This window comes from Colwellia marinimaniae, from assembly GCF_002207865.1.
In the GTDB taxonomy this organism is placed as follows: Bacteria; Pseudomonadota; Gammaproteobacteria; order Enterobacterales; family Alteromonadaceae; genus Colwellia; species Colwellia marinimaniae.
Genome location: NZ_BDQM01000004.1, coordinates 57,672 through 115,342 on the forward strand (window position 1 = coordinate 57,672; position 57,671 = coordinate 115,342).

Sequence of the window (57,671 nt, forward strand, 5' to 3'; positions counted from 1 at the left end):
TCTCTGGATTTTTTTGTGGCATCGCTGGTATTAGTGGTCCGCCAGTGGTCTTGTATTTATTATCATGGCGGCATAACCATATGGAAATTCGTGCTACATTAATCTACTATTTTGGTTTTATTGATTTTTATGTACTAATAGTGTTGTTAATCATTGATGATTTTTCTATGCTTCCTTTTATCATCGCACTCGCTTGTTTTCCGTTTATGTGGTTTGGTGCTACTTTAGGGTGTAAAAAGTTGGCCTCAACCAATCCAACGCAATACAAATCATGGGCTTTATCGACAATAATTGTTGGCAATGTTATTTCGCTTATTGCAGTACTGTTACGTTAATGCCAGTATTCATAATAATCGCGATTTATAACGTATAAATGATAATAACATGATAGAAAACCCAACATCAAAGCGTAAAGCGCCAAGCCAACAACGAGCGAAAAGCACAGTAAGAAAAGTATTAGACGGAACGTGGCAACTATTAAAAGAGCAAGGCGCCGATGCAATAACTACCCGTAATATTGCTAAAATTACTGGCGTTAGCCCAGGTTCTATTTATCAATACTTTGGCAATAAAGAGCAAATTTTATTTACCCTTTATGGCGAACGATTAAAAGATTCGGTAGGCGCTTTTAAATTGGCCTCAACCGAGGAAAATTTTTCGTTATCTCTCGCTGAGTTTTATCAATTACTAGAGCAAAAATTAGCGAATGTTGGCTGGGGAAGAGTAGAGGATGTTGAGTTAACTAAGGCTATTGCTGAAAATCCGCAATTGAAGCATGCAGTACAGCCTATTTTAAATGAACTTTATGACTGTCTTATTTATGTTTTGCGCCGCTATGGCTCAACGTGGTCAGAAGAAGATCTAAAACATTTAGCTGAGTATATTTTTGGTGTCAATCACTTTGGTTATAGCTTACGGATTCGACAATCAGAGCAATCAGCAACTAAAACCATAGCATTAACAAGAGAGCTAGAATATTATTTAATTTGCAAAGCGGTGAATAAAGTATCGCCGTAAATTATTTATTGAGGCTAGCGCTTACAACAAAAAATTATCAATTAAAATTCAGCCATCAAGGTCTTCTTTTAGCAAGCAGAAGACCTAACGATTGACCTAGAGTTAACGTCAACTAAGCGCACCAAGAAGTCATTAACGCTGAGCTGTTTTTCATTGAACATTGACTATGATCTTAGGCTCAGTGTTATCACTAAGAAGGCATAAAAACAGCAGATTACTGTCTCTGCTAAAGTTCACTCGGCTCTACGCATAATACCTCTAATTAAGTGACTAAGTGTTTCGGCATTTTACCTAATCGGCTAACAGCTAAATAATGCCAATATCTAACCCCATTGAAAGCTAGATCACCTTGATGAACCATAATATGTGGATGAAAGGACATTCAGAGGGGGGGAATACCATCGGCATGTATATCGGTGTAGATCAAACCAGGGCGAACACAGTTAATACGGATGCTTTTACCGGCAAAAATTTTTGCTGTTGCCGCACCAATGCCTCGACCCGCACCGGTGATTATTTGCACTTTTTAGCTACTTATCATCTATCCGTTTAAACCCCGACTAGGACTATTGTCCGCTAGGCAGAGGTTTATTTAGTGTTATCGCTAGCATTAACTTTAACACTGATAAAGCGCCATTTATTTAAAGGTCATTAAACTGTTCTAGCCACTCGCTGAAAGAGTCAGATACTTTTGTCACTGTGCATAAACCATAGTTATAGAACCATACGGCGCTATCTGTTTGTGCACTTGCACAATCGCTCAGTTTGAAACAAAACATGTTGCCCTTACAATCAGAGGCAAACAAAATATGCCCCTTTGGCATACCACCCATTTCATAGAGTTTTGATAGCGAAAATACATCGTCTAGGCTTAAGAAGTCTTGCACTTCAGAAATATTGACGCCTAAATCACATATTTTAGTTAACACATTTGGCGAGTGCACCAAGCCATAGCTTGAAATTAAATATTTATATGAGTCAGGTAAAAAAGCATTTAATTTTTCTTCAAGATCGGCAATATCATCACTGGCTATTGGTACCATGACGTTTTTACTGCCCCAGTTTTTTACAAATAGATCAATGCTATTCATTTTGACATACTCCAATATAACAAACGCCCGCATATAGGCAAAATTAAGCTGGCTATCATAACGAAGAATAGGCAAAAAGCCAGTCTCAGTGCCAACTCGTTAGCTAGTTTGCCTTGTTTTAGAGGTTATTTTCTTCGGTCCAATCTTTAAGCTTCTCTAATATATCGAGTGCACTACGACCAAAATCGGTGATCTCATAAGTAACCGCAATAGGGCGAGTACAAATTACTTCTCGGTTAACGAGCCCTTGGCTTTCTAGTTCTTTCAGGCGTTGGTCGACCATTTTCTTACTCGCACCACCAAGCATGCGAGAGAGGTCATTAAAGCGTACTGGCCCATCTTTGACATGCCATAGGATTGAAGCCTTCCACTTGCCTCCTAATATTCGCATACCCCGCTCAATTGAACAGGGTTCTGCACAGCTATCACTATTTATTTTTATATTTTTATTCTTTGTTTTTAAAGTACTTTTCATCTTAATTTCAATCAAGTTAGCCTGGTTACTAAAAGTATACTGGTTGCTTTAATTCTCCACGCTATCATAATGTAGCACAAGAACCAATGATAACTTGTTATAACGAAAGCAAATGCAGCTTTAAGGAAAAAATCGATGTCCATGCTCGTCTCTTACGATCCCATCACTCAACTCGCACTGGGTGAAGTGCCAATAACGACCGCTGAAAAAATGCCCGGTGTTGTTAAACGAGCCAAGCACGCACAAAAATCTTGGGCTGCGTTGTCATTAAGTGAACGGCACCAGCAAGTAATACTTGCCTATGAGCAGCTCGTTAAAGTGCAAGAGCCGCTGACACTGTTGATCAGTAAAGAGATGGGCAAAGACTATCAACGGGCGAGTTATGAAGTGACTGGTACTGTGCAAAATGCCGATTACTTTTGCCAAGAAATTGCCAGTGCTCTTGCACCCGAGTCGCAGGGACATGGCGTTGAACTGCAATATCGGCCCCTAGGTGTAGTCGCTGTTATTTCCCCTTGGAATTATCCACTGGCTATGGCAAATAATTTACTGTTGCCAGCATTAATGGCGGGTAACACTGTGGTGTTAAAACCGTCAGAAGAAACACCGTTAGTGGCCGATCTTTTTGTCAATACCCTCAATGAAGTATTGCCTGAGGGGGTGTTACAAATAGCCCATGGCGACGCCGAAACGGGAAAAGCATTGGTCAATGCTGATATCAATATGGTGGCGTTTACCGGTTCCCTCGCGGCGGGTAAACACATCATGGCCAGTGCCGCATCATCGCTTAAACGCTTAGTGATGGAGCTAGGAGGTAATGATGCCATGATTGTTATGGCCAGCGCTGATATTGATAAAGCGGTGCAATTTGCTGTCGCCAGTTCCTTTGAAAATGCCGGACAGATGTGTACGTCAACTGAGCGTGTCTATGTTGATGCTCGTATTGCCGATGAATTTGAACAAAAGGTCGTGGCACTTGCTAGCCGTTACCAAGTAGGCCCTTGGGACCAAAAAAACGTCAATATCGGGCCTATTGTTAATCAGAAACAACATAAAAGTGTCCTTTCCCAGCTTAAAGATGCCGAGGAAAAAGGCGCAAGATTCCTGTTAGGTACAGCAGACTATGAGCTGCCTTTTATTCAACCTACCGTAGTGGCAGATATCACGGCTGATATGTGTTTAGAGCATGATGAAACCTTTGGTCCTATCGTAGCTATTAGCCGTTTTAATCATATTTCTGAGGCGATTACCCGTGCTAATGCTAGCCCTTATGGCTTAGGTGCTACGGTATTTGGTGGCGCGGGTGCTGCTGACGTTGCCGAACAAATGGAAGCCGGCATGGTGGGAGTGAATCAAGGTCCGGGTGGGGCAGGGCCATGGGTAGGTGCTAAGCAAAGTGGCTTTGGTTTTCATGGCACAGCCGCCGGTCATCGACAGTTTACTCAGCTGCGCATTATCAGTAAATAAGGCGGATAAGCAATGACAGGGAGCTGTCTTGGTTAAGATACTTGAGCAAAAAGAAATAACGATAAGAGGTAACTATGAAGTTAGATAGAGACACCAAGGCTAAATTTTTTGTGGTAGCGTTAGAGCCGGGCGCTGAAAATCCATCATTACCAGCCTGGGGTAATACCGAGGAAAACCCGGCAAAATTACGTCATGATCACGATAATGGTCAAGTTGAGCGCCACGAGTTAGCGCAAGTACCCGGTGCATTTCAGCTATTGAACGTCTTGTCTAAAGCCGAATGTGAAAATTTAATAGAGATTAGTGAGCAACTAGGTTACTTGCCCGATGCACCGGTGTCTTTACCTCGAAGTGTCCGTCATAACGACAGTTTAACCTGGATTGTTGATGAAAAAACGGATGGTACTATTTGGCAGCGTATGGCTCACTTAATGGATGATAGACAAGGGATTTTTAACGGTGATAAAGCGGTAGGCATTAACGCCCGTTTTCGATTTTATCGATATAACCAAGATGATTTTTTTAAGCCTCATTCTGATGGCTCTTGGCCAGGTAGCCGCATCATAGATAATGAGCTGGTAGCGAATGCTTTTCCCGACCGATATAGTCAAATGACCTTGTTAATTTTCCTCAGTGACGACTTTCAAGGCGGTGCAACACGTTTCTTAGTGAATGCAAACGAGCCTACTAAGCCGGCACAAGCGGGTGATGATGTGGTCAATATTGATGTTCGCACACCAGCCGGTAGCGTATTATGCTTTCCTCATGGTATGCATCCATTGCACTGTATACATAGCTCAGTTGCCATCACGAAAGGGGTTAAATACATTATCCGCAGTGATGTATTATTTACCTTGTAAGTCGACCTAACCGGCAGTCATTTATCACCTTCTATAGTAGCGATAAGTTAACGATAGAAGGTGCTAGATGCTAATTTGAATTGTTATGTTGTTATTCTTTAAGTGCCATAGCTGCCATTTTCATTGTGCTGGCAAATGACTCTGCACCCGCAATAAATAAACCATTATGGCAAAACATAGCATCATCAAGTCCGGTCACATCTCGAAGTGCTTGCTCGGATAAGCCAGCCCATGCTTTAGGCAGCGACTTTCTGTCTTCGAATGAACCCGGTTCAACCGGTACTGTTTGAATGCGCCATTGACCAGAGCCAGAGGGGTAAACCATATATAAAGCCTCAGTAGATAAGGCATGCACCGTTCTTTTCCACGGGGTATATTTTTCTAAGACTATCACTCTTGCATCTTCAGCATTTTCAATGGCTTTAGCGACAATGTCCTTCGCACTGATGCCGCCGTTAGCCGCGGCAATGAATCGTGTTAATACCCGCGCGGCAAAATCAACGGCTTCATCAAAACAGCTATCAAAGTGACTATCTTCTTGCCAAGTGGGGTTAAACATGGCAATAGTTTGGCTAAGGCTAATACCTGTAGCAACACCTTCAACATGACCACAATCGATGGCATCAATGGTTGATACAAGCTCAGTATCCACAGCATCGGCTAGCTCTTGGTTATCCTGGCATATTGCTAGGCCATATTTCTGCCAAATTAAACCAAACGAGGAATAGGGAATACCATTGTCACGGGCACCCGCACCACCTCGTTGATGATGATCAAAGCGGCCGGTATCTGGATCATATTCACCACCAACATCAATGACAATATCGGCCTTGGCGATAATGTCTAAATCACGGGTGCGTACTAGGTTAAAAGCAGGAAAAATGTGCTTAAGTGCAGCGATACTGAAAACATCATCTGCATGAAAATTACCGTTGTGGGTTGCTATTGTTATATCATTCATTTGTTTGGTGTCATGTTAGAAAGTGATAAGAAGGTGTTGCCAGTAAAGCTTACTGTTGTTTTGGACTTTATCGTTTTAGAACATTTTAATAAGTAAAGTTATAGGCGGATTCTATACCAAGACAGCTAACAAAAATAGCTGATTTTAAATCACGAAAATTTCAAACAGTCCCACCAAGTTATGCGGTTTATGCGCTAATTATTGTGCGATAAAATAGAGACCAAAACCTAAACCTAGATACATCATTAAAGAAAATATACTACCAACAATATTTAAAGCCGTTGAGATACCTATAAATTTGAACGTTAACACGGAAGAAAGTGCTTTAGGTCGTGATTGTAATGAATGAAAATATTTAAATTCGGTTAACTTGTTAGCTAATGCTTGATTGCTTTTAATTTCATTATCAATGGTTTTGTCATAAGCATAAGCAACTAAATAAAATAAAATTAAAAAAGCTAAAATGGATGGCATAACTAAATATCCTGAGTGGTTAGAGCCTCAATAGGGCTTGGAAATTGTTGAGCAAGGAAACACCGCCAACGGTATGTTGCGTTTAAGCAAGGTGTAGGGGAGGAAAGTTCACTGTGCTAAAGGCGTAGCACACTACATTTTTTCTGTGCGTTCACTGATACATTCATATGAGCCCATTTCAAATTCTCGGCAAATCCACGGTCGATTTTCATAGATAGAACAGAGTAAAGTATTTCGATCTAAAGCTGAGCACCAGCCATCATCTAATCGCAACATGGATTCATTGCCATACTGATCAACATAAATATGCTGATCAGGAACCCCAGTCTCGGAAATGATCCTGACTTCGGAACTACAACAACATGCTTGGCAGTTTGAACAGGTGACTTCGGCAACCGGTATATTTTTTACGCTAATGATCATAAATAACAACAAAAAATTCAATGAGCAATAGCATACTCTATATTGGAATATTCCTCTCATTTATAGGCGGTTTACGCTTAAATAAGCAGAAAATAATGGTTAGCTAATAGTCCAAAGCAATGAGTCACCACCCGCGGTGACTGTTGGTTTGAGCGCCTTATTTTATTCTTTTCAATAATTTACGTAATTCGGCTATAACCCCCTGTGTCAGGCTAGTTGTCGCTATTTATGGGCATGAATTTAAAGTGCCGTGGTGAGTTGTCTAACGTTATCTAGCAACTCAACTCAACTAAATCGAAGCAGGTAGACGTGCAGTCTATACTCGCAGTTGAATAATTCCAAGAGAAGGTAATTATTTTAAGGGGTGTTTGATCGATAATCAGTTGAAGACAAAAGCTGTGATGGTATAAGCCCGAAATGACTGGTAGCAAGGCGCCAAAACTTACCAATAAAACAATCCATGAACATAGTTCATATATCAATGAAATAAAATCAATTTTATTCATGTAACTAACCACGTATAAAACACACTCTGCTTTTAACTTTAGGCATAAAGCCAAAAGACTACTGACTGAGAAAATCAGTAAAGAAGATTGGCAAGTCCAGAGAGAGCAACCAATACATTTAGGTTTTATCTCAGGTTTTTACCTCAGCTTTTACCTAAGAAAATAGGATACAGATCACCATGAAGAAAGACTTTACCTTTACTATTAAGAGCATTCGTTTTGATGAAAATTATCACCCATCAGACAATACACGTATCACTACCAACTTTGCTAATTTGGCCAGAGGAAGCTACCGCCAAGCGAACTTACGCAACGCTTTAAAGATGATTGACAATAGTTTTAATGCCTTAGCGCATTGGGATAACCCCAAAGGAGAACGATATTCGGTCGAACTTGACATCATTTCGGTTGATATAGATATTGAAGGCAGTGGTCAAACCTTCCCATCGATTGAAATATTAAAAACCAATATTGTTGATCATAAAACTAACCAACGCATTGCCGGCATTGTCGGCAATAATTTTTCCTCTTATGTGCGAGATTATGATTTTAGCGTATTACTGCAGGCTCATAATAAGAATCAGCCCAAATTTAGCATTCCAGATAACTTTGGCGAACTGCATGGCAAGCTCTTTCAGTCTTTTGTCAATTCAAATATTTATAAGCAGAATTTTAATAAGCCACCGGTGATATGTCTCAGTGTTTCAGATAACAAGACCTATCATCAAACTGAAAATAATCACCCGGTATTAGGGGTTGAATACCAGCCAAATGAATCTTCTTTGACTGAGCAATATTTCAAAAAAATGGGCTTACAGGTTCGTTATTTTATGCCGCCAAATAGTGTTGCGCCTTTGGCTTTTTATTTCTTTGGTGATTTACTTAATGATTACACTAATCTTGAGCTGATAAGTACCATCAGCACGATGGAAACTTTTCAAAAAATATACCGACCTGAGATTTATAATGCCAATGCGGTTGCAGGAAAATCCTATCAGCCAAATTTACAGAACCTAGATCATTCATTAACTCAAATTGTTTATGATCGAGAAGAACGTGGTCAGTTGGCTCATGAGCAGGCAAAATTTACTGAGGAGCATTTCATCAAACCCTATCAAGCTGTTCTTGAGCAATGGTCTGCTAGCTACGCTCAATAACTAGGTTCAATAGTTACGTTCAATAGTTACGTTCAATTATCACGTTAAAAGTTACGTTTAAAAGTTAACCCAAATTTACGGCATCATCACTTATGAAAACTAATATTCTTAAAGCATTATTACCTACTTCAACTGCAGGCAGTTTACCTAAACCGGCTTGGCTTGCACAACCTGAGACACTTTGGTCACCTTGGAAATTGCAGGGTGATGAATTAATTGCCGGCAAACACGATGCGTTACGTTTGTCATTACAAGATCAACAACAAGCAGGACTTGATATTGTCAGTGATGGCGAGCAAACCCGGCAACATTTTGTCACTACCTTTCTTGAGCATCTCAACGGTGTTGATTTTGAGCAACGTAAGACCGTTAAAATTCGTGATCGTTATGAGGCAAGTGTACCAACGGTCGTTGGCCCTGTTAGTCGTCAAAAGCCAGTTTTTGTTGACGATGCCAAGTTTTTACGTCAGCAAACCAAGCAAACTATTAAATGGGCGCTGCCTGGTCCCATGACGATGGTAGATACGCTTTATGATGATCATTATAAAAGTCGCGAAAAACTCGCCTGGGAATTTGCCAAAATCCTTAATGAAGAAGCTAAAGAATTAGAGGCGGCGGGTGTTGATATTATCCAATTTGATGAGCCGGCATTTAATGTGTTTTTTGATGAGGTTAATGATTGGGGTATTGCTTGTTTAGAAAGAGCAATTGAAGGGCTTAAGTGTGAAACGGCGGTACATATTTGCTATGGCTATGGCATAAAAGCCAATACCGATTGGAAAAATACCTTGGGGTCTGAGTGGCGACAATATGAACAAGCTTTTCCCAAACTGCAAAAATCTAATATCGATATTATCTCGCTAGAATGTCATAACTCTCGGGTGCCAATGGAGCTACTTGAACTTATTCGCGGTAAAAAAGTGATGGTAGGTGCCATTGATGTCGCAAGCAATACCATTGAGACACCAGAGGAAGTCGCCAAGACCCTAAGAGAAGCACTAAAGTATGTCGATGCCGACAAGCTTTACCCTTCTACCAACTGTGGCATGGCACCTTTATCTCAGCAAGTGGCAAGAGGCAAGCTCAATGCTTTAACTGCAGGCGCAGCAATAGTGCGAAGAGAACTCGCCACCAGTAACTAAGCCATATAATAACATGCCTATGCACTTGGCTCAGGATCGTCATCCCCGTGGTGTTTTAATCGGACGTGCCAAGGATGGCACTTATTAGACAAAGCTGACGGTACAGGAAGTACCTTATTAGATAATGCAGGAGCATATTATCCTGAGCTTATTGTCCTGGAGCCATTTCTAAAAGAGCAATGGATCTTCGATCAGAGACTTCGAAGATGACGTTTACAAAGAGTTCCTGAGTAAACGTCATAGGTATGTATAATAATGCTTATAGGGGGCATACCATTTACTGTTCAATAACAATTAACAGCAATAGCCTTAATTGATAGTAATACCATTGCTATAAGATTTTTGCCGTGATTAAAAATAGAAGTAGTCGTTAATGAATATCATTGAATTTATAACAAATAATATCTCTACCATTTTGGCATTGGTTGCCACCGGTGTATTCGCCGGCATTTTAGCTGGCTTGTTAGGTGTAGGTGGCGGTATCGTAATCGTACCTGTGCTATTTTTCTTGTTCCAGAGTTTTGGCGTATCACCAGAGTCGGCGATGCTAGTTGCGACAGCAACCTCACTGGCCACCATAGTACCCACGTCTATTAGTTCCATTCGTGCTCACCATCAAAAAGGTAATGTGGATTTTGACTTGCTCAAACGTTGGGCGGTATTTATTCTTATGGGGGTATTGCTTGGTAGCTGGTTAGTGACTCGTATTGAAGGCACTATGCTGACTATATTGTTTGGGGTGATCGCGGTTTTATCGGCACTAAACATGCTGTTTCGAACAGGAAAATCCGCTCTGTACCAAAAACTGCCAAATAAAACCGGACAATCGGTTATGGGGGCATCCATTGGCTTTTTCAGTTCTATGGTGGGGATCGGCGGCGGCACACTCTCGGTGCCACTACTCACCCTATATAACTATCCCGCCCACAAGGCCATTGGCACGGCGGCGGCAATAGGGTTAATCATTTCGTTGCCGGCTGCGCTAATAATGTTGACCTTGGGCAGTACACCAACCGATGCTCCCGCGGGTACCTTTGGCTTGGTCAATCTGTTTGCCTTCACGTGTATTGTGCCGCTAACGGTATTATTCGCACCTGTAGGGGCATCACTGGCAGCAAAATTAGATGCGGTAAAACTGAAAAAGATCTTTGCCTTGGTCTTACTATTTACTGGCTTACGTATGCTGGTGCAATTTTTCTTATAGCTTATATAGCTTTTATTGCTGTTAATAGGGGCTGTTGATCTGTCGAGATTACTTTTGCAGTGAATTATTAAACAGCAAAAATTCAAGGTCAGCTGCAGCCGCCGTTGTTAGCTCTTTAAATAAAACAACAGCTCAAGCATGTCTCAGCAGCTCGATTCTGGCACAAGCCAAGACAAGGTATGGTGGTAATTATTTATTCTATTCCCATGGTAAATAAACTTGTTTGATTGATACAATGATATAATTTTATCAATCAATGACTGTCGTTCATCATTAAAACTAAAGATAGGAGTTAACCGGTGCTGGAGAGGATTCATTTAGAAATACTAACTGCAATAAAAGAGCATGGCACCCTGACTAAAGCGGCTGATTCGTTGCACTTATCCCAATCTGCGTTAAGTCATAGTATTAAAAAATTAGAAGGCCAAATTGCGACGCCGATATGGAAAAAAGACGGTCGAAACTTGCGTCTTACCGCTGCTGGAGAACGCATCCAAACGCTTGCTAATAGAGTATTGCCTCAGTTTTTACACGCGGAATTATTACTGAATCAGATTGCAAAAGGTGAGATGGGCTCGCTACGCATAGGCATGGAGTGCCATCCTTGTTATCAATGGCTACTAAGAGTCATTCAACCTTATCTAGAGCGGTGGCCAGATATTGATATGGACGTGAAGCAGGAGTTCCAGTTTGGCGCTTTAGGTGCATTACTTAGCTACGAAATAGATGTACTTATTACCCCAGATCCGCTCTTTAAACCTAAAATAGCCTACATACCCGTTTTTTCTTATGAACATAGACTGGTCGTTTCTGCGTCTCACAAATTAGCAAAGCAAAATTTTGTCTTACCCGAGCAATTAAGCGAAGAAGTACTGTTTACTTATCCGGTAGAGCCGCTGAGACTCGATATTTTTAGCCAATTTCTTAATCCAGCAAAGTGTTCAGTAAAGAAACACAAACACATTGAAACAACTGAGATCATGTTACAGATGGTCGCCGCGGGTCGAGGTGTTTGTGCCTTGCCGGGCTGGCTAGTAGATGAGTACTCAAAATCAATGCCTATCAAGAGTCTTCGTTTTGGCGAGCAAGGAATTAGTAAACAGATCTTTGTCGGTATTCGCAAGACCGACCAGCATATTGACTACTTCAACGATTTCATTGCTCAAGCTAAAAAAACAAAATGATCAATTAGCCCACCAACAACAGCAAGTAACAAGTAAGATATAAAAGTTAAAATAGAAAGCATACCGCCTGCAGTAACGTAGGCTAATAATAAAAACAGTATGGGAAATGTTAAAGCAGTAGTAGTTAACTTGATAATATTTTCACGACTCACTGAGTACACCTTATCGTTATAATGTCACAATAAAGGGCTTGTAATTATTGGCTTAAATACGCGAGGCACGAGCGTGGCCAAGCGTTTGGTGTTATGTTTAAATATTGATAACCAAGTTGCAACATTAACCCCGTAAGTCTGCCGTAATCTCCTTTGCCTGAAACTATAGTCACGCCTAGATTAACGCCCGATTTACCTATGCCATTAAAAAAATAATGATAGCCTAAGCCTGCTCCGTAAACAGCTTGGGCACCATCATAACCGTGCTCACTGCCAATAACGCCAAGATATAAACTGGCACCATGATTTGGTGTTTGAAGCCAAATATATCGGTTTTTACCCAGCCAATGCCCATGGCACAGGTCGATCCCTGAGAGGAGTAACTAACACAACCAGCAGAAATGTATTTTAAATCAACATTAGATTGCATGCCGGTATTAACACCAATACCACTGTAAAGGCTGCCAAGACCTATGCCAAAAAGTGAAATCGTCGCTTGCAAATGTTGGAGATGATACCACTAGCGTTAAAGGTAATAGCATTGATTTTATGATGGTTTTCAAAAAGTGATGCTTACTTTATTTAGATTTTAAAGGTAATAATTAAGAGGATATTTATATTTTCTAGCAGATGAACTTAATCGTCCATAGTATTATAAGGCCTAGAGATTACTGTATTGTTCTCTTAAAATCAAAGAGTTATAAATTAAGGTTAAGTGGTTACTGTAGAAAAGTCGAGCATAAAAAACCGCGGGGTCAGCGCGGATTTTATCGAAAATATTAAGTGTTTAAGTGTTGCCCTAGCTAAGGACAGTTAACCTTAGCTAGGGTTAACAAACATTAAACTAGGATTTTTTAGTTTTTATGTAGTCATTAATTAAGTCGGCTAAAACGTTAAGCGGTACCGGACCATTTTTTAATACTACGTCATGAAATTCACGAATATCAAACTTGTCACCCAGCTGAACTTTGGCATGTTCGCGTAATTCAATTATTTTGTTCATACCAATTTTATAAGCAGTGGCTTGCGAAGGCATAACTACATGGCGTTCTACCATCTTAACTGCATCAGACATAGCGTTAGGGGTATTAGTTGCGTAATATTCTATACCTTCTTTTAGTGTCCATTTTTTTGTGTGAATACCGGTATCAACCACTAAACGACACGCGCGCCATAGTTCCATGGCTAAGCGACCAAAGTCAGAGTAAGGGTCTTGGTATAAGCCAATTTCTTTTGGGATCATCTCTGAATATAAGCCCCAACCTTCAGTATGGGCAGTATAACCACCAAATTTACGGAACATTGGAATGCCGGTTAATTCTTGCTTGATAGCTAATTGCATGTGATGTCCTGGAATACCTTCGTGGTACGCTAAAGCGGCCATTTGATAAATAGGCATAGCTTTCATGTCATAAAGATTGGCGTAATAAATACCCGGACGTGAGCCATCTGGAGCAGGGCGTTCATAAAACGCTTTACCGGCAGATTTCTCTCTAAAGCTTTCTACCGCTTTAACTTTTAATGCCGCTTTGGGCTTGGTTAAAAACAAGCTATCTAGTCGACCTTCCATATCATCGATAAGTGCTACTGCTTCGTCGATATAGCGTTGTCTACCTTCAACGGTCGCCGGGTAATAAAATTGCTTGTCGTTACGCATAAAGTCGAAAAACTCGTTTAGACTGCCGTCAAAAGCGACTTTCTTCATGATGACGCGCATTTCATCATGAATACGTGCAACTTCACTTAAGCCAATGTTATGAATTTGTTCTGAGGTTAAATCGGTGGTAGTAGTACGTTTTAAAGCATTGTTGTAAAAAGCTTCTCCGTCAGGGAATTTCCATGCACCATCACGAGTATCAGCTTTTTTCTCAAGGGCGGTTAAGTAGGTGACTAATTGCTCATAACCTGGTTTTAAACTGTCGATTAATGCGGCTTTCACCTCGGTAATTAGAGTCGCCTTTTCGTCATCACTAATACTGAGTTTAGCTATTTTACCGGTGAAATCGGCAAATATCGTGCTGTTTTCTCCATCATCAAATGGCGCGCCGACTAGAATGTTTCTTGAATCTCTAATGACATGTGGAAAAACAAATTTAGGGGCAATAATGCCTTTTGCTTCGCGTAATTTTAGTTGCTCAACAAGTTGTACTAATAATTTATGCGCCCCGTGCACACGAGCAATATAATCTTGCGCTTCTTTTACATTACTGATGGAATGTTGGTTAATTAAAAAGGCAGGTATTTGTGAATGAGTACCGTACATTTGATTAACCGGGTAACTATGAAAACGCCATTTATAATCGGCGATGTGATTTTCAAAGTTTTGAATGTATAAACTGCGACTTATTTTAGTTTGTGCATCAAGAGCGCTGACATCAATGGCTTGGATTAAGGCGAGGTTTTCTTTGGCTATGGCTAGCTCTTTGGCTGCGTTTTCTTCGGAAAGATCATGCCATTTGTCATAATCTTTTTTAATACCTAAATAAGTCTGTCTAACGGGGTCACGGTCAACGCCTTGCTGGAAAATAGTATCGAATAATTCATTCGCTTGCTCTGAGGCTGTTTGTGTTGTTAGCGCGGTTACATTAGCTGCGGCAGTTGCTTGCTTGTTATTATCTTGTTGGGCAATTTTTTCTGCTGAGCAAGCACTCAATAAAGCCGTCGTAACAGCAACGACTAAGAGGGTTTTTTTAAAGGTCATACTATTTCTCATTCCACTTATATAATTTGCATTGTTTCTAGTGTGCCCTAAGGTGTAGCACTAATTCAATGAAAGCTCGATAGATTGTTATATAATTACGACCAATAGGTGTTGTGCTCTGCACAAAAGAAGTAAACTTAGTGATAATCTTACTTCTAAGCGTAAATGGACACTCAAACATGAAATTTACCCTTGGCTTTCGAAAAGTTAAACATGAAGATATAGATTTTTTGTTGTCATTACGTAGAAAAACCATGACCCAGCATTTGCTCGCGGCAGGTATTCGTATGACCGACGAACAACACTTAGTTCGCATCAAAGAACATTTTTATGAAAGTCACATTATTTTGGCGGACCGTAAACCTATTGGTTTGCTCAAAATGGGTGTGGTGGCGCTTAATAATACCCATAAAAGCTTACACATTCGACAGATACAAATTATGCCTAAATACCAAGGTAAGGGCATAGGTAGTAAGGTGCTGACGGTAGTGAAAAAGCGGGCTTTGCAATTATGCTTACCGATCACCCTAAATGTTTTATTGAAAAATCCAGCGAGAGGTTTGTATCTTAGGCATGGTTTTCAAGTAGAGAAAAAAACTCGCTTGGAATATCTATTACGTTGCCCATTAGAGGTGATTGCCGCTTAGTTTAAGCTAAGCAGCAACCCTTACTCTCGAACTAAGGAAACGAATTGCATAAAACGCCTAAGTAAAATAGCGTGGTAAACTTACCGGGTTAAAGAGCCTAGTAACTGTCCTTAATAAATAAGTCCGTTACGTTTTACTTTATTTGGGTCAATACGTGAAGGGGTAATAGAGCCATCTACCAGTGGCGTAGTTGCGGTCGCTAGCATTCTAATGACTTGCAGCATTGACGGTAAGTTCAAGCTATTAATATCATCGCTGACTTGGTGATAATGTTGATCCTTATCTAGTTGTGTACTGCTAAAACTATGTGCTGGTACCCCTAATCTAGCTAAGGTAGCATTATCTGAGCGATAAAATAAATTTTGTTTAGGATAAGGGTCGGCATAAATTTTTAAGTTTTGTGATGCTAGTGCCTGATTTAATTGCTCTCCTAAATTTGAGCGATCCATACCGGTCATCCACACAGTACCTTCGCCAAATATCGCGGGCTTGCCAATCATCTCAATGTTGATCATGGCGGTAATTTGTTTTGGCTCTACCTGGGGAGAAAAATGACGTGAGCCAAAACCGCCAATCTCTTCGGCACTAAAAGCCGCGAACATTAAGGTTCTTTCATTGTTGCCCATTATGGCAAAGTGATTGGCTAAATTGATAATGGCTGAAACACCTGATGCATCATCATCGGCGCCATTAAAAATTTCATTACCTGTTAGGGGAGTACTGTTAGGTGTCGTATCAACGCTGGGTTTAACACCTAGGTGATCATAATGCGCTGAATAGAGCACAATTTCATGCGCTTTGCTTTTACCGGGTAAAATGCCAACGACATTACTTAAGCTGGTATCAGTAACTTTGGCTTTACCCTTAACGGTAAAACGCTTTATTTGGCTGATATCTGTTAAGGCGATAACGATTACGCCACCGCTATCTGCAGTGGACTTTTCATCGACCAGTTTAGTTAGCCCACGAGCAAAATAACTTTGATAGCGTTTAAAACTTTTTTCATGTTTTGGGTGCAATAAAACTAAATGTTGACCGCCTTGGTGGTTTAGCTCACGTAGCGCTTTACGTAAATTGTCGTTTTCACCAATCATGACAGTATTGACGGGAGAACGTTTTATTGATTGATTACCTTTTAGGGTATTACTGTCCCATAAAAAATCAATTTTTGTTGTTGCCATTGCTAACGATTCAGCAGCAATTTCTTGGCCATTAATTTCCACGCTAAGCGTATCGGGTATGATTTTCTGGAGCGAATAGTACTGTTTGAAATTGGGTGCGCTCGGTGCTGGGCTAAGACCTACCTCGTTAAAGCGTTTTGCGATAAAATCGGCGGCTTGGCGAATTTCTAAGGTAAAGTTATTACGGCCTTTGAGCGCATCACTGGCTAAATAGCTAACATCTTTGGTGATTTGCGCTAAGGTGATGGTGTTATCTACGCTAGCGGCGACACTTTTTTGAGTCTGATCAGCACTGGGTGTAAAAATCGGCTCAGCATCGTGTGCTAGATTCACGTTGTTACAGCCGGTCAAAGATAAGCTGGCCAGTGAAATTAGGGTTATAGAGGTTGCTAGGGCAACAGGCTTAAAACGTTTATTCATCGTTGTTCGGGTCATCATTGTCATGAAAGGCGAGTCTCTTACTTGAGTTTTATGGTTTCAACCAAAAGGGTTTCTTCATCTGAAGTTAACCATAATTGACCATCTTGAATACTGCATTGAAAATCCATATTACGGCTAAGTAGCTTAACTAAAGCTTCACAGGTACTTGGCTCAAATTGCTCTATGGTTAAGCGCTCAAATTTATTCAGTTTTTGTTCAACTTGTGACCACCAGGTCTTTACACTGGTGCCATAACAATACAGCTTAACCGCTTTTGCTTGATTACAGGCTTTCTTCAAGCGCTTTTCATCGAGCTGTCCTAGCTCAATCCACAGGTTAATTTCATCGCTGTAATTAACTTGCCAAAGTGCCGCTTCACTTTCATCACTCAAGCCTTTACCAAACCGTAAGTCTTGGTGAGCATTAAGGATAAAAGCCATTAAACGCACCATTAATCGTTGCGGTGTTTCAGAGGGATGTTGAGCAAGGGTAAGTTGCAAGCTATCGTAATAATTACGATCCATATCGGCAAGTTCGATATTAGCTTTATATATAGTCGCTTTAAGGGCCATATGTACTTAGAGGTAAGGAATAATGGCGGCTATCATAACAGCATGATGCTTATCTTGCCAAAAGTCAGTATAAGGCTTGGTAAGACTTATACTGAGCAGCAGGTAGTATACCTACTATTTGATTGATATTTATCAAGTGAATAATTAGGATAAGGATGATTTATTCTACTTATGGCTGGTTTTAAAGCATGATAAAGCCAGTGATAAATTTTACATTATTTTATAATGAAACCTTTGAGAGGCGTACATGACAATCCAATCTTTTTTTCCACCGCAACGTACTTTAATGGGTCCAGGACCATCAGATGTGAGTCCCCGTGTTTTATCTGCGCTGGCAAGGCCGACCATAGGACACCTTGACCCTTGTTTTATCGGTATGATGGATGAAATAAAAGAATTACTGCAATATGCTTTTCAAACTAAAAACAACTTTACCATGGCGGTATCTGCTCCCGGCTCTGCCGGTATGGAAACGTGTTTTGTTAACTTGCTGACGGTAAATGATACTGTGGTTGTTTGTGTTAATGGCGTATTTGGCCTGCGCATGATTGAAAATGTTAATCGTATTGGTGCCAAATTGGTGGTTGTTGAGGGAGAATGGGGCAGAGCGGTGCAACCATCTGCTTTAGAGGCAGCTTTACAAGCCAACCCACAAGCCAATTTTGTCGCCTTTGTTCATGCAGAAACTTCAACGGGGGCGTTATCAGATGCCAAAGCGTTATGCGCTATTGCCAAGCAATATGATTGTTTAACCATAGTTGATGCGGTGACATCACTTGGTGGTGTTGAACTTCGCGTTGATGAATGGCAAATAGATGCCGTGTATTCAGGTAGTCAAAAATGTTTATCTTGTGTTCCTGGTTTATCACCGGTGAGTTTTAGTGATAAAGCCGTCGCGGTCATTCAAAATCGCAGCACGGCTGTGCAAAGTTGGTTTTTAGATCAAACACTGGTAATGGGCTATTGGTCAGGAGCAGGTAAACGCAGTTATCACCATACCGCCCCGGTTAATTCTTTATATGCCTTGCATGAATCATTAGTGATATTACAAAATGAAGGCTTGGAAAATAGCTGGGCTAGACATAAAGCCATGCATGATAAATTAAGTGTTGGTTTAAGGGATTTAGGGCTAGATTTTATTGTGCCAGAATCCGAGCGCTTACCGCAGCTTAATGCGGTAACTATTCCTCAAGGTGTTGATGATGTCAAAGTACGACAGTTTTTATTAAATGAATATAATTTAGAAATTGGCGCAGGTTTAGGTGCTTTTGCTGGTAAAGCATGGCGTATTGGTTTAATGGGCTATGCGGCACGTAATGAAAATGTTGTCTTGTGTTTAGCGGCGCTAAAAGAAGCTTTAAAGCCGGAGAGACAGTAGCCACATAAGCAGTAAGCCAGCCATATAATGCTGCTAAAACTGTTGAGCTAACTAAAAAGCCCGCTACTGAACTTTGTCGGTAGCGGGATTTGTTCTTTATTCATCGCTATCAGTACTCGCTAGGGTATTGATTTATGGGTAACCGTTTACCAACTGCCGCTGTTTTTCATGCTTAACCACGGCTCTTGCGGCGCTAAAGCGCCATTTTTTTGCAATAACTCGATAGCGATACCATCGGGTGAGTTAATAAAGGCCATACGTCCACAACGTGGCGGTCTATTAATAGTTATGCCTGCGTCTTGTAATTTTTGACACGTTTTATATATATCATCGACTTCAAAAGCTAGGTGGCCGAAGCTGCGTCCTGCAGAGTATTCTTCAGTAGAGCCCCAGTTGTAAGTCAATTCAACCTCTGGGCCGCCGATTTCGGTGGCTAAATAAACTAAGGTAAATTTACCCGCGGCTACTTCACTGCGTCTTGTTTCAATTAAGCCAAGTTTATTGATATAAAAATCGAGTGATTGATCTAAATCACGGACACGTACCATGGTATGTAAAAATTTCATAAGGCTCTCTACTTTTAAGGTTAAGTTCGGTCTAAAGGCGTTTCCAATTCCAATTGAAGCCTGCACTTTGAAGTCTGTACTTTGAAGTCTATACTTTGAAGTAACAATGGTATATCGGTATATCACCTCGCTAAACCGAGTTAATTGGCATTCAACGTGTTGTTTATCAATAGCCGCTATCAGCTGGTCTTTTCTTTAAACTCACATAAATCTTCAATGATACAAGCGCCACATTTAGGTTTTTTCGCGGTACAGATGTAACGACCATGCAAGATGAACCAATGATGTAAGTTAAACATAAACTCTGTTTTTCGTGGTGTTAGTTTTATTATATTGGCTTCAACCTGGTCAACATTTTTACCTGGAGCATATCTAGTTCGGTTAGCAAGCCGATATATATGAGTATCGACAGCTAAAAAATATTTGCCTTCATTATCTTTTAGCCAGCCAAAGGCGGTATTTAATACCACATTCGCCGTTTTTCGACCTACCCCTGGTAATGCTTCTAATGCCGCTCTATTTTCGGGTACTTCACCACCGTGTAAGTCCACTAACATTTGACAAGTTTTTATGGTATTAGCGGCTTTGGTATTAAACAAACCAATGGTTTTGATATAGCTTTTTAAACCATCAAGGCCTAGGTCTAAAATAGCTTGTGGTGTATTGGCAACAGGGTAGAGCTTATCGGTGGCTTTATTGACACCAACATCCGTTGCTTGTGCTGAAAGTAATACGGCAATAAGCAGTTCAAACGGGCTAGAAAAGTTTAATTCTGTCGTTGGCTCTGGATTCTCATCACGCAGCCGCGTTAACATTTCTAAGCGTTTCTCTTTATTCATGGCTTTGCTCTTCTCTATTTCTCTTTACTGTCTTGGCTGCTTGGTGATTTGTTATTGATTGTTCTTTATTAATGGCTCTTTAATAATATTGGCGCTACGAGTCAAAATTTACCCGTACTCGTTCAATAACTAGGTCAGTATCGGCCACTTCTTTAGCTTTTATATGGCTATCAATGGTGTTTTTAAGTGCAATTAAAAACCCCATGGCGATAAAGGCTCCGGGTGGTAAAATCGCAAGTAAGAACTGACTATCAAGTTGCATCACTTCAATTCGAAGTACACTTGCCCAGTCACCTAGTAATAAGTCTGCGCCATCAAAGAGGGTACCTTGCCCTAGTACCTCTCTTATTACGCCTAATATAATTAATATAATGGCGAAGCCTAGCCCCATCATAAGTCCATCAAAAGCGGATTGTTTAACCGGATTTTTTGACGCATAAGCTTCTGCTCGACCAATAATGGCGCAGTTAGTGACAATCAACGGCAGGAAGATGCCTAAAGATTGGTAAATACCATAGGCATAGGCATTCATCAGCAATTGCACACAGGTGACAAAAGCGGCAATGATCAAGACAAAAATGGGTATACGAATTTCTTTAGGTACCCAATGGCGGATTGCCGATACAGTAACATTTGAACAAACAAGTACCAGCAGTGTCGCCAAGCCAAGACCTAGCGCATTAGTCACAGTTGACGTTACTGCCAGCAAAGGACACAAACCAAGTAGTTGTACTAAGCCAGGGTTATTTTTCCATAACCCTTGTAGGGCTAATTCTTTATATTCTGCTTTAAGATCCACTGCGGCTTGTGATTTTTCAGCCGCTTTTTCCTGCTCATCCAGGTCGTCAGCAATATCCGCTGCCTTACTGTTTTGTGGGGCTATATCATTGCTCATTTTCAGCCTCATGCTTTATGGGGGTCGATGTTGATTTTAGTTTATCTTCGCCACAAGCATTAGGGCGAGTTAATAAACTTGCTTTATTTTTAGTAAAGTAAATTAGGGTATTTTTAACCCCGTCTACTATTGCACGTGGGGTAATGGTCGCTCCGGTAAATTGATCGAACATACCATTATCTTTACTTACCGCCCAGCGGCTATCGTCTTCTGACAGCATGCGTTTACCGGTAAAACTGGTAATCCAGTTACTTTTTCTAATTTCAATTTTGTCACCTAAACCAGGGGTTTCTTGGTGTTTGAGCACTCGAACACCACTGACACTGCCGTCATTGTTGATCGCCATAATAAAATCAATGTTGCCATTGTAGCCTTTTGGTGCGGTACTGGTCATGGCCACCGCAATGACTTGTCCAGCTTTTCTAGCGATATAAGCCGTGTGGACTTTATTTATGCCTAGCTCAGGAGCACTTATCATAATACAGTCATTGGCGATGTCATTGTCATAACGACTCGGCTCTATAATGCTATGTAAGGTCTTTAATAAATATATTTGCTCTTGTTGTTTTATGCGTTCTTTAGTCAGTTCGCTGACTAAACCCACAGCAAAAGTACAAGCGATGGCAAAGAGCGCAAGAATTTTTGTGTTTTTAGAGATGGCAATAGTTAGAGCAGATTTTTCCACGACATTTTTAGTCGGCTTAGTGCTGCTTTTTTTGGGGATATCATTATCTGAATTAGACATCACTTATCTCCCTTTAGGTGACCATAAGTCCGCGGGCGAGTATATTGATCAATCAAGGGCGCCGACATGTTACAGAGTAAAATAGCAAAAGCAATACCATCAGGATAGCCACCAGCGGTGCGAATTAAATAGACTAACAGTCCAGCAAGTAAACCAACGATGATACGACCTTTAGTACTGGTAGCGCCAGTAACCGGGTCGGTTAAAATAAAGAATGCCCCGAGCATGGTTGCGCCAGAAAACCAGTGAAACATAGTGGAAGCACTGCTATCAGGGCTCATACTATAGCCGATAAAAGAACAGATAAATAAACTGATTAAAAAGCTAACCGGTGTTTGCCATGCAATGGCTTTTTTAAAGATAAGAAAAAGCCCACCCAATAAAAAGCCAGCATTTATCCATTCCCAGCCTAAAGCGAAATTATCACCGAACACTGGATTGTTAAGACTTTCCAATACGGTCAAACCTTGGTTAATGTTTGTTTTAAGGGTATCAAGGGGGGTTGCCATGGTGATACCGTCAAGGGTGTTACGCACTTGTTCTACTGAATAACCTTCAACGGTAAAGCCCGTTAAAATGGTAGTTAAGGTGTTGGTAAAATTTAAATCAACAGCCACTAAACTCAAGGGTGGTTGCCAGAGTGTCATCTGCAAAGGAAAAGACACCAACAACATGACATAACCAGCCATGGCAGGGTTGAATGGGTTATGACCAAGGCCACCATATAGCTGTTTAACAATGACAATGGCAAAAATCGTACCAATAACCGAAATCCACCAAGGGGCTAATGCCGGTAAACATATACCGAGCAATAAAGCGGTTAATAAGGCACTACCATCGAGTAATTCATGGGCAATAGGTTTTTTACGCAGTGACAGCACGGTAAATTCACAAACCAGTGCCGTTATCATGGCTATGCCAATATGAATTAAATTTCCCCAACCAAAGAAATACCATTGCGCTAAAATGCCAGGCAGGGTGGCGTAAATAACCAAACGCATTAAATTAGGTGTTTTTGTTTGGTTATGGTTATGTGGTGAACTTGCTATCCAAAATGCCATTATTTATGTCGACTCGTCGGGTTGTTTAGCTGATAATTTTTATTCAAGTTTGTTTTTTTGTTACTCATGTTTAGCCACTATCTTGGTCGTTATTTTTGACGGTACCGGCAAGATTGCGGGCTTCTTTTAGTTTTTTCTTTGCTTTAGCTTTCGCTATGGCGGCGGAAATTCTTATTTTTTTATCGGCCGCAGCATTGGCTTTACTGTCGCTTTCATCTTTACTTTCAACACGCACTGCTTTGATTTTCTCAAGGTGAATATCTTCTGCCGTTGTTATTGGCGTTTCTTGGTTGGCTTTTTTTGCCAGCGCTTTACTTTTTGCTTTAGCAATTGCGGCAGCTATTTTTGCCTTTTTATCCGTTAAATTGACTGCTTTTTCAGCCGCTGTGCTTTCTGCCAGGTTTACTGACTTAACAGCGTCAGCAGCTTTACTGAGTTTTTTTGCTTTTGCTTTAGCAATAGCAGCGGCAATTATTGCTTTTTTATCATCATTGCTTGGTGGTTGAGACACCTCAAGTTGTGCCGTTACTGTTTGCTTAACCCCTTCATTAGAGCTTATGGGCTTATTGGCCGCTTCTTGTTTAAGTATCCTCTTCGCTTTGGCCCTAGCAATTGCGGCTGCTACTTCCGTCTTTTGCTCATCAACCGGGTTAGTTGCCTCAGTTGCTAGCTCATTACTCTGTGCTAGGTTTTTTTGTGCCTCTGCTGTACTGGCTTGGCTTTGACTTTGACTTTGAGCGGCTTTTTTAGCTTTTACCCGTGCTAGTGCTGCTGCGACGGCTGATTTTGCGCCGGTCGCTTCTGGTGTCGCTATATTCATTGCTGCTTTTCGTGCCGCGGCCGCTTTTTTATGTTTTTCTTGGCGGGCTGTTTTTTCTTTTTCTAACCGTAAATTACGGGCTTCAAAGCGAGTTTTTGCCTTTTCTGCTTTTAAATCTAATTGTTGTTGTTGACGTATTTCAGCTTTAGCAATACGGTAGTAATGCACCAGAGGAATTTGACTTGGGCAAACATAAGCACAGGCACCACAATCAATACAATCACTTAAATTGAGTTTTTCTAACTGTGGGTAATCTTTAGCTTTGGCGCTCCACTGCAACTCTTGCGGGAGTAACTGACTTGGGCATACATCACTGCATTGACCACAGCGAATGCATTCAACTTCTTTACTTTCTTTTTCAAAAGCACTTGGCATTTCTGTTTTACTGGGCACTAAAATACAGTTACTGGTTTTAACTATCGGGACTAGCTCACTCGATACACTAAAGCCCATCATAGGGCCGCCCATTATCACTGGTTGCTGCTCATTTTCGATGGCTTGTACATCACATTGTTTCAGCAAAAAGTTAATTGGCGTGCCAAGTAACGCCCATACATTTTGTGGTTTATTTAACGCTTGTCCAGTGACAGTAACCACACGACGAATCAAGGGGATGTCATGTCTAACGGCGTCATTAATAGCAAAACAGGTGGCAATATTTTGCATGACAATGCCGGTATGAATCGGCAAACGACCTGAAGGAACTTCTTGGCCGGTTAATATTTGAATAAGTTGCTTTTCACCACCTGCAGGGTATTTAGTTGGCACAACACAGACTTTTATTTTTTCAATAGCAGCAGTTGCTTGTTGTAGCGCTTTAATTGCTTTGGGCTTGTTATCTTCTATGGCAATTAAAATAAAATTAGGGGTTAACAACTTATCGAGAATTTTAATGCCATCGACGATGGCGTTACTTTGCTCCATCATTAACAAGTCATCAGCGGTGATATAAGGCTCACATTCCGCGCCATTGATAATGAGGAAGTTAATATCAGTTTTACTGTTTACTTTGATATGTGTTGGAAAACCTGCGCCGCCCATCCCCGCAATACCTGCATCAGCAATTTTTTCAATTATTTCACTGTTCGATAACTGCTCGATATCGGCACACACAGTTTTTTTACGCCAGGTATCTTCACCATCTACATCAAGAAATACACACAATTGACTTAAGCCAGAAGGGTGGGCTATGACTGACATTTTTATGGCACTGATAGTACCACTGGTCGGTGCATGAATTGGCACCACCATAGGGTTGGTACTTAAGGTTAGGGCTTGCCCTTTTAATACTTTATCGCCGATTTTAACCAGTAAATCACCTTCACGGCCAATATGCTGTTGTAGCGGGATGATTAACTGTTTTGGTAAAGCCAGTTGTTTGATAGGTTTACTTGCGGTTAGCATTTTTTGTTCAGGAGGATGAATGCCGCCATGAAAATCCCAAAAATGGCCACGGGTGATGCGCTCTATAACTGATTCCACCATACTCTCCTAATCCAGTTGTTTTACTGGAATACTGGTTAAATCCCATTGCCAATTATGAATGGTATCTGGCAATTCACGCATTTCAATGCAATCTACCGGGCAGGGGGCGACACATAAATCACAGCCGGTACACTCATCTATGATAATGGTATGCATTTGTTTTGCTGCGCCAATAATGGCATCAACAGGGCACGCTTGAATGCACTTTGTACAGCCAATGCAATCTTCTTCAATAATAAAAGCAACTTTAGGGCGGTTACTTGCTGTTGTGTCACCTTGGACATGGCTTTCATCAAGGGGCTGTACTTCAACCCCCATTAAGTCAGCGATTTTCTTTATGGTATCTTCACCACCAGGTGCACATTTGTTGATGGCCTCGCCATCAGCAACCGCTTGCGCGTAGGGTTTACAACCAGGGTAACCACATTGACCACACTGTGTTTGTGGAAGAAGATCATCAAGTTGCTCAACAATGGGATCAGCATCCACTTTAAAGCGAACAGAGGCATAACCTAATAGCGCACCAAATATGGCAGCAATACTACCAAGCACAAGAATGGCAAGAAGAATATTCATGTTAAATCTTCACCAAACCGGTAAAGCCAAGGAAAGCCAATGACATTAAACCAGCGGTAATCATCGCAATGGCAGTGCCTTTAAAAGGTGCAGGGACATCGGCATTCGCTAGCTTCTCCCGCATGGCAGAGAACATTATGAGTACTAATGAAAAACCCAATGAGGCACCAAAGCCATAAATAATGGATTCAAAGAAACTATGTTGTTGTCTTAAGTTTAATAAGGCCACACCTAATACCGCACAGTTTGTGGTGATAAGCGGTAAAAAAATACCGAGTAATCGATAAAGGCTAGCACTGGTTTTATGGACCACCATTTCAGTAAACTGCACCACGACAGCAATCACCAAAATAAAACTCATGGTTGTTAGGTATTCAAGGTCGAGGGGCACAAGCAGATAGGTGGTTACTAAATAACTTAATAGTGATGCTAACGTCATCACAAAAATAGTGGCGAATGACATGCCAATAGCGGTTTCAGTACGTGAAGAAACCCCCATAAAAGGGCACAGGCCAAGAAACTGTACTAAAACAAAGTTATTTACAAGTACAGTACCAACGAGAAGTAACAGGTAATCAGTCATTTACTTTAAAGGTCATTAGGTTATTTATTATCATAGTACCGCTATTATCCGTGTTTTTATCCTATATAACAACACATCAGCAGTAGGGGTATTACGCTTTATATAGCCGTTAGCAATCAAGGTGCATGTTTCAGAGCGCTAGCGCTATTTCAATTATATTCATTAGGAAGTGATAGCAACGCCGCAGTGATATAACTCTAGCGCTTATTTGACGGATTTTAACTCACTTTATACCGCGTTATATAATCAAAGCATAGCATGACACTCGTTAAATTTACTTACCTAGAGTCAGGTAAATGTCCATTGAAAGTTGGCATTTTTCCTGTTAACGGGGATAATACCTGCTGGTGCTTTTTTATTATTATAGTGGTGTAGGCTTGCCCACGTAATAACCTTGGCAACCATCTATAAATAGTTTTTCTAAAGTATGTTTTTCTTCTTGGCTTTCGACACTTTCTGCCAGGACATTAATACCGAGCCTATGGGCTAGATCAACCATTAAACGTAGGAAGTATTGGTTGTTTTTATCGTCATCGATATCACGTGTATAAGAGCTATCCATTTTAATAAAGTCAGGGGTTAAATCTCTAAAAAACTTAAAGGAGGTTAAACCAACACCAAATCGCTCTACTGTTACTCTAGAGCCAACACGATGTAACATGTCTACTAAACGTTTAGCTGTCTTTATATTTTGCTGTAGTCCTAACTCAGATATTTCAAACACTAATCGAGGGGCAATACCCGGTTCACGTAGTAATTTACGTTCAAGCCAAATCATAAAGTGTTCATCATTTATGCTTCTAGCACTAAGATTAATGCCATAGCTACTATCGAGCATGTTTTTACTGGTTATCACTTTAATAGCCGTTTCAATAATCAATCTATCTATTTGGATTATTTTATCGAGTTTTTCGGCCATGGCGATAAAAGTAGCAGTAGGTAACATGTCATTGTTAGCATTTAGAAAACGCGCTAAAATTTCTCCATAGACACGGGTATTACGGCCACTAGGTTGGATTGGTTGTACTAATAAATTAATGCGCCCAAATTCTAATACACCATCTATCTCTTGTCGCCAATTTTGACTGCCAAAATTAGCGCTGTTATCGGTTAAAATATTGATATTGGTTTGTGAGTACCATGAGTTCGGTTTTTGTGTTTGAGCAACACTGACGCCTGTGTCTGCTAAGGCTAATAATTCACCCAAAGGTTTAGACTTATCAAAATAAACTAAACCAGTAAAAGCGACGGAGTCTAACTCATTAATTTGCTGGTAATCATTAAATTTAAGGGTTAATTCGCTGGCATATTGTTCCGCCGACTTTAACTGCTCGTTGGGTAATATGGTGGCGAAGTCGGAACTATTTAAACGGAAAAGTTTACCAGCAGGCCGAGTTACTAATGCGCTTTTGATTATGTCGGCAACTTTTATAATATAGTTGTCACCTGAGTTATAGCCATGTACCTGATTAATGGTCTGCAGTTCAGAGCAGCGAGTGATCAGCAGCACACCAAATTTAACCGGACTTTCTTGTACTATTTGTTTTTCATAAAACTGCACAAACCGGTTGCGATTCTCAATCCCAGTTAAACTATCAACATGTGCTTCTATTTCTAGATTAGTGGTGTTTTTGAATTGCTCGGTCATCATAGCTCGAATTTCGGTGATGCCTTTTTTTAATGCCGGGATCTCGAATAACTGCTCATTATCATTTTCTTGGGTGATAAAATCCGCGTCATTAATCTTGGCTAATTCGTTACTGATTTGTTTGCTAATTATACCAAAAATAATCGACTGTAATTTATAATTCAGTTGTGCCGAGATAAATACAAAAATAATAGCTAATACCATAACGCCGATAAATAATTGTATTAGAAAATCAATTATGCCAGTAAAACCTAGCTTATATTGAACTTGCAAATTTAGTTTACCGGTAGAGACTGTTTTTCGTTTCGTTAAAACAATATTGAGTGGTGGTATTTGTTTACTCTGAAAACTAAATAATACTGTGGCATTATTTTTGATAATTAATGTTTGGTAATCTGTGCTGGCTGTTAAAATAGTAGCGAGCTTTGCTGCTATTTCTTCTATAGACTGCTCATTGCTAACAAACTGCTGACTAATGGTTTGTATGGTTTTTTTATGTGCTTGAGTTTGTTTATCTATATAGAGTGTTAATAAAGAAAATGCGATAACCACGAAGGCTATAATAAAGGTTAATGCGAATAATGCATTTTTGATAAATAACTTAGAATACTTATACATGATGAAATTAAATGCTCCGTTTAAATCCTATCAAGAGGGGGGGTAGTACTTCTTATTAGCAGTGCAATTTCTTTATAAGAAACGATAGCTATATTATAGGGTCAATACTAACATATTGTAAAATATAAATTAATTTTAGATCATGTTTTAACATTATTAATAGAGACTGACTATAGTAAAAGAATATACTTTTCTAATCGATAATGCTTAATGTCTCTTGCGCTTACTAGCGCACCATTATATAATTTGTCATAATAGAACTTAGTAAGATGTCACTGGATAAACCCGCAAATTTTGTGTTGTTTATATTCTTATTAATATTATTGATAGTCCTGCTATTAATAACCTGATTAAACAGCGTCACTTGTTTAATCTAGGGGGAAAACAGTGGAATAAGCCCCTGATTTGGGGTTTTTTGTTTTTTATAGTGGGCAATGTCGCTAATAAAAATGAATACGGCAAAATTTCGCTGGGCTATATGCCCTTTTTTTATATCTAAAATTTTAATTGTACTGCTCATGAATTTATCATGGGGAGAGTAACAGGAGAAAACGCTTGGCTAAATTTGAGCAAAAACTAACTGATTTATTAAGGCCTGCAGTTGAGGAAACTGGTAAAACCTTGCTGGGCATTGAATTTATCAGTGCAGGTAATAACTCTGTTTTACGTTTGTTTATTGACCATGAAAATGGCATCAATGTTGATGATTGCGCAGAAGTAAGTCGTCAAGCAGGTGCATTATTAGATGTAGAAGATCCCATTAGCAGTGAATATAGCTTAGAAGTTTCATCACCAGGTGTTGATCGTCCTTTATTTGAATTAGCACATTTTCAAGAAATTATTGGTGAAACTATTAACGTAAAGTTATCGTTACCTTTAAATGGTCGTCGAAAATTTAAAGGGCCATTAATTGCCGTAGATAAAGACACCTTAATAGTGGAAGTTGATAGCATTGATTACGAACTTGTGTTCAAGAACGTAGATAAAGCGAACCTTGTCGCAAAGTTGTAAACGTTAAATATATTTGATGAAAATTAACATAAATTAAAGGCTAACTAGCATGAGTAAGGAAATATTACTGGTTGTTGATGCGGTTTCTAATGAAAAAGCATTACCGCGAGAAAGCATATTTGAAGCGATGGAAACAGCTTTAGAAACAGCTACTAAGAAAAAATACGAAGGTGACATTGAAGTACGTGTTGCTATCGACCGTGTTACGGGAGAGTTTGAAACTTATCGCCGTTGGTTAATTATTGATGATAAGGGTGAGTTGTTAGAAAACCCTTATGCTGAAATTACATTGGCAGCCGCTCAATATGATGAGCCAGAATTAAATGCCGGTGATTATGTTGAAGATCTAATTAAGTCAGTAACGTTTGACCGTGTCACCACACAGACAGCTAAGCAAGTTATTGTTCAGAAAATCAGAGAAGCTGAACGTGCTTTAATTGTTGATGCTTATCAAGACCAGTTAGGCGAAATTGTTACCGGTGTTGTTAAAAAAGCCAGCCGTGACAGTGTCATTATTGATCTAGGTAATAATGCGGAAGCAGTAATCTATCGCGATGATATGTTACCACGTGAAACATTCCGTCCAGGTGATAGAGTACGTGGTTTATTATATGAAATTAAACCAGAAGCACGTGGCGCTCAATTATTTGTCAGCCGTACTAAACCGGAAATGTTAATTGAACTTTTCCGCGTTGAAGTACCTGAAATTGGCGAAGAAATGTTAGAAATCAAAGGCGCCGCTCGCGATCCTGGTTCTCGTGCTAAAATTGCCGTTAAAAGTAATGATAAGCGTATTGACCCTGTTGGTGCGTGTGTTGGTATGCGTGGCTCACGTGTACAAGCCGTCTCTAGCGAGCTAGGCGGTGAGCGTGTTGATATCGTTTTATATGATGACAACCCTGCCCAATACGTAATTAATGCTATGTCACCTGCGGAAGTTGACTCAATTATTGTTGATGAAGACAAGGGCACTATGGATATTGCCGTTGAAGAAGGTAATTTAGCCATGGCCATCGGCCGTAATGGCCAAAACATTCGTTTAGCGAGTCAGTTAACTGGCTGGGAATTGAATGTAATGACTGTTGCTGACATGAAAGAGAAACATCAGGCAGAAAACGATAAAGTATTAAATTTATTTATTGATAAGCTCGACCTTGATGAAGATTTCGCGGCATTACTTGCCGATGAAGGTTTTACTTCATTAGAAGAGATTGCTTATGTACCAGTAGCTGAAATGCTAGATATAGATGGTCTCACTGAAGAAATTGTTGAACAGTTACGTGAGCGTGCTAAAGAAGCCTTAACTACCCAAGCGCTCGCGAGTGAAGAAACTTTAGAAGGTGCAGAGCCTGCACAAGATTTACTTGACCTTGAAGGGTTAGATCGTCATTTAGCCTTTGTTTTAGCAAGTCGCGGTGTTCGCACCTTAGAAGAGTTAGCGGAACAAGGTATCGATGAAATTAGCGATATTGAAGAATTAACTGAAACCAAAGCGGGTGAGCTAATCATGGCTGCACGTAACATTTGTTGGTTTAACGAAGAATAATAACACCGGAGAATATTATAGATGGCAGATATAACTGTAGCAGAACTTGCCAAAGAAATCGGAACACCGGTGGATCGCTTAGTCAGTCAGTTAGCTGACTCAGGCGTGAAGAAATCGGCTGCCGATGCTATTTCGCAAGATGAAAAAGAAGCCTTATTAGGTCACCTGAAAAAACAACATGGTGACGATTCGGCCGCAAATCCGAGCAAACTTACGCTAAACCGTAAAACAAAATCTACGTTGACCATGGGTCATGGCTCTAAAGCTAAGTCGATAAATGTTGAAGTACGTAAAAAACGTACTTATGTAAAACGTAGTGAATTAGAAGATGAAAAATTAGCTAAAGAAGCTGCACAAGCAGAAGCACAAGCCGCTATTTTAGCTGATACTAAAGCTAAAGTTGATGCGGATGCTCAAGCAAAAGAAGCTGAAAATGCTAAAGCAGTGGCCGTAGTAAAAGCTGAAGTTGAAGCTGAACGTAAATCAGCAGCTAAAGTTGAAGCTGCTGCAAAAGCAAAACAAGCCGCGGTTGATAAAGTAAAAAATGCTGAGAATGCTCCTGCTAAAGTGGTAGAAACAGAAGAAGCAAAAAACCTTCGTTTAGCCCAAGAAAAAGAAGTTGCCGCTAAAATTGAAGTTGAAGCGAAAGAAGCCAGTGAAGCGGCTAAAAAATTAGCAGAAGAAAATGAAGGTCGCTGGAAAGAGCAAGAAGCTGAACGTAAAGCGAAAGAAAAAGAAGTGGTACATGTAACGTCTTCAAAATATGCACAAGAAGCTGAAGATAAAGGTGATGCTGCCGATGAAACTGCCGGTCGTCGCCGTAAGAAGAAAAAACCAGCCGATCGTAATGCCCGTGGTCGTAATGCCCGTGGTCGTAAGCAAGGCTTGTTAAGCCCACAAAGTTTACAACATGGTTTTACTAAGCCAGTTGAAACAAAAGTACAAGACATTCGTATTGGCGAAACAATTTCGGTTGCTGAACTTGCCAATAAAATGTCGAAGAAAGGTGCTGAAGTCGTTAAAGCTATGTTTAAAATGGGCGCCATGGCAACCATTAACCAAATTATTGACCAAGAAACGGCGGCATTAGTTTCCGAGGAATTGGGTTTTAACGTAGTACTTGTTAAAGAAAACGCTTTAGAAGAAGCAGTATTGGCCGATCGTGATAATGCCGGTGAAGCGGTAACTCGAGCTCCCGTTGTTACTATCATGGGTCACGTAGATCATGGTAAAACATCATTACTTGATTATATTCGTAAAGCAAAAGTAGTAGATACTGAAGCCGGTGGTATTACTCAGCACATTGGTGCTTATCATGTAGAAACGGGTCATGGCATGATCACTTTCTTAGATACACCAGGTCATGCTGCTTTTACGGCAATGCGTGCTCGTGGCGCTCAAGCCACGGATATTGTTATTATTGTGGTCGCTGCCGATGATGGTGTTATGCCACAAACCATTGAAGCAATTCAACATGCTAAGGCATCTGATGCGCCAATTATCATTGCCGTTAACAAAATGGATAAAGAGTCAGCTGATCCAGATCGCGTTAAGAGTGAGTTATCACAACACGATGTGCTGTCAGAAGAGTGGGGCGGTGAGGTACAATTCTGTCATGTATCAGCAAAAACTGGCTTAGGTATTGAGGAGTTGCTTGATGCAATTCTCCTGCAATCAGAAGTATTAGAGCTAACGGCTGTTGTTGACACCATGGCAAGTGGTGTGGTCATTGAGGCTAGATTAGATAAAGGTCGCGGCCCTGTTGCCACAGTACTTATTCAAGAAGGTACCTTAAAACAAGGCGATATCGTACTGTGTGGTTTAGAATACGGTCGTGTTCGTGCCATGCGTGATGAAAACGGTGACGCGATTAAGTCAGCAGGACCCGCTATACCGGTAGAAATCATTGGTCTGAGTGGTGTACCCATTGCAGGTGATGAAGTTACCGTTGTTAAAGATGAGAAAAAAGCCCGTGAAGTTGCCTTGTTCCGTCAAGGTAAATTCCGTGATGTGAAACTTGCTCGTCAACAAAAAGCTAAACTTGAAAACATGTTTGCTAGCATGGCATCTGGTGAAATTTCAGCAGTGAACGTGGTATTAAAGGCTGATGTACAAGGGTCATTAGAAGCTATTACCGATTCATTATTGAAACTTTCTACCGATGAAGTAAAAGTTAAAATTATTGGCTCTGGTGTCGGCGCTATTACTGAAACGGATGCCACACTTGCTGCAGCATCAAACGCTATAGTGATTGGCTTTAACGTTCGTGCAGATGTACCTGCCCGTAAAGTGATTGACTCGGAAAATATTGATTTACGTTATTACAGTGTTATCTACTCATTAATAGATGAAGTTAAACAAGCCATGAGTGGTATGTTAGCGCCAGAATTCAAGCAAGTAATTCTTGGTCTTGCCCAAGTTCGTGACGTATTCAAATCACCTAAAATTGGCTCTATTGCTGGTTGTATGGTTACTGAAGGTCTTATCAAACGTTCTGCGCCAATTCGTGTCTTACGTGAAAACGTAGTTATTTACGAAGGTGAACTTGAATCATTACGTCGCTTTAAAGACGACGTACAAGAAGTTCGTAACGGTACTGAGTGTGGTATCGGTGTTAAGAACTACAATGATGTCCGTGTCGGCGACCAAATCGAAGTATTTGAAACGATTGAAGTTAAACGAACGCTGTAACTTTATATTTTTGCAAATTACACCGATAGCATCATCGGAAGTACTCATTGACCTGTGTCAACTCCGTGCTTCCTCTATGCTCGCAACGTAATATGCTTTAATCTAAAGCAACAGAGAGTTAAATACTTTTAAAAGGGGCTTATGCCCCTTTTGTGTTGATAATTTATAACTAATTAATAAACCAAGAAAGCTGCGAATTGTGAGTAACAGCTTCATAGGAGTATACGATGGCTAGAGAATATGCCCGTACTGACCGAGTTGGTCAGCAAATCCAAAAAGAAATCGCCGTTATTTTAATGCGCGAAATTAAAGATCCACGTTTAAGCATGACCACAGTTTCTGCGGTTGAAGTAACACGCGACCTAGCTTACGCTAAGATTTTTGTGACGTTTATCAACGATAATGCTGACGAAATTAAGGCCTCGCTTAGCGTTTTAGCTGAAGCTGAAGGTTATATTCGTTCATTATTAGGTAAACGTTTACGTGCCCGTATAATGCCGCATTTACGTTTTGTTTATGATAGCTCCATGAAAGAAGGTGTGCGTATAGGTGCCTTGGTTGACAAAGCGGTTGCTAGTGATAAAAATAAAGATAAACAGGCGGATAACTCAGCCGTGGACAGTGAAAAAAATAATGATAGTGAGCAAGGCGACTAATACATGGCTAAACGTAGAAAGGGCCGCCCGATTAATGGCGTATTGTTATTAGATAAGCCTTATGAAATGTCATCAAACCATGCTTTGCAAGCGGTTAAACGCATCTTTTTTGCTCAAAAAGCAGGGCACACCGGTGCATTAGATCCATTGGCAACAGGCATGTTGCCAATTTGTTTGGGTGAGGGCACTAAGTTCTCACAATTCTTGCTTGATACCGATAAAACCTATCAAGTCACAGCCAAGCTAGGTATTCGTACCACCACCAGTGATGCCGATGGTGAAATTGTCAGTGAAAAAGCGGTTAACGTTTCTGATGAACAGTTAGCCGCAGCTTTAGATAGCTTTCGCGGCACCACTAAACAAATACCTTCTATGTATTCAGCACTTAAATACCAAGGCCAGCCTTTGTATAAATATGCCAGAGAAGGTATTGAGGTGCCACGAGTAGCGCGGGACATTACTGTTTATAACCTTGAGTTATTACGTTTTGAGCATGATGAAGTTGAATTAAATATCCATGTATCAAAGGGTACTTATATTCGCACCATAGTTGATGATTTAGGTGAACTGCTAGGTTGTGGCGCACACGTAGCTGACCTTAGACGCTCTGCCGTGGGGAATTATCCCATGGATAAAATGGTAACCCTGCCTCAGCTTGAAGCCTTACTCGAACAAGCGAATGAAGAAGAAATAAGCCCATCAGAGTTACTTGACCCCTTATTGCTGCCGATGAATAGTGCTGTAGATGGCATGCATTGTGTTTATGTTGACGATATGTCGGCAAATTTCTTACGCCATGGTAACCCTGTGCAAGCTCATAATTCGCCAAGTGAGGGTTGCGTGCAAGTGTATATCGGTGAAGATGAGAACGATGTTAACGCTGAATTTATTGGAGTAGGTTTTATCGATGATGATGGCTTACTCGCACCTAAACGTATCGTTGTTGTATAAAAGCGCTTCCTTGTATAGCGTCTTTGTTCTATAGGTGATAAGACAGGTTTTGGTACGTATTACAGTTGTTAAACTATCGAGGCAGTAATGTCTTGCTTTTTAATTATTCGCTGCTAAAATACGCGCTCTTTCGTCATCAAGGCTAAATTAGTGTTTGGCTTGATGCGTTTTTTAATTACCTTTAACTCAATAATATTGAGGGAAGGGTTAACACACTAAGGATTTTTTATGTCTTTAAATGCTTCACAAAAAGCTGCAATCGTTGCAGAATATGCTCAATCAGAAGGTGACACTGGTTCTCCAGAAGTTCAAGTTGCTTTGTTAACTACACAAATCAACCACTTACAAGGTCATTTTAAAGAGCACATCCATGATCACCATTCACGTCGTGGTTTATTACGTATGGTTGCCCAACGTCGTAAATTACTTGATTACTTGAAAGGTAGAAATGTTGAGCGTTACGGTACATTAATCGGTAAATTAGGTCTACGTCGTTAATAGCAACTTGCTAACGAACGTAACTTATAAGATTTAAAAAAAGGAGCCTTTGGCTCCTTTTTTGTGCTCTGCCGTTAACACGATTAAAAATAGATAATAAAATGTCAGTTAATCTGTGCTTTAAGGTAATAATTGCGCTTTGACGCTAGCATTCACCTGCTTACTTAGTATAATGTCGGTGAAAATATACCTATGCTGTTCTTCGAATAAATCTAAAACTGCATTGATGTTTTTTCTAACACCAACCAATCCAAACTGTATAATTTTTTGTTCAACTTAGTAGCATATTTGCTGTCATGTATTTGGCCAAGATACTTAGTGAATAAATAATTGTACAGATTGGTAAATGATATTAATAATGAAAATTAAGGAAATTAATTAGATGCTAAATCCAATTACTAAAAAATTTCAATACGGTAAACATACTGTAACACTTGAAACGGGCGCTATTGCTCGTCAAGCTTCTGGTGCTGTAATGGCAAGCATGGATGATACCTGTGTATTAGTCACTGTTGTTGCTAAAAAAGAAGCGAAAGCAGGGCAAGACTTTTTCCCGTTAACAATAAACTACCAAGAGCGTGCCTACGCTGCGGGTAAAATTCCAGGAAGTTTCTTTAAACGTGAAGGTCGCCCTTCAGAAGAAGAAACACTGATTGCACGTTTAATTGACCGTCCACTTCGTCCGTTATTCCCAGAAGGGTTTATTAACGAAGTACAAGTAATTATCACGGTTATTTCTGTTAACCCTGAAATTGCCCCAGACATCATTTCATTAATTGGTGCTTCTGCCGCTCTTGCTATTTCAGGTGCACCATTTAATGGTCCAATTGGCGCAGCACGTGTTGGTTATGTTGATGGTCAATACATACTTAACCCACTGCAATCTGAATTACCAGAAAGTAAATTAGACTTAGTGGTAGCCGGTACTGATAACGCGGTATTAATGGTTGAGTCTGAAGCTGATGTATTATCTGAAGAAGTAATGCTTGGTGCAGTAATGTACGGCCATGAGCAAATGCAAACAGTGGTTACGGCCATTAAAGAATTTAAAGCTGAAGTAAACACCCCAGTATGGGAATGGTCTGCACCCGTTAAAAATACTGAGTTATTAGCCAAAATTGCAGAGTTAAGTGAAGCACAATTAAACGAAGCTTACCAAATTACTGAAAAAGCGGTTCGTTATGAAAAAATTACCGAGATCCGTAACTCTGTTGTTGAAACTTTATTAGCACAAGATGCTGATCTAAACGTGCAAGAAGCAAAAGATTTATTCCACGATTTAGAAAAAACGGTTGTACGTGGCCGCATCATTGATGGTAGCCCTCGTATTGATGGTCGTGATCCTGAGTCAATTCGTGCCTTAGACGTAATGACGGGTGTTTTACCAAGAACTCACGGCTCTGCGGTATTTACTCGTGGTGAAACTCAAGCATTAGTTACTGCAACACTGGGTACGCAACGTGATGCCCAACGCCTTGATACCTTAATGGGTGATAAAACTGACCCATTTATGTTTCATTACAACTTCCCTCCATACTGTGTAGGTGAAACTGGATTTGTTGGTAGCCCTAAACGTCGTGAAATTGGCCATGGCCGTCTGGCGAAACGTGGTATGTTAGCGGTTATGCCTACACTAGAAGAATTCCCGTATGCTATCCGTATTGTTTCTGAAATCACTGAATCAAATGGCTCCTCTTCAATGGCGTCAGTATGTGGTGCTTCATTAGCCTTGATGGATGCGGGTGTACCCATTAAAGCTTCTGTTGCTGGTATTGCGATGGGCCTGGTTAAAGAAGGTGACAAGTTTGTTGTGCTTTCTGACATCTTAGGTGATGAAGATCACTTAGGTGATATGGACTTTAAAGTAGCCGGTACCACAGGTGGTATTACTGCCCTGCAAATGGATATTAAAATTGAAGGTATTACTCAAGAAATAATGCAAATTGCTTTAAACCAAGCAAAAGCTGCACGTACTCATATTTTATCTGTGATGGATGAAGCTATTTCTGGACACAGAGATGATATTTCTGAGTTTGCACCACGCATTCACACCATGAAAGTAAGCCAAGATAAGATTCGTGACATTATTGGTAAAGGTGGCGCGACTATTCGTCAATTGACGGAAGAAACCGGTACTACCATTGAAATTGAAGATGACGGTACTATTAAAATAGCGGCAACTTCAAATGAACAAGCACAAGATGCGATTAACCGTATTAAGGCATTAACCGCTGAAATTGAAGTAGGTACACTTTACACCGGTAAAGTAGTACGTATCGTTGATTTTGGTGCTTTTGTTAATGTATTACCAGGTAAAGACGGCTTAGTACACATTTCTCAAATTTCTGAAGAGCGCGTTAATAACGTTAGCGATGTCTTAACAGAAGGTCAAGAAGTGAAAGTTAAGGTACTAGAAGTTGATCGCCAAGGTCGTGTTCGTTTAAGTATCAAAGAAGCTATTGAAAAGCCAGCTGCGACAGAAACACCTGCCGCTGAGTAACTTTCTCAGTAAAAAATATTTACATTTGATTAAGTAAAAAAGGAGCCAATTGGCTCCTTTTTTGTTTATAATGAATTAATTTATATTGTTAGTCATTTATTTATAAGGCATTTCTGTGCATTCACTTGTTAAAACTACTCTTCTAATATTACTGTTAAGTAGTACGCTGCTGACGCAAGGCTGTGCCTCTAGTCAAGGAGCTGATAATAATGGACCTTTTTCGATAATGAATAATCTGGTCATTGCCGAGCCGTTAGCGATTAACTTTAAAAGTGAAATAGCCATCGCGCGTTTATCTGAAGTGATAAATAGGGCCAAGATACCGGATGAACAAAGAGCACAACTTTTTTATGATCGTGGTGTCTTGTATGACAGTGTTGGCTTACGTTCGCTGGCAAGATTTGACTTTTCCCATGCCCTACAATTAAAACCTGACTTAATTGACGCTTATAATTTCTTGGGTATTCATTACACCCAGTTACAAGAGTTTACCCAAGCTTATGAAAAATTCGACTCCGCCTTAGAGTTAGCGCCTGGACATGAATATGCCTATTTAAATCGAGGCATAGCCCTTTATTATGGTGCTCGACCTGAGTTAGCTAGCCTTGATTTTAAAGCCTTTCATCAAAAACAGCAGGATGATCCGTATCGTCTATTGTGGTTGTATTTGACTGAATATGAACTGGACCCTATTGCAGCAAAGCAGTCATTAAAACAGCGGGCAGAATTAGTTGCGGATAGTACCTGGGCGAAGCAGGTGATATTCCTTTATCTTGGCGAAATATCTCAAGGAGACTTTGTTAAAGGCTTAACAAAAAATGTTCGCTCAAATAAAGAGTTAACTGAGCGACTATGTGAAGCTTATTTTTATTTAGGTAAGTATAACCAAGCCTTAGGCTTTCGGGGCAGTGCGGCTAACTTCTTTAAACTGGCATTAAGTACCAACGTTTATGAATTTGTTGAGCATAGATACGCTAAGCTTGAATTAGATTTAATGCGTACTAAAAAAACTACGAATACTCAGCCTTAATTTATTAGCGACTCAATGCGTTTCGATAAAATCTATTGTTATATATTACTGTTGAGCTTGATGATATCTTTGTCATCAAGCTCATTTTTTTTAGCTGATTATTTAACTCAGCAATTGCATAAAAATAATTACCATGCAGGGCAGTTTTCCTACGCATTAAAGCATGACTACATTGCCGCGATAACCATTGCCGAAAAAACAGCGAATATTGCTAGTACTCATTGGTTAACACTGAACCAAACCCTAGCCAAAAGCCAAAAAAACGCGGCATTAAAGCTTGCTTATTGGTATCAAAAAAAAGCTCAACAAGAAGATAATATCGCTCTAGTGACCACGGCTATTATGTGGTTTGAACAAGCAATTCGCTTACAGTCGCAACAAGCCATGGTCGCGCTTGCACAGTTATATTTTCAACAAGGTAAGTTTGCCCTAGCACAAACGACATTAGGGCAATTGCCAGCAATGATTAACAATATTAACTTAGCTGAAACTCACTCAGTTTTAGCCATTAAAATAGCCGTCTCTTTAGGCGATGTGGCTCTGGTGAAGCAGCTAGTAAATTCTACGGTGTTTAAGCAAGAGGCTAATAGTAAAATTCAGCCTCTATTAGCGCAGCTAGATAAATATGCGGTCATCAAAGATAGCCCATTACTAATAAGTAAAGTTAATGGCCAAGTCCAACTGCCCTTTGAAGCGTTATCAAGTTGCATTACCAGTTTACAACTTTTTGCGACTAATCTGGAGCACTTAAAGCACCTTGAACAGCTGATTAATAGCTTTAATGAGCAGCAAGTGCTGGCACAGTATGTGTGTTTGCCAATACCGCGCTACATTAGCCGCAAACGTCTTGATTGTCAGGCACATGCACAGCAAGCTATTTATTGTAATGAAGCACATTGGCAAAGTGTCGCCAAGGACGTGACTAGCCGGCATATAGGTTTAATGCTTAACGAAGGTGGTGCCAATGTCCATTTAGGAATTCTCTATTTTGATGTCGAGGATAATGCGGATGTTTTTAGCCATGAAATAAGCCATTTGCTCGGTTTTGTTGATGAATACCCCTTAAGTAAAAACCATGATAAATGCCAAGGAGTACAGCATAAACCCTTTGCCCATAATATTGCGGTATTGGCCAATTACTATCAAGGTGAACGGAAACAGGTCAGAGCCAGGGTATTAGCCGAGGTAGCATGGGCCAGTAAAATAAAAGCCAGTACACCAATTTTACAAGCCGTTGATGAAAATTTCAACGAGAAAATAAAATGGCGTTTAGGTACGCCGATAGCATTTAAAGAGCAAGTTGGCCTCTATTTGGCCGAAAGTTGTCAACAGTCTAGTACGGGCAAAGCCTTATCAGCAAGTCATGTTGCGCCACGTTATTCAGCTTTTAAGCCGTTAAATCGGCGTACACAACTAAGATATTTCGCCAATGAATTTCCTCAAGAATACCTGAATATATTAAAAGCAAAACCGTTTGCCTATTTGATGCCGAGTTTTCATTACAATATTGCCTTAGCTTTATACCAGCAAGGTGATATTGTTGGCGCAAAGTTCTGGTTAGCGCAAGCGGCAGTATGGGAAAGTGAAGCGTTAAGGAAAGCTCGGATATTATCAGGCAGCTTTTAATCCAGGCTTTGCTAGTGCAAGCCTAGATTAGGGTTAAGGAAGTCTTTTGACTCTTTTATCAGACAATAACGTCTTATCAAAAACCCTCATGATTTTATCCTGTCCTTGAATTTTATCTGCAAAAAATGTTCGTCTGCTGCGGCTAACATCTAAATAGATTAACGAGTTTTTTTCTATCTTTACCTTCACTTTAGCAATTGGCCAGTGGCTAAAACGCCCTAAATATTGGATCTCTTGGGCGGCTTTTTTACACCTCAGCCTAAGGTCCTTTTTTTGAACGAGCCTTAATTCTTGAGCATATGTAGTTTTTTGTTCTTTAGTGATAATGGTTCTTTTCAATTGAAAAAAACGATATAGATTGCTTTTAAACTGATATAGGTAGGCAAAAAATCTCATTCTGATACCCTTTGAGAGGACACTTTATTAGTTATAGTCTAAATACCTCATTTTTACCTAGGTATACGCTTGTTTTTCTATCTTCATTAGTTTACAAAATGGGCGAGTTTTACTAAGTACTTAAATTGTAGCGGAAAAATAAGTTATAATGTTTAGTTGTAGATCTTGGTTTGTCTATAGCACAATTTTCTTTATCAGAGTATTTATGAAAACATTTGAGCCTTACCTCTTTAGAAAGCAATTTCCATTATTACAAAATATCTGCTCACCTAGGCATGATAAAGACGACCAACATCACGCTATAGTGTATTTTGATAATGCAGCGACCACACAAAAACCACTCACTGTTATTGATAGCCAGCAAGATTTTTATTGCCAATATAATGCCAATGTCCATAGAGCTTCACATCAACTAAGTAGCAAAGCTACCTTAGCTTTTGAAAATGCCCGTACCCTAGTTCAAGGCTTTATCGGTGCGCGTAGTATTAAAGAAGTTATTTGGACTAAGGGTGCCACGGAAAGTATCAATATTGTGGTGCAAAGCTTGGCTAGAAATACCTTAATGCCAGGGGATGAAATAGTCCTGTGTACTAGTGAGCACCACGCAAATATTGTTCCCTGGCAAATAGTTGCCGAGCAAACTGGCGCGGTGATCAAGATTTTACCTTTAACTAAGCAAGGTTATATCGATAGTACTAAGCTAGATAATGTCATTACGGATAAGACAAAATTTGTCGCCTGTGCCCATATTTCTAATGTGTTAGGGCGGATAAACCCCATTGAGAAAGTTATAGCTAAGGCAAAAGCTGTTGGTGCTATAACCTTAATAGATGGCGCTCAAGCAGTGGCACATTTATCTATTGATGTACAAGCGCTTGACTGTGATTTTTATGTTTTTTCGGCTCATAAAATGTATGGCCCAACAGGTATTGGTGTCCTTTATGGTAAAGAAGAGCTGCTTGATACTATGCCGCCATATCAGGGGGGAGGGGAAATGATTAAAACAGTCAGTTTTACTCAAGGTACTCGCTTTAACTCCTTACCTTTTAAGTTTGAAGCGGGTACACCCAATATTGCCGGGGTGATCGCTTTTGGTGAAAGTATCAACTTCTTAGCACCTTTGTTAGCCGATATTAGTAAAAGTTACCAGGAATATGAACAACAACTGCTTGATTATTGTTATCACGCCTTAGCTAAAATAGCGCAAGTTAAATTTATAGTCGAAGGCAAACCTGATATTGGCGTTATCGCTTTTACCTTAACCGGACATCATAATCACGATGTAGCGACTTCGTTGGATACTTATGGTATCGCTGTTCGCTCGGGTCATCATTGTGCTATGCCTTTAATGGCGCATTTAAACATCGATGGTTGCCTAAGGGTTTCTCTAGCTGCTTATAATACTAAGGTGGAAATTGATTACCTTATTGAGTGCTTAAATAAATTTTTACTTAATGCTTGTCTCGAACAAGAACAGCCCGATGAAAATGGCAGTGGAAAAAGGGCATCGAGTAATGAAATGGTTGATATTCTTACCCTCTTTGCCAAAACGAAAGGTTGGGATAGCCGACATAGAGAAATTATGCTGCTGGGTAAAAAATTACCTAGAATGGAAAAATCGCTGCGTGATGATGAAACCCTCATCTCTGGCTGCGAAAGCCTTGCTTGGCTGAAAGTTGCACAAGATAGCCAAGGCTACTATTCGTTTAAAGCCGACAGTGATGCCAAAATTATTCGTGGTTTATTAGTGATTGTGCTTAGCGCCCTTAATCATAAAACAGCACAACAAATACATAAGGTAAATATTAATGAATACTTCGAAAAAATGGGTTTAATACAGCACTTAAGCCCATCTCGTGGTAATGGTTTATTAGCTATTGTTGATAAAATAAAATTATTGGCACAATAACTACTCGCTTGTATTAAGCACAGTATAAACAAGGATAGTGAATAATTATTCTATTTTACTACATTTAAACTACATTTAAGGCTCTGTTCCATAATACTGTTGTCTACATTGTAACTCTATGATTTTATGGTGAGTATTGCTGAAGTGATAAAGCGAGCTTCACAAGCATGGATGCTTGTGTAGAGCCCCATGGATGGTTTTACGTGTCTCGCTTGTTTACTCAGCAACACTAACACTACAACAGAGCCACATTTAAACTGTATTTAAGTGCTAGCTACCCTCTTTAAATCTAGTATTTTAATTACTTTATCGCACCAGTTTGATAGTTTTGTTAATTGAAGGGTAAAATTCGTGGCAATATTCTGCTATTGCCAGTGAATTGAGCGCGGGCTGAGTAAAACAACGGCTAGTACAGGATTATTTAGTAGAGCTTAGCTGGTTTATTGATTACTTCAGCTGCTTTTTTAACAGTTTATCAATTGCTTTACCAACAGCAAAAAATGCAAACGTTGCCGTCACATGTGTGGTCGCACCAAAACCAGTGCGACAATCTAATCGCGTACTGCGCTGTTCACCATTACTTGCATCGGGTTTCGCTAAACAAACTTCTCCAGCTTTATTATCAGCAGGGTAGCGTAGTTGCTCGGTAGAAAATACCGCATCTATTGAAAATTTTCTTTTGCTCGCTTTAGCAATATCTGCACGTGGAAAATTAAATTCCCGGCGTAATTGGTTTTTCACTTTAGCGAGCAGGGGATCTTGATAGGTTTTACTTAAGTCTGTAATGGCTATTTGACTGGGATCAACTTGACCACCGGCACCACCAATAGTAATTATAGGTAATTTATTACGCTTACAATAAGCAATTATCCGGGTTTTAATATCGACAGAGTCGATAGCATCAATAACAAAGTCGAAAGATTGGCTTAGTAACGAGGGTAAATTTTCGGTAGTAACAAAGTCCTCAATGACTTGCACCTGACAGTCAGGGTTGATTTGTTTAATTCGATCACTCATAACCTCAACTTTACTGTGGCCAACAGTATCCGTTAATGCGTGGATTTGACGGTTAATATTGGTGGTACAAATATCATCTAAGTCGATCAAGGTAATTTGACCTATACCATTACGGGCGAGCGCTTCCGCTACCCAAGAGCCAACACCACCTATACCAATAACACAAAAATGGGCTTCTTTTATGATGCTTGCGCCCTGTTCGCCATATAAACGGCTAATACCACCAAATCTTAAAGAATAATCAGACATAATCAATTTATTGAGTTTTTATGTGAAAGGAAAGGTTAAAGATCACTATTATAACGATTAGTTGTTTGGAATTAAATAAAAATAACGGCAGTATAATTCATATTGATTACATTTTTTAATAGAGTAAAGGCGAAAAATTCGGCCGTTAATATTTTTTATATGAATAGTAAGTATCAAGTGTATTTATGTTTTTTTCGGTTAATTATTGGAAAATAAACATAAAAAAGGCAGCTAACGCTGCCTTTTCAAGTTAATTTTTTAACTAAATCATTATCTTTTGTTCAATGGCACAAATTCACGGTCAATTTTACCGGTATATTTTTGGCGAGGACGACCAATTTTTTGACCCGGTTGAGATAACATTTCATCCCAATGAGAAATCCAACCAACGGTTCTAGACATAGCAAAAATTACTGTGAACATACTTGTTGGGATACCAATAGCTTTAAGGATGATGCCTGAATAGAAGTCTACATTAGGGTAAAGTTTCTTTTCAATAAAGTATGGGTCTTCAAGAGCAACTTTCTCTAATGCCATAGCAACATCAAGCAATGGGTCGTTGATACCTAACTCTTTTAATACTTTGTGACATGTTTCGCGCATTACCGTTGCACGTGGATCGAAGTTTTTATAGACACGGTGACCAAAGCCCATTAAACGGAATGGGTCACTTTTATCTTTAGCTTTAGCAACAAATTCATCAACTCTGTCTAAAGTGCCTATCTCTTCAAGCATAGTTAAACAGGCTTCATTAGCACCACCATGTGCAGGTCCCCACAAAGAAGCTACACCTGCGGCAATACAAGCATAAGGGTTAGCGCCAGATGAGCCAGCTAAACGTACCGTAGAGGTAGAAGCATTTTGTTCATGGTCAGCATGTAAGGTAAAGATTCTATCCATAGCACTCGCTATGATAGGATTTACTTTATATTCTTCTGCGGGTACTGAGAACATCATGTGCAGGAAGTTTTCTGCGTAACTTAGGTCATTACGGGGGTAAACAAAAGGTTGACCAACACTGTATTTATAAGCCATAGCCGCAATAGTTGGCATTTTAGCAATTAATCGATGAGCACTACGTTTACGCTGTGCCGGGTCAGTGATATCTAAGTCACTGTGATAGAAAGAGGACATAGCGCCAACAACACCACAAACCATAGCCATAGGATGTGCGTCAGGTAAAAATCCTTGGAAGAAGTGGGCTAACTTCTCATGCACCATTGTATGGTTAGTGATGATGGCTTTAAATTCATCATATTCAGATTGCGTTGGAGCATCACCATTTAATAAGATATAACAAACTTCTAAGTAATCAGCTTTTTTTGCTAAGTCATCTATAGCGTAACCACGATGTTGCAATATGCCTTTATCGCCATCAATGAAAGTAATAGATGATTCACAAGATGCCGTAGATAAAAAGCCGGGGTCATAGGTAAAATAGCCATAGCTTCCTAAAGTTCTAATATCAATTACGTCAGTACCTGCAGTACCTTTTAAAATTGGAAACTGTCCAATTTCTATGCCATCAATACTCAGAGAGGCTTTTGATTCAGCCATAATATTTTTCCCCTATCAATTATAATTTATTTACATTTACCAACATTCTACTAAATTGCTTAATTCCCATACTAAGCTTAGTGAATAAATAGTCAGTTTTTGTTACTTTTCTTGGGTTTATCAAACTGCCGACATTCTACCCTGAAATGAATTTAAAATGTAAGAGTAATTATACTAAAGTTCAACACAGCTCAATATATTGCTTAAAAAAGCAGCCTTCGTTAATTTGCTTTGATCTTGACGTTCGCTAAAATTGTAATTCAATGTTAACGATTATATAATCACTTCGTCCTGTAGCTTATACTTACTGTTTATAGATTCAACTACGCTATAATTTTTGTATCATAATACAAAATCTAACTAGAATCGTGTTATGAAGTTGGTTAGACTTGTGTGCGAATGGGTACACTTACAAATATGAGCATGTAAAAGTTACCGTTCACTTTCGGGAATTACTTTTTTATATTGATTTTAAAGCTTTAAGTCAGTAGGTAAAGGTAGTTCATGAGTAACAATAATAAAAGTTGAAGGCTTTCGAGCTCTTTAGGCAACAATTGTGAAAAAACAACGTCCTGTAAACCTAGATCTATCTACAATAAAGATGCACCCGGCAGCACATGCCTCAATTCTTCACCGTATTTCTGGTGTAATTATGGTATTTGCTATTGGCATTTTATTGTGGACCCTTTCCATCTCTCTTTCCTCTGCACAAGGATTTAGTCAAATTCAAGGTTATCTTGATGGCTTATTCTTTAGCTTCATTATCTTTGGCTGTCTTTCAGCATTGACTTATCATTTATTAGCAGGTATTCGTCACTTGTGTATGGATATGGGTCATTTTGAAGAATTAGCTTCAGGTAATACCAGTGCCAAAGTAATCATGGCTATTTGGTTAGTCGTATCAGTGGTAATAGGAGTATGGTTATGGTAAACGTCGTCGCATCAGTAGGCCGTAATGGCGTACATGATTTTATTCTATTAAGAGCGAGTGCCATCATTCTTGCTCTCTATACCATACTTATTGCTGGTTTCTTTGTGGTCACACCGACCGTTACCTTTGAACAATGGCACGGTTTTTTTGCCTGTACTAGCGTTAAAGTGGCAACCGTTTTAGCGTTGTTGGCTTTGCTGACTCACGCAAAAATTGGTGTATGGCAAATCTTGTCAGATTATATTAAACCAGCGTTTTTACGCGGTGCTTTGCAATTTGTCTTTTCAGTTATCTTATTAGCCTACCTAGTGTTTGGCTTCTTAACCGTGTGGGGTGTATAAGTGAACGTTCCAATTCGTGAATTTGACGCCATTGTTATTGGCGCAGGCGGCGCAGGTATGCGTGCTGCATTAGCAATTACCGAATCAGGCAAATCTTGTGCCTTGATTTCTAAAGTATTTCCAACTCGTTCTCATACTGTATCTGCGCAAGGTGGTATTACTGTTGCGTTAGGTAATGCCCATGAAGATCATTGGGAAGAGCATATGTATGATACGGTGAAAGGCTCTGATTATATCGGTGACCAAGACGCTATCGAATATATGTGTAAAGTAGGTCCTGAAGCTGTGATTGAATTAGAGAAAATGGGTTTACCTTTTTCTCGTACCGAAGACGGTAAAATTTACCAACGTCCTTTTGGTGGTCAGTCGAGAAATTTTGGTGGTGAACAAGCCGCACGTACTGCAGCCGCTGCTGATCGTACTGGTCATGCCTTATTACATTGTTTGTACCAACAAAACGTTAAAAACAAAACCAACGTTTTTAGCGAATGGTATGCCTTAGATTTAGTTAAAAATAGTGCAGGAGTTATTGTTGGTACCACCGCTATTTGCATTGAAACTGGTGAAGTGGTTTATTTTAAAGCGCGCGCAACGGTACTGGCTACTGGCGGAGCAGGGCGTATTTTTGCATCGACCACTAATGCCCATATCAATACCGGTGACGGTGTTGGTATGTCACTTCGAGCTGGCATTCAAATGCAAGACATGGAAATGTGGCAGTTCCATCCAACCGGTATTGCTGGTTCTGGGGTACTGGTCACTGAAGGTTGTCGTGGCGAAGGTGGTTATTTATTAAATAAAGATGGTGAACGTTTTATGGAACGTTATGCGCCTAATGCTAAAGATTTAGCGGGTCGTGACGTTGTTGCTCGTTCGATGATGACCGAGATCCGTGAAGGTCGTGGTTTTGACGGTCCTCTAGGTCCTCATCTTAAATTAAAGCTTGACCATTTAGGTCGTGAAACGCTCGAGAAACGTTTGCCAGGTGTTTGTGAATTATCAAAAACTTTTGCTCATATTGATCCTGCGGTTGAACCTATTCCTGTTATTCCAACTTGCCATTATCAAATGGGTGGCGTGCCTTGTAATGTTAACGGTCAAGCCCTTAATATCAGTCCAGAAGGTAAAGAAACTATCGTTGAAGGTTTATTCGCGGTAGGTGAAATTGCCTGTGTATCTGTGCATGGCGCTAACCGTTTAGGTGGTAACTCATTACTTGATTTAGTGGTGTTTGGCCGGGCAGCAGGTAAGTTCTTAGGTGAACACTTATCTGATTCAGAATCGGCCCTCGATGCGTCAGCGTCTGATATCGAGACTTCCTTAGTTCGCATGAACCGTTGGGAATCATCGACTAAAGGTGAAGACCCAGTACAAATTCGTAAAGACTTACAACAGTGTATGCAAATGAACTTTGGGGTTTTCCGCGAAGGCGAAGCCATGGCTAAAGGCATGAAAGAATTAACTGAAATTCGTGAACGTCTTAAAGTTGCCCGCTTAGATGACAAGTCTTCGGAATTTAACACTCAGCGTATTGAATGTTTAGAATTAGATAACTTGATGGAAACGGCTTACTGTAGTGCCAAGGCAGCAAACTTCCGCACTGAATCTCGTGGTGCTCATGCCCGTCAAGATTTTACCGAACGTGATGATGTCAACTGGTTATGCCACTCAATCTACACACCTGAGACCGAAGCAATGTCTAAACGTCCAGTGAATATGAAACCAATTCACCGCGAAGCTTTCCCACCGAAAGCACGTGTTTACTAAGGACTTAATTGTAGGAAATATACGATGAAACAAAATTTTTCGATTTACCGCTACAATCCTGATGTAGACGCTAAACCTTACATGAAAGACTATCAATTAGACGTGCCAGAAGGCTCTGATATGATGGTTCTTGATGCGCTTATTCTTTTGAAAGAAGAAGACGCTACGTTATCATTCCGTCGTTCATGTCGTGAGGGTGTATGTGGCTCTGACGGTTTAAACATGAATGGTAAAAATGGTTTGGCTTGTATCACACCATTATCCCAGTTGAAAGCGAAAACGATTGTCTTACGCCCATTACCTGGTTTACCGGTAGTGCGAGACTTGATTATTGATATGACCCAATTTTATCAACAATATGAAAAAATTAAGCCATACTTGATCAACGATGCACAACCCGCTGCTCGTGAAAATATACAATCAATTGAAGAGCGTGAAAAATTAGACGGTCTTTATGAGTGTATTTTATGTGCTTGTTGTTCTACTTCTTGTCCGTCTTTCTGGTGGAATCCTGATAAATTTATCGGGCCAGCAGGTTTGTTGCATGCTTATCGCTTCTTAATTGATAGTCGTGATACCGCAACAGAAGAGCGTTTAGATGATTTACAAGATGCTTACAGCGTATTTCGTTGTCATGGCATCATGAACTGTGTTGATGTTTGTCCAAAAGGATTAAACCCAACCAAAGCCATCGGCCATATTAAATCAATGTTATTAAACCGCGCGGTTTAAGGTTAAAAGTAAGCTTAGTTAAAGTTACCTTAGGTACTGATTTGGTCTAAGTTTACGTTATTGATTTATATGCAAGAATAAACAGGGTATTATACTTTTTAGTTAAACTTCCCGTTTAGCTTTTTAATGTAATACTCTGTTAAATTAAAAATGTTTATTAGCGTAATCGTTTGGGTATTTATACTTACAATGGTTATAAATTTTAATTGCTTTACCCCCAGCAAAGGAACAAGGCAATGCCAGAAGGTGTAATGAAGGCTTGGCTCGAGTCTTCCCATTTAAACGGTGGTAACATCGTTTATATCGAAGAATTGTACGAATCATACTTAGATAACTCCGCCTCTGTAACTACAGAATGGCAAGAAATCTTTGGTCAACTCCCTAAAGTCGAAGGCAGTGAGGTGGAATACCGCCACAGTGTCATCCGTGATGAATTTAAAACTTTAGCAAAACAAACCCAAAAACAAGTTGTTGTTTCGGGTGGTGATGCTAAACAGGTTAAAGTCTTACAGCTTATAAATGCTTTTAGGTTTCGTGGTCATCAAAATGCTAATTTAGACCCCTTGGGTTTATGGCAGCGTGATAAAGTGCGTGATTTACAATTGTCACATCATGACTTATCAGAAAATGACTTTGATAAAGAATTTAACTTAGGCTCATTTGCTGTTGGCAAAGAGACCATGAAGTTAGGTGAGTTATATAAAACTTTAAAAGCTACCTATTGTGGTTCAATTGGCGCTGAATATATGCACATGACCTCAACTGATGAGAAACGTTGGATACAACAACGTCTTGAGTCAGTTCAGTCAAAAGCTGATTTTAGCGTTGAAGAAAAGACCGAGATTTTTAAAGGCTTAATTGCTGCTGATGGTCTAGAGAAATATCTTGGCGCGAAATTCCCCGGTGCAAAACGCTTTTCATTAGAAGGTGGTGATGCTTTAGTTCCTATGCTCAAAGAATTAATCACTCGTGCCGGTGCTGCTGGTATTAAAGAAGTGGTTATGGGCATGGCTCACCGCGGTCGTTTAAATGTGCTGGTTAATGTGATGGGTAAAAACCCTTCAAAATTATTTGATGAATTTGCCGGTAAGCATGATGAAATTTCAAGCTCGGGTGATGTGAAATACCATCAAGGTTATTCTTCAGATTTTGTTACTCCTGGCGGCAATGTTCATCTAGCCCTGGCGTTTAACCCTTCGCATCTTGAAATCGTTAACCCTGTGGTGATTGGCTCGGTAAGAGCGAGACAAGATAGACGCGGTGGTGTTGAAGGTGATCAAGGTGATTTAGTCTTACCTATTACTATTCATGGTGATTCAGCAATTGCTGGTCAAGGTGTAGTACAAGAAACCTTTAACATGTCACAAGCCCGTGCGTTTAAAGTAGGTGGTACAGTACGCATAGTGGTGAATAATCAAGTTGGTTTTACTACCTCTATTCCAGAAGATATGCGCTCAGGTGAATATTGTACTGAAATTGCTAAAATGGTCCAGGCGCCAATCTTTCATGTCAATGGTGATGATCCTGAAGCGGTGATTTTAGTCACGCAAATCGCTATTGATTACCGTAACGAATTTAAACGTGATGTGGTTATCGACTTAGTTTGTTACCGTCGCCATGGCCATAATGAAGCTGATGAGCCAAGTGCTACGCAGCCGTTAATGTACAAAATTGTTAGAAATCATCCAACACCGCGTCAATTATACGCAGATAAATTAGTCGCAGAAGGCAGTTTAACTAAAGCAACAACCGACGAGTTAACCGCTTATTACCGTAAATTACTTGATGAAGGTCAGTGCACTGTTGAGCAATGGCGTCCAATGACAGAACATTCTGTTGACTGGACCCCTTATCTTGGTCATGACTGGGATGATGATTACGACAAAGAAATTTCGTTTGATAAACTTAAAGAGTTAGCGACTAAAATCGCTACTATTCCAGAAAACCACCCAGTACATTCTCGTGTTAAGAAGATCTATGATGATCGCATGAAAATGGCTAAGGGTGAAAAGCTACTTGATTGGGGTATGGCGGAAAACTTAGCTTATGCGACTATTGTTGACATAGGCAAACGTGTTCGTCTTACCGGGCAAGATTCCGCTCGTGGCACCTTCTTCCATCGTCATGCGGTTTTACATAACCAAGATGATGGTAGTACTTATACCCCTTTAAAAAACATACGTGAAGGACAAGGTCCTTTTGATGTTCATGATTCAGTATTATCTGAAGTGTCTGTTGTGGCATTTGAATACGGTTATACCACAGCTGAGCCCGCAGGTTTAACTCTGTGGGAAGCACAATTTGGTGATTTTGCTAACTGTGCGCAAGTAGTATTTGATCAGTTCATTAGTTCCGGCGAACAAAAATGGGGCCGTTTATGTGGCTTAACCATGTTATTGCCCCACGGTTATGAAGGGCAAGGGCCAGAGCATTCATCTGCTCGGTTAGAGCGATTTTTGCAACTTTGTGCCGATCACAATATGCAAGTGTGTGTACCATCAACACCAGCGCAAGTATTCAACATGTTACGTCGTCAAGTAATTCGACCAATGCGTCGGCCATTAATTGTTATGTCACCTAAATCATTATTACGTCACCCGTTAGCGGTTTCTTCATTAGAAGAAATGGCTACTGGTATCTTTCATAATGTCATTGGCGAAACGGATGACTTAGATCATAGCGCGGTTGAGCGGGTAGTATTTTGTAGTGGTAAAGTTTACTACGAATTAGTTGAGCAACGTCGTAAAAATGAACTTAATAACGTGGCCATTATTCGTATTGAGCAGTTATACCCTTTCCCAGAGAAAGAGTTTCAAGATGCTATTAAACAGTATCAACATGTGAAGCAATTTGTTTGGTGTCAGGAAGAGCCGCAAAATCAAGGTGCTTGGTATTGTTCTCAGCATCATTTTAGAGCGGCAATCCCTGAAGGTACGTATTTGACTTATGCTGGCCGTAAAGCCTCTGCAGCTCCTGCTGTGGGTTATATGTCAGTTCATGTGAAAGAACAACAAGCGCTTGTCACTCAAGCGTTAACATTGGACTAACATGAAAAGTACCACAAGCGCTTGTCACTCAAGCGCTAATGTTAGATAAGATTAGCTTAACTATTGAGTGCACTTCTTCTCGTCAATATGATGAGAAGAAAGTGCTAAAAGTTTGTAAGGAATTATAAAAATGACAACCGAAATCAAAGTTCCGGTATTACCAGAATCAGTTGCAGATGCAACAGTAGCAACTTGGCATGTACAAGTTGGTGAAAAATTTACTCGTGATCAAGTACTTGTCGATATTGAAACCGATAAAGTGGTATTAGAAGTACCAGCGACTTGTGATGGTGTGATGACTGATATTAGTCAAAGCGATGGCGCTACTGTATTAGGCGACCAAGTAATTGGTACCTATGCTGAAGGCTCAGTTGCTGTTGCAGCACCTACAGCGGCGCCAGTAGCCGCGGCAGTAACAAGTGCTGTTAACGTTATTGATATCGTGGTACCGGTATTACCTGAATCAGTAGCTGATGCGACTGTTGCTACATGGCATGTTGCGACAGGCGATACGGTATCAGTTGATCAAAACTTAGTTGATATCGAAACAGATAAAGTAGTACTTGAAGTTGTTGCTCAAGAGAATGGTGTGATTGGTAAAATAATCCATGTTGAAGGCGATACTGTGTTAGGCGCTCAAAAAATTGGTGAGCTTAACGCCGGTGCTACAGCGAATACTACGGCGACTGCAACGTCTGAAGAAGCGGTAAGCAGCGATGAACTTGCTAGCCCGTCAGTACGTCGTTTAATGACTGAAAAAGGTTTAACTGCTAGCGACGTTGTTGGCACAGGTAAAGGCGGTCGTATTTCGAAAGAAGACGTTGCCGCAGCGGCTAACTCTCCAAAAGGAAAGCCAGCAGCAGCTCCGGTAGCAAAAGCTGCAGTGCCTGCTGTTGAAGACTTAGGTGAGCGTACACAGAAACGTGTACCTATGACGCGTTTACGTAAAACCATTGCTACTCGTTTATTAGCAGCAAAAAATGAAACGGCCATGTTAACTACCTTTAATGAAGTTAACATGAAGCCAATTATGGATCTTCGCAAAAAATATAAAGACTTATTCGAGAAGACTCATGATACGCGCCTAGGTTTCATGTCTTTTTACGTGAAAGCGGTCACCGAAGCTTTAAAACGTTACCCAGCGATTAATGCTTCGATTGATGGCGATGATATTGTTTATCATAACTTCTTCGATATCTCTATTGCTGTTTCTACGCCGCGTGGTTTAGTTACACCAGTACTTCGTGATACCGATCAATTAAGCATGGCGGGTATTGAAAATGGTATTCGTGCATTAGCACTTAAAGGTCGTGATGGTAAACTTTCACTTGCTGAAATGACGGGTGGTACCTTCACTATCACTAACGGTGGTGTTTTTGGCTCATTGCTTTCAACGCCTATCTTAAACCTACCGCAAGCGGCAATTTTAGGTATGCATAAGATACAAGACCGTCCAATGGCTGTTGATGGTAACGTGGTAATACTTCCTATGATGTATTTAGCACTTTCTTACGATCATCGTTTAGTTGATGGCAAAGAGTCTGTTGGTTTCTTAGTAACCATTAAAGACTTGTTAGAAGATCCTACACGTCTTCTTTTAGATATATAGTTTTTAGATATATAGTTTTCAGATATATAGTTTCAAATAGATTGTAGGCGGCAACTTGTTCGCGCTAAGCGGGAATAAATTCCGGCCTACATTTAGCTCTTTTGACTACCGTTATTAGAGCCTTTATACTATAATTTGTCGACTTTTCATTGGCTACCGTTACATTTTTATTAAAAGAATAAAACGGTAGCTTTCATTTACAGATAAATGGATAAAACACCATGAATTTGCATGAGTATCAAGCGAAACAATTATTCGCTGAATATGGTTTACCAGTTTCTGAGGGTTTCGCTTGCGATACCCCTCAAGAAGCTGCCGAAGCTGCTGATAAAATTGGCGGCGATATGTGGGTTGTTAAAACCCAAGTACACGCAGGCGGACGTGGTAAAGCTGGCGGTGTTAAGCTAGTTAAAACTAAAGAAGAAATCAAATCGTTTGCACAAAAGTGGTTAGGTAAAAACCTTGTCACTTACCAAACAGATGCTAAGGGTCAGCCAGTAACTAAGATTTTAGTTGAAAGCTGCACCGATATCGCTAGAGAGCTATATCTTGGCGCTGTTGTCGATCGTGGTACCCGTAAAGTGGTATTCATGGCGTCAACTGAAGGCGGCGTAGATATTGAAACTGTTGCGGAAAATACACCAGAATTGATCCACAAAGTAACTATCGATCCACTAGTAGGCGCTCAAGCTTTCCAGGGTCGTGAACTTGGTTTCAAATTGGGTCTAAACCCAACACAAATGAAGCAATTTGTTAAGATTTTCTTAGGTCTAGCAAAAATGTTTACCGATTTTGATTTCGCCTTACTAGAAATCAACCCGCTTGTTATTACAGACGAAGGTAACCTTCACTGTCTAGACGGCAAAATCACTATCGATGGCAACGCGTTATACCGTCAGCCAAAAATCCGTGAAATGCACGATCCATCACAAGAAGACGAGCGCGAAGCTCATGCAGCACAGTGGGAGCTAAACTACGTAGCTCTTGACGGTACTGTTGGTTGTATGGTTAACGGAGCAGGCCTAGCAATGGGTACTATGGATATCGTTAACTTACACGGTGGCCGACCAGCAAACTTCTTGGATGTTGGCGGCGGTGCTAACAAAGAACGCGTTACTGAAGCATTCAAGATTATCTTGTCTGACGAGAACGTGAAAGCGGTACTAGTAAACATCTTCGGCGGCATCGTTCGTTGTGACATGATTGCTGAAGGTATCATCGGCGCGGTTAAAGAAGTAGGCGTTAAAGTGCCTGTAATTGTACGTCTTGAAGGTACTAATGCTGAACTAGGTCGTGAAGTATTGAAAAAATCTGGTCTAGACATTATTGCAGCAACATCATTAACAGATGCTGCTATTCAAGTTGTTAAAGCTGCGGAGGGCAATGCATAATGTCTATCTTAATTAACAAAGATACTAAAGTAATCTGTCAAGGTTTCACCGGTGGACAAGGTACATTCCACTCAGAGCAAGCGATTGATTACGGTACACAAATGGTTGGCGGCGTAAGCCCAGGTAAAGGCGGTCAAACGCACCTTGGTCTACCTGTATTTAACACAGTTCGTGAAGCTGTATCAGCTACTGGCGCAACGGCAACAGTTATCTACGTACCAGCACCATTTTGTAAAGATGCTATCTTAGAAGCTATTGATGCTGGCATCGAGCTAATCATCACCATCACTGAAGGTATCCCAACTTTAGACATGGTTGACGTTAAAGTTAAGCTTGAGCAAACTGGCGTGCGTATGATCGGTCCTAACTGTCCAGGTGTTATCACTCCTGGCGAAACTAAGATTGGTATCATGCCTGGTCACATCCACTTGCCTGGTAAAGTAGGAATCGTATCGCGTTCAGGTACTCTTACTTATGAAGCAGTGAAGCAAACAACTGATTTTGGTTTCGGCCAATCTACATGTGTTGGCATCGGTGGTGATCCAATCCCAGGTTCTAACTTCATCGATATTTTGGAAATGTTCCAAAACGATCCACAGACTGAAGCAATCGTAATGATTGGTGAAATCGGTGGTACTGCTGAAGAAGAAGCAGCTGAGTACATTAAAGCACACGTTACTAAACCTGTTGTTGCTTACATTGCTGGTGTTACTGCACCAGAAGGTAAGCGTATGGGTCATGCTGGCGCAATTATCGCCGGCGGTAAAGGTACTGCTGAAGAGAAATTTAAAGCATTAGAAGCGGCCGGTGTTAAAACTGTTCGTTCTTTAGCTGATATTGGTAAAGCACTTAAAGAGAAAACAGGATGGTAAGCTAACGCTTACAGCTTGTAATTCTTAATAAAAACCCGCATATTCTAATAGAGAATGCGGGTTTTTTGTTTCTATTATTTAGCTAATAGCTCTATCTTGGTCTATAACCCTGATATTGTTGCTGAGGTTGTTGTAAGCTCTGTTTTGCACTTTCTTCAGCGATTTTTATGCTGTCTAACCTTTTTTCATTTTCTAATAAATATTCTATTCCGCTATTCGTGATAGAGAAACCATATCCAGTATTACCGTTATAGTCTTCTGTTATTGCTCTGTTTATATAGCCTATTCGTGTCAATCTTATCAATGCTATTTGTAGTTGAGATTCTGAAAAAGGAAGTGCCTTCTGTTCAATATCCCAAAAGAACATACCATTTACGGATGTTGTATGAGTTGAAAGCAATTCAGATAGTAAACGTAGCGATTTGTCACTTATTGAATATTCATCTTTTGATATTTTAAGGGATGTAATTTTTTCTTTAGTTACACTCCCGCGAAA

At 40.1% G+C, this 57,671-nt stretch carries 52 protein-coding genes (2 of these 52 cut by a window edge); 28 read left to right on the forward strand and 24 right to left on the reverse strand.

Going from position 1 to position 57,671, the window contains the following annotated elements:
• Together MTCD1_RS03835 and MTCD1_RS03840 are read left to right on the forward strand one after the other, a co-directional pair.
• Positions 1-335: the 3' end of a sulfite exporter TauE/SafE family protein gene (locus MTCD1_RS03835; protein ID WP_082606512.1), read on the forward strand. Its footprint begins 433 nt before the window's first position; 335 of the gene's 768 nt are visible here — the last part of the coding sequence; the start codon falls outside the window, past its left edge; its stop codon occupies positions 333-335.
• 49 nt (positions 336-384) lie between these two features.
• Complete coding sequence (locus MTCD1_RS03840) at positions 385-1,017, forward strand: TetR/AcrR family transcriptional regulator (RefSeq protein ID WP_057181214.1); 633 nt, start codon at positions 385-387, stop codon at positions 1,015-1,017.
• Positions 1,018-1,399: 382 nt separating this feature from the next.
• Here the strand turns inward: MTCD1_RS03840 and MTCD1_RS21665 are convergent, their stop codons facing one another.
• The 3 genes from MTCD1_RS21665 to MTCD1_RS03850 form a co-directional block, all read right to left on the reverse strand.
• Positions 1,400-1,540, reverse strand: coding sequence for a hypothetical protein (locus tag MTCD1_RS21665; protein ID WP_231733035.1), 141 nt, complete (start codon positions 1,538-1,540; stop codon positions 1,400-1,402).
• Between the two features lie 118 nt (positions 1,541-1,658).
• On the reverse strand, positions 1,659-2,108 hold the full coding sequence (locus tag MTCD1_RS03845) for an SMI1/KNR4 family protein (protein WP_057181213.1): 450 nt from the start codon (positions 2,106-2,108) through the stop codon (positions 1,659-1,661).
• A 118-nt stretch (positions 2,109-2,226) separates the two neighbouring features.
• Positions 2,227-2,583 (reverse strand): winged helix-turn-helix transcriptional regulator, encoded by a 357-nt coding sequence (locus tag MTCD1_RS03850; RefSeq protein ID WP_057181212.1) that lies wholly within the window; start codon positions 2,581-2,583, stop codon positions 2,227-2,229.
• 135 nt (positions 2,584-2,718) lie between these two features.
• Here MTCD1_RS03850 and MTCD1_RS03855 point away from each other — a divergent pair, with 135 nt between their 5' ends.
• Complete coding sequence (locus MTCD1_RS03855; protein WP_057181211.1) at positions 2,719-4,050, forward strand: aldehyde dehydrogenase family protein; 1,332 nt, start codon at positions 2,719-2,721, stop codon at positions 4,048-4,050.
• A 74-nt stretch (positions 4,051-4,124) separates the two neighbouring features.
• Positions 4,125-4,910, forward strand: coding sequence for a prolyl hydroxylase family protein (locus MTCD1_RS03860; protein ID WP_057181210.1), 786 nt, complete (start codon positions 4,125-4,127; stop codon positions 4,908-4,910).
• A gap of 91 nt (positions 4,911-5,001) precedes the next feature.
• On the opposite strand, the gene MTCD1_RS03865 is transcribed toward MTCD1_RS03860, so the two are convergent.
• The 3 genes from MTCD1_RS03865 to MTCD1_RS03875 all read right to left on the reverse strand — a co-directional run bounded on the left by MTCD1_RS03865 (position 5,002) and on the right by MTCD1_RS03875 (position 6,768).
• The gene (locus MTCD1_RS03865; protein ID WP_057181209.1) at positions 5,002-5,871 is read right to left on the reverse strand and encodes an MYG1 family protein; all 870 of its coding nucleotides are present in this window, start codon (positions 5,869-5,871) and stop codon (positions 5,002-5,004) included.
• Between the two features lie 198 nt (positions 5,872-6,069).
• On the reverse strand, positions 6,070-6,345 hold the full coding sequence (locus MTCD1_RS03870) for a hypothetical protein (RefSeq protein ID WP_057181208.1): 276 nt from the start codon (positions 6,343-6,345) through the stop codon (positions 6,070-6,072).
• Between the two features lie 132 nt (positions 6,346-6,477).
• A complete protein-coding gene (locus MTCD1_RS03875) occupies positions 6,478-6,768 on the reverse strand; it encodes a YkgJ family cysteine cluster protein (RefSeq protein ID WP_082606528.1) in 291 nt (96 codons plus the stop codon).
• Positions 6,769-7,453: 685 nt separating this feature from the next.
• On the opposite strand from MTCD1_RS03875, the gene MTCD1_RS03880 reads away from it, so the two are divergent.
• From MTCD1_RS03880 to MTCD1_RS03895, 4 genes are all read left to right on the forward strand, one after another.
• A complete protein-coding gene (locus MTCD1_RS03880; protein WP_057181207.1) occupies positions 7,454-8,431 on the forward strand; it encodes a DUF1852 domain-containing protein in 978 nt (325 codons plus the stop codon).
• 92 nt (positions 8,432-8,523) lie between these two features.
• Positions 8,524-9,573, forward strand: a complete 1,050-nt coding sequence (locus MTCD1_RS03885) for a methionine synthase (RefSeq protein ID WP_057181206.1) — start codon at positions 8,524-8,526, stop codon at positions 9,571-9,573.
• A gap of 373 nt (positions 9,574-9,946) precedes the next feature.
• Positions 9,947-10,777, forward strand: a complete 831-nt coding sequence (locus MTCD1_RS03890; protein ID WP_057181205.1) for a sulfite exporter TauE/SafE family protein — start codon at positions 9,947-9,949, stop codon at positions 10,775-10,777.
• Between the two features lie 299 nt (positions 10,778-11,076).
• Entirely contained in the window at positions 11,077-11,961 is an 885-nt protein-coding gene (locus tag MTCD1_RS03895) for a LysR family transcriptional regulator (protein ID WP_057181204.1), read from the forward strand.
• Here MTCD1_RS03895 and MTCD1_RS21150 read toward each other — a convergent pair.
• From MTCD1_RS21150 to MTCD1_RS03905, 3 genes are all read right to left on the reverse strand, one after another.
• A complete protein-coding gene (locus tag MTCD1_RS21150; RefSeq protein ID WP_157447806.1) occupies positions 11,940-12,113 on the reverse strand; it encodes a hypothetical protein in 174 nt (57 codons plus the stop codon). The genes MTCD1_RS03895 and MTCD1_RS21150 overlap by 22 nt on opposite strands.
• 223 nt (positions 12,114-12,336) lie before the next feature.
• A complete protein-coding gene (locus MTCD1_RS03900; RefSeq protein ID WP_057181203.1) occupies positions 12,337-12,615 on the reverse strand; it encodes a hypothetical protein in 279 nt (92 codons plus the stop codon).
• A gap of 342 nt (positions 12,616-12,957) precedes the next feature.
• Entirely contained in the window at positions 12,958-14,814 is a 1,857-nt protein-coding gene (locus MTCD1_RS03905; RefSeq protein WP_057181202.1) for a DUF885 domain-containing protein, read from the reverse strand.
• A 179-nt stretch (positions 14,815-14,993) separates the two neighbouring features.
• On the opposite strand from MTCD1_RS03905, the gene MTCD1_RS03910 reads away from it, so the two are divergent.
• On the forward strand, positions 14,994-15,461 hold the full coding sequence (locus MTCD1_RS03910; RefSeq protein ID WP_057181201.1) for a GNAT family N-acetyltransferase: 468 nt from the start codon (positions 14,994-14,996) through the stop codon (positions 15,459-15,461).
• Positions 15,462-15,571: 110 nt separating this feature from the next.
• Here MTCD1_RS03910 and MTCD1_RS03915 read toward each other — a convergent pair whose 3' ends face one another.
• The gene (locus tag MTCD1_RS03915; RefSeq protein ID WP_088568904.1) at positions 15,572-17,086 is read right to left on the reverse strand and encodes a M28 family peptidase; all 1,515 of its coding nucleotides are present in this window, start codon (positions 17,084-17,086) and stop codon (positions 15,572-15,574) included.
• 14 nt (positions 17,087-17,100) lie between these two features.
• The gene (locus tag MTCD1_RS03920; protein ID WP_057181199.1) at positions 17,101-17,634 is read right to left on the reverse strand and encodes a YaeQ family protein; all 534 of its coding nucleotides are present in this window, start codon (positions 17,632-17,634) and stop codon (positions 17,101-17,103) included.
• Positions 17,635-17,881: 247 nt separating this feature from the next.
• Here MTCD1_RS03920 and MTCD1_RS03925 point away from each other — a divergent pair, with 247 nt between their 5' ends.
• On the forward strand, positions 17,882-19,012 hold the full coding sequence (locus MTCD1_RS03925) for a pyridoxal-phosphate-dependent aminotransferase family protein (RefSeq protein ID WP_057181198.1): 1,131 nt from the start codon (positions 17,882-17,884) through the stop codon (positions 19,010-19,012).
• A 146-nt stretch (positions 19,013-19,158) separates the two neighbouring features.
• Here the strand turns inward: MTCD1_RS03925 and MTCD1_RS03930 are convergent, their stop codons facing one another.
• From MTCD1_RS03930 to MTCD1_RS03970, 9 genes are all read right to left on the reverse strand, one after another.
• Positions 19,159-19,578, reverse strand: a complete 420-nt coding sequence (locus MTCD1_RS03930) for a VOC family protein (RefSeq protein ID WP_057181197.1) — start codon at positions 19,576-19,578, stop codon at positions 19,159-19,161.
• A gap of 179 nt (positions 19,579-19,757) precedes the next feature.
• Positions 19,758-20,417, reverse strand: coding sequence for an endonuclease III (nth, locus tag MTCD1_RS03935; RefSeq protein ID WP_057181196.1), 660 nt, complete (start codon positions 20,415-20,417; stop codon positions 19,758-19,760).
• 94 nt (positions 20,418-20,511) lie between these two features.
• On the reverse strand, positions 20,512-21,312 hold the full coding sequence (locus MTCD1_RS03940) for an electron transport complex subunit E (protein WP_082606511.1): 801 nt from the start codon (positions 21,310-21,312) through the stop codon (positions 20,512-20,514).
• A complete protein-coding gene (gene rsxG, locus MTCD1_RS03945) occupies positions 21,302-21,970 on the reverse strand; it encodes an electron transport complex subunit RsxG (RefSeq protein WP_057181348.1) in 669 nt (222 codons plus the stop codon). Before rsxG ends, MTCD1_RS03940 begins: the two co-directional genes overlap by 11 nt.
• An 86-nt stretch (positions 21,971-22,056) precedes the next feature.
• Complete coding sequence (gene rsxD, locus MTCD1_RS03950; protein WP_057181195.1) at positions 22,057-23,118, reverse strand: electron transport complex subunit RsxD; 1,062 nt, start codon at positions 23,116-23,118, stop codon at positions 22,057-22,059.
• 70 nt (positions 23,119-23,188) lie between these two features.
• Positions 23,189-25,423, reverse strand: a complete 2,235-nt coding sequence (gene rsxC / locus MTCD1_RS03955) for an electron transport complex subunit RsxC (RefSeq protein ID WP_057181194.1) — start codon at positions 25,421-25,423, stop codon at positions 23,189-23,191.
• Positions 25,424-25,429: 6 nt separating this feature from the next.
• Entirely contained in the window at positions 25,430-25,999 is a 570-nt protein-coding gene (rsxB, locus tag MTCD1_RS03960) for an electron transport complex subunit RsxB (protein ID WP_057181193.1), read from the reverse strand.
• 1 nt (position 26,000) lies between these two features.
• Entirely contained in the window at positions 26,001-26,582 is a 582-nt protein-coding gene (gene rsxA / locus MTCD1_RS03965) for an electron transport complex subunit RsxA (protein WP_057181192.1), read from the reverse strand.
• A 361-nt stretch (positions 26,583-26,943) separates the two neighbouring features.
• Positions 26,944-28,848, reverse strand: coding sequence for an EAL domain-containing protein (locus MTCD1_RS03970; RefSeq protein ID WP_057181191.1), 1,905 nt, complete (start codon positions 28,846-28,848; stop codon positions 26,944-26,946).
• A 555-nt stretch (positions 28,849-29,403) separates the two neighbouring features.
• Between MTCD1_RS03970 and rimP the strand changes: the two genes are divergently transcribed.
• The 9 genes from rimP (at position 29,404) to MTCD1_RS04015 (ending at position 41,357) form a co-directional block, all read left to right on the forward strand.
• Positions 29,404-29,859: a ribosome maturation factor RimP gene (gene rimP / locus MTCD1_RS03975; RefSeq protein WP_057181190.1), complete on the forward strand. Its 456-nt coding sequence runs from the start codon at positions 29,404-29,406 to the stop codon at positions 29,857-29,859.
• Between the two features lie 49 nt (positions 29,860-29,908).
• Positions 29,909-31,405 carry a transcription termination factor NusA gene (gene nusA / locus MTCD1_RS03980; protein WP_057181189.1) on the forward strand — a complete coding sequence of 499 codons (1,497 nt, stop codon included), beginning with the start codon at positions 29,909-29,911 and terminating at the stop codon, positions 31,403-31,405.
• A gap of 21 nt (positions 31,406-31,426) precedes the next feature.
• Positions 31,427-34,096 (forward strand): translation initiation factor IF-2, encoded by a 2,670-nt coding sequence (gene infB / locus MTCD1_RS03985; RefSeq protein ID WP_057181188.1) that lies wholly within the window; start codon positions 31,427-31,429, stop codon positions 34,094-34,096.
• Between the two features lie 227 nt (positions 34,097-34,323).
• Complete coding sequence (gene rbfA / locus MTCD1_RS03990; protein WP_057181187.1) at positions 34,324-34,752, forward strand: 30S ribosome-binding factor RbfA; 429 nt, start codon at positions 34,324-34,326, stop codon at positions 34,750-34,752.
• Between the two features lie 3 nt (positions 34,753-34,755).
• Positions 34,756-35,703 carry a tRNA pseudouridine(55) synthase TruB gene (gene truB / locus MTCD1_RS03995; protein ID WP_057181186.1) on the forward strand — a complete coding sequence of 316 codons (948 nt, stop codon included), beginning with the start codon at positions 34,756-34,758 and terminating at the stop codon, positions 35,701-35,703.
• A gap of 228 nt (positions 35,704-35,931) precedes the next feature.
• Positions 35,932-36,201, forward strand: a complete 270-nt coding sequence (rpsO, locus tag MTCD1_RS04000; RefSeq protein ID WP_057181185.1) for a 30S ribosomal protein S15 — start codon at positions 35,932-35,934, stop codon at positions 36,199-36,201.
• Positions 36,202-36,583: 382 nt separating this feature from the next.
• Positions 36,584-38,701: a polyribonucleotide nucleotidyltransferase gene (gene pnp, locus MTCD1_RS04005; protein WP_057181184.1), complete on the forward strand. Its 2,118-nt coding sequence runs from the start codon at positions 36,584-36,586 to the stop codon at positions 38,699-38,701.
• Positions 38,702-38,816: 115 nt separating this feature from the next.
• On the forward strand, positions 38,817-39,731 hold the full coding sequence (gene nlpI, locus MTCD1_RS04010; protein WP_082606509.1) for a lipoprotein NlpI: 915 nt from the start codon (positions 38,817-38,819) through the stop codon (positions 39,729-39,731).
• A gap of 15 nt (positions 39,732-39,746) precedes the next feature.
• Complete coding sequence (locus tag MTCD1_RS04015; protein WP_057181183.1) at positions 39,747-41,357, forward strand: hypothetical protein; 1,611 nt, start codon at positions 39,747-39,749, stop codon at positions 41,355-41,357.
• Positions 41,358-41,390: 33 nt separating this feature from the next.
• Here the strand turns inward: MTCD1_RS04015 and MTCD1_RS04020 are convergent, their stop codons facing one another.
• The gene (locus MTCD1_RS04020; RefSeq protein ID WP_057181182.1) at positions 41,391-41,753 is read right to left on the reverse strand and encodes a hypothetical protein; all 363 of its coding nucleotides are present in this window, start codon (positions 41,751-41,753) and stop codon (positions 41,391-41,393) included.
• A 205-nt stretch (positions 41,754-41,958) separates the two neighbouring features.
• Between MTCD1_RS04020 and MTCD1_RS04025 the strand changes: the two genes are divergently transcribed.
• On the forward strand, positions 41,959-43,662 hold the full coding sequence (locus MTCD1_RS04025) for a SufS family cysteine desulfurase (RefSeq protein WP_057181181.1): 1,704 nt from the start codon (positions 41,959-41,961) through the stop codon (positions 43,660-43,662).
• Positions 43,663-44,109: 447 nt separating this feature from the next.
• Here MTCD1_RS04025 and tcdA read toward each other — a convergent pair whose 3' ends face one another.
• Both tcdA and MTCD1_RS04035 read right to left on the reverse strand, forming a co-directional pair.
• Positions 44,110-44,928 carry a tRNA cyclic N6-threonylcarbamoyladenosine(37) synthase TcdA gene (tcdA, locus tag MTCD1_RS04030; protein ID WP_057181180.1) on the reverse strand — a complete coding sequence of 273 codons (819 nt, stop codon included), beginning with the start codon at positions 44,926-44,928 and terminating at the stop codon, positions 44,110-44,112.
• A gap of 270 nt (positions 44,929-45,198) precedes the next feature.
• The gene (locus tag MTCD1_RS04035; protein ID WP_057181179.1) at positions 45,199-46,485 is read right to left on the reverse strand and encodes a citrate synthase; all 1,287 of its coding nucleotides are present in this window, start codon (positions 46,483-46,485) and stop codon (positions 45,199-45,201) included.
• A 556-nt stretch (positions 46,486-47,041) separates the two neighbouring features.
• Between MTCD1_RS04035 and sdhC the strand changes: the two genes are divergently transcribed.
• From sdhC to sucD, 8 genes are all read left to right on the forward strand, one after another.
• Positions 47,042-47,416: a succinate dehydrogenase, cytochrome b556 subunit gene (sdhC, locus tag MTCD1_RS04040; protein WP_057181178.1), complete on the forward strand. Its 375-nt coding sequence runs from the start codon at positions 47,042-47,044 to the stop codon at positions 47,414-47,416.
• A complete protein-coding gene (sdhD, locus tag MTCD1_RS04045) occupies positions 47,410-47,757 on the forward strand; it encodes a succinate dehydrogenase, hydrophobic membrane anchor protein (protein WP_057181177.1) in 348 nt (115 codons plus the stop codon). Before sdhC ends, sdhD begins: the two co-directional genes overlap by 7 nt.
• Positions 47,758-49,524 carry a succinate dehydrogenase flavoprotein subunit gene (sdhA, locus tag MTCD1_RS04050; protein WP_057181176.1) on the forward strand — a complete coding sequence of 589 codons (1,767 nt, stop codon included), beginning with the start codon at positions 47,758-47,760 and terminating at the stop codon, positions 49,522-49,524.
• Positions 49,525-49,548: 24 nt separating this feature from the next.
• Positions 49,549-50,256 carry a succinate dehydrogenase iron-sulfur subunit gene (locus MTCD1_RS04055; RefSeq protein ID WP_057181175.1) on the forward strand — a complete coding sequence of 236 codons (708 nt, stop codon included), beginning with the start codon at positions 49,549-49,551 and terminating at the stop codon, positions 50,254-50,256.
• 236 nt (positions 50,257-50,492) lie between these two features.
• Positions 50,493-53,303 (forward strand): 2-oxoglutarate dehydrogenase E1 component, encoded by a 2,811-nt coding sequence (locus tag MTCD1_RS04060; RefSeq protein WP_057181174.1) that lies wholly within the window; start codon positions 50,493-50,495, stop codon positions 53,301-53,303.
• A 130-nt stretch (positions 53,304-53,433) separates the two neighbouring features.
• Positions 53,434-54,912, forward strand: coding sequence for a 2-oxoglutarate dehydrogenase complex dihydrolipoyllysine-residue succinyltransferase (odhB, locus tag MTCD1_RS04065; RefSeq protein ID WP_057181173.1), 1,479 nt, complete (start codon positions 53,434-53,436; stop codon positions 54,910-54,912).
• 221 nt (positions 54,913-55,133) lie between these two features.
• Positions 55,134-56,303 (forward strand): ADP-forming succinate--CoA ligase subunit beta, encoded by a 1,170-nt coding sequence (sucC, locus tag MTCD1_RS04070; RefSeq protein ID WP_057181172.1) that lies wholly within the window; start codon positions 55,134-55,136, stop codon positions 56,301-56,303.
• Positions 56,303-57,175 (forward strand): succinate--CoA ligase subunit alpha, encoded by an 873-nt coding sequence (gene sucD / locus MTCD1_RS04075; protein ID WP_057181171.1) that lies wholly within the window; start codon positions 56,303-56,305, stop codon positions 57,173-57,175. Before sucC ends, sucD begins: the two co-directional genes overlap by 1 nt.
• Before the next feature lie 91 nt (positions 57,176-57,266).
• On the opposite strand, the gene MTCD1_RS04080 is transcribed toward sucD, so the two are convergent.
• Positions 57,267-57,671 carry the final stretch of a TIR domain-containing protein gene (locus tag MTCD1_RS04080; RefSeq protein ID WP_057181170.1) on the reverse strand. 459 nt of this gene lie beyond the right edge of the window, so 405 of the gene's 864 nt are visible here — the last part of the coding sequence; its start codon lies beyond the right edge, outside the window; it ends in the stop codon at positions 57,267-57,269.

Excerpts from the sequence above, each read along its gene's own strand:
- MTCD1_RS03840 (WP_057181214.1), top strand. The coding sequence starts at position 385 with ATGATAGAAAACCCAACATCAAAGCGTAAAGCGCCAAGCCAACAACGA.
- MTCD1_RS03845 (WP_057181213.1), bottom strand. The coding sequence starts at position 2,108 with ATGAATAGCATTGATCTATTTGTAAAAAACTGGGGCAGTAAAAACGTC.
- MTCD1_RS03850 (WP_057181212.1), bottom strand. The coding sequence starts at position 2,583 with ATGAAAAGTACTTTAAAAACAAAGAATAAAAATATAAAAATAAATAGT.
- MTCD1_RS03855 (WP_057181211.1), top strand. The coding sequence starts at position 2,719 with ATGTCCATGCTCGTCTCTTACGATCCCATCACTCAACTCGCACTGGGT.
- MTCD1_RS03860 (WP_057181210.1), top strand. The coding sequence starts at position 4,125 with ATGAAGTTAGATAGAGACACCAAGGCTAAATTTTTTGTGGTAGCGTTA.
- MTCD1_RS03865 (WP_057181209.1), bottom strand. The coding sequence starts at position 5,871 with ATGAATGATATAACAATAGCAACCCACAACGGTAATTTTCATGCAGAT.
- MTCD1_RS03870 (WP_057181208.1), bottom strand. The coding sequence starts at position 6,345 with ATGCCATCCATTTTAGCTTTTTTAATTTTATTTTATTTAGTTGCTTAT.
- MTCD1_RS03875 (WP_082606528.1), bottom strand. The coding sequence starts at position 6,768 with ATGATCATTAGCGTAAAAAATATACCGGTTGCCGAAGTCACCTGTTCA.
- MTCD1_RS03880 (WP_057181207.1), top strand. The coding sequence starts at position 7,454 with ATGAAGAAAGACTTTACCTTTACTATTAAGAGCATTCGTTTTGATGAA.
- MTCD1_RS03885 (WP_057181206.1), top strand. The coding sequence starts at position 8,524 with ATGAAAACTAATATTCTTAAAGCATTATTACCTACTTCAACTGCAGGC.
- MTCD1_RS03890 (WP_057181205.1), top strand. The coding sequence starts at position 9,947 with ATGAATATCATTGAATTTATAACAAATAATATCTCTACCATTTTGGCA.
- MTCD1_RS03905 (WP_057181202.1), bottom strand. The coding sequence starts at position 14,814 with ATGACCTTTAAAAAAACCCTCTTAGTCGTTGCTGTTACGACGGCTTTA.
- MTCD1_RS03910 (WP_057181201.1), top strand. The coding sequence starts at position 14,994 with ATGAAATTTACCCTTGGCTTTCGAAAAGTTAAACATGAAGATATAGAT.
- MTCD1_RS03915 (WP_088568904.1), bottom strand. The coding sequence starts at position 17,086 with ATGACAATGATGACCCGAACAACGATGAATAAACGTTTTAAGCCTGTT.
- MTCD1_RS03920 (WP_057181199.1), bottom strand. The coding sequence starts at position 17,634 with ATGGCCCTTAAAGCGACTATATATAAAGCTAATATCGAACTTGCCGAT.
- MTCD1_RS03925 (WP_057181198.1), top strand. The coding sequence starts at position 17,882 with ATGACAATCCAATCTTTTTTTCCACCGCAACGTACTTTAATGGGTCCA.
- MTCD1_RS03930 (WP_057181197.1), bottom strand. The coding sequence starts at position 19,578 with ATGAAATTTTTACATACCATGGTACGTGTCCGTGATTTAGATCAATCA.
- nth (WP_057181196.1), bottom strand. The coding sequence starts at position 20,417 with ATGAATAAAGAGAAACGCTTAGAAATGTTAACGCGGCTGCGTGATGAG.
- MTCD1_RS03940 (WP_082606511.1), bottom strand. The coding sequence starts at position 21,312 with ATGAGCAATGATATAGCCCCACAAAACAGTAAGGCAGCGGATATTGCT.
- rsxD (WP_057181195.1), bottom strand. The coding sequence starts at position 23,118 with ATGGCATTTTGGATAGCAAGTTCACCACATAACCATAACCAAACAAAA.
- rsxC (WP_057181194.1), bottom strand. The coding sequence starts at position 25,423 with ATGGTGGAATCAGTTATAGAGCGCATCACCCGTGGCCATTTTTGGGAT.
- rsxB (WP_057181193.1), bottom strand. The coding sequence starts at position 25,999 with ATGAATATTCTTCTTGCCATTCTTGTGCTTGGTAGTATTGCTGCCATA.
- rsxA (WP_057181192.1), bottom strand. The coding sequence starts at position 26,582 with ATGACTGATTACCTGTTACTTCTCGTTGGTACTGTACTTGTAAATAAC.
- MTCD1_RS03970 (WP_057181191.1), bottom strand. The coding sequence starts at position 28,848 with ATGTATAAGTATTCTAAGTTATTTATCAAAAATGCATTATTCGCATTA.
- nusA (WP_057181189.1), top strand. The coding sequence starts at position 29,909 with ATGAGTAAGGAAATATTACTGGTTGTTGATGCGGTTTCTAATGAAAAA.
- infB (WP_057181188.1), top strand. The coding sequence starts at position 31,427 with ATGGCAGATATAACTGTAGCAGAACTTGCCAAAGAAATCGGAACACCG.
- rbfA (WP_057181187.1), top strand. The coding sequence starts at position 34,324 with ATGGCTAGAGAATATGCCCGTACTGACCGAGTTGGTCAGCAAATCCAA.
- truB (WP_057181186.1), top strand. The coding sequence starts at position 34,756 with ATGGCTAAACGTAGAAAGGGCCGCCCGATTAATGGCGTATTGTTATTA.
- rpsO (WP_057181185.1), top strand. The coding sequence starts at position 35,932 with ATGTCTTTAAATGCTTCACAAAAAGCTGCAATCGTTGCAGAATATGCT.
- pnp (WP_057181184.1), top strand. The coding sequence starts at position 36,584 with ATGCTAAATCCAATTACTAAAAAATTTCAATACGGTAAACATACTGTA.
- MTCD1_RS04015 (WP_057181183.1), top strand. The coding sequence starts at position 39,747 with ATGCGTTTCGATAAAATCTATTGTTATATATTACTGTTGAGCTTGATG.
- MTCD1_RS04020 (WP_057181182.1), bottom strand. The coding sequence starts at position 41,753 with ATGAGATTTTTTGCCTACCTATATCAGTTTAAAAGCAATCTATATCGT.
- MTCD1_RS04025 (WP_057181181.1), top strand. The coding sequence starts at position 41,959 with ATGAAAACATTTGAGCCTTACCTCTTTAGAAAGCAATTTCCATTATTA.
- tcdA (WP_057181180.1), bottom strand. The coding sequence starts at position 44,928 with ATGTCTGATTATTCTTTAAGATTTGGTGGTATTAGCCGTTTATATGGC.
- MTCD1_RS04035 (WP_057181179.1), bottom strand. The coding sequence starts at position 46,485 with ATGGCTGAATCAAAAGCCTCTCTGAGTATTGATGGCATAGAAATTGGA.
- sdhD (WP_057181177.1), top strand. The coding sequence starts at position 47,410 with ATGGTAAACGTCGTCGCATCAGTAGGCCGTAATGGCGTACATGATTTT.
- MTCD1_RS04055 (WP_057181175.1), top strand. The coding sequence starts at position 49,549 with ATGAAACAAAATTTTTCGATTTACCGCTACAATCCTGATGTAGACGCT.
- MTCD1_RS04060 (WP_057181174.1), top strand. The coding sequence starts at position 50,493 with ATGCCAGAAGGTGTAATGAAGGCTTGGCTCGAGTCTTCCCATTTAAAC.
- odhB (WP_057181173.1), top strand. The coding sequence starts at position 53,434 with ATGACAACCGAAATCAAAGTTCCGGTATTACCAGAATCAGTTGCAGAT.
- sucC (WP_057181172.1), top strand. The coding sequence starts at position 55,134 with ATGAATTTGCATGAGTATCAAGCGAAACAATTATTCGCTGAATATGGT.
- sucD (WP_057181171.1), top strand. The coding sequence starts at position 56,303 with ATGTCTATCTTAATTAACAAAGATACTAAAGTAATCTGTCAAGGTTTC.